Source organism: Arthrobacter sp. NyZ413 (assembly GCF_049390645.1).
Classification (GTDB): Bacteria; Actinomycetota; Actinomycetes; order Actinomycetales; family Micrococcaceae; genus Arthrobacter.
Genome location: NZ_CP155434.1, coordinates 1,193,373 through 1,250,032 on the forward strand (window position 1 = coordinate 1,193,373; position 56,660 = coordinate 1,250,032).

Sequence of the window (56,660 nt, forward strand, 5' to 3'; positions counted from 1 at the left end):
GTGCCGGAATCGGCGCTGGCCGCGGTGGATGAGAGGGCCATCCATACAACAGTCCCGGCACCGGCAAGCAGGACGGAGCGGAGAACATGAAGAATGCGACGCTTGCTCCGCATTGCTTCCATCTCGACACCCCCCAGCGCCCGATTGGATTGACGAACACTCCCATCGTAGGACCGGATTAGTTAAATAGTCCAGAAACCCAGATGCCAATTACCGCAACTGTCAAGTAGGCGCGGCGTTGTGACAAGAACGGGACGTCGGTATGGAAGATTCGAAAAGCGGTCCAGTCAGACCCGCGCGTCGTTCGCGTATCGGACACCCAGTTGGGACCGTACGCCGTCGAAAAGCCGCATGGTGTTGAGCGAATCGTCCAAGGGCATGACTGGGCTTTCGGCGAGGCCTTGCTGGATGCAGCGGGTGACTTCGCGCAATTCATAGGTGTAGCCGATTCCTACGGTTTCAAAGCGTTCGGCTCGGGGTTCGTCCCACCCGGTTCGGACCAGGATTTCCCGTGGATTGTTGATGGACCCTTGGGTCTGGAGGAAGCCCCGGGTTCCAGCAACGGTTGCTGACCGCGGCCCGTGTGCCAGGAGCGAGGACGTCAACTGGGCGATAGCGCCGTCGTCGTAAGCCAGCGTGAGCGCGTTTTGGGTGTCAACGCCGTCGTCGTTCAACGAGCCCACCGCACTCACCGACTGCGGGAAACCCAAGGTCCCCAAAGGCCACAGCAAGGCGTACACAGTCAGATCCAACAAGGCGCCCCCACCTGCCGCTGGAGACCAGATTCGTGCGGACGGATCGTAGGCGGCGGGGAAGCCCAAGTCTGCACTGACCCATTTGATATCGCCCAATTCGCCCGAGGCGGCAATCGAGAATGCACGCTGAATGCTCGGCAGGAAGCGGCTCCACACCGCTTCCATCAGGAACAAATTGCGCTCCCTCGCCAAGTTGATCAGCTCCGCGGCCTCACGGCCGTTGATGGTCAGGGACTTCTCGCACAGGACGTGCTTGCCGGCGTTGAGTGCGTCCCTCACGATCTCGAAATGCTGGGCGTGCGGAGTCGCCACATAAACCACGTCCACGGTTTCGTCGGCGAGCAGTCGCTGGTAGCCGGGGACATCGCCGTCGTTCCCATAGGCCTTGGTAACGGCGTTCGCCGCCGCAAAGGCGTCCGCCGAATCCTGGGAGCGCGAGCTCACAGCGTACAGCCGGGCGTCCTGGAGTTGGGCAAGATCGCCGGCCACGGTCCTCGCGATACCCCCGGTGGCAATAAAGCCCCAGTTCAAGCCTTTTCCAGTGGCCGAGCGGGGATCCTGGTCAGGTTGGCTGAACAGCCACGGCGTCGCGATATGCAGGCTCATGGGCCCTATCCTCTCACTCCCTCGGCGCGCTTCGCGGGATGTGCCGCGACGCAATAGTGCCGGGAACCGCGCGGTTCCCGGCACTTCGTGCGCACTGCAGTCGGCTGGCCGGTCAGGCTCCGGCAACTGCCCTCGGACGGGCGGCCTCTTCCGTAAGCCGGCCTTGCTGCAGCCTGAAGCGGCGGTCCGTTTTCTGCGCCAACGCCCGGTCGTGCGTCACCACGAGGATGGTGGTGTTGTGGTCCCGGCTCAACGAGCTCAACAGTTCGATGATGTGGTCGCCCGTCTGCTCGTCGAGGTTGCCCGTGGGCTCATCGGCCAGGATGAGTTTGGGTTCGTTGCCCAGTGCCCGGGCGATCGCCACGCGCTGCTGCTCTCCGCCCGAGAGCCTGTTGATGCGGCGGGAGTGCTTTTCCGGGTCCAGTTGCACTTGTTCAAGAAGGGCACGGGCCCGTTCCAGGCGGGCTCCCTTCCGCATTCCGGCGAATTCCATCGGGAGCATGACGTTGTCGATGGCCGAAAGGTTCGGGATGAGGTTGAACTGCTGGAACACGAACCCGATGTCCCGGCGGCGGTACTCCGTGAGCTTGCCGTCGGGCAGGCCGGCGAGGCTGACGCCGTCAACTACGACGTCCCCGCTGGTCGGCTTGTCCAGGGCACCCAGCAATGAAAGCAGGGTGCTCTTGCCGCTGCCGCTCTTTCCGACGATCGAGGCGAGCGTGCCCTTTTCGAGTTCGAAGCTGACGCCGTTGACGGGCTTGATGGTGCGGTCGCCGGTCTTGAACTGGCGTACGAGGTCTTTGACTTCAATCATGGCTATTCTCCTCGGAGGACTTCGATGGGGCGGATGCGCGCGGTCAGCAGGGCCGGCACCAGGGCACCGACGACGGCGACCGCGAAGACTGCCGCGATACCTATGGCGATCGTGCTGGGGGAGGCGCTCGCTGTCACCGAAGTGAGCAGCTGGGAGGCGCCGCCGAACGCACCGCCACCGCCAAACCCGCCACCAAAACCGCCGCCGCCCGGACCGCGCTGGTTCGAGGCCGACGTCGTGCTGTTGGAACTGATGAGGGCCGAGGCGATGCTGCCGCTCGCGAAGGCGGCAATCGCGGCACCCACCACGCTGCCGAGCGCCACCAGGACCAGGGCCTCAAGGACGAACTGCAGTCCGATCGTGCGGTTGCGGGCGCCGATCGCTTTCAGGACGCCGATCTCGCGGCGGCGTTCGCGGACGAGCATGACCATGATGAGCAGGATGATCAGGCCGGCGGTGCCGAGGGCGGCAATGAAGGCCACGAGCGAAATGTTCTTCACGCTGTCCAGGGAGCTGACGGCGGTTTCAATGTTCCGCTGGCCCTGCGTGACGTCGGCCTTGTCCGATCCGAGCGCCGACTGCAGCGCCGTCTTGGCGGCATCCACGTTGTCCATGCTGTTGACGGTTACCACCATGCTGGACAGTTCGCCCGGGGTGGAAGCGAGGGCCTGTGCCTCGGCCAGGGTGGTGTAGACGGCGTTGTTTCCGAACGTGGTGCCGGCGTCGAAGATGCCCGCCACCGTGAAGGTCTTGCCGGCGATGGTGAACGTCGAACCGACCTTGAGGCCGTTCTTGTCGGCGAGCGTGGTGCCGAGGAGCGCTTTGGTGCCGGCGGCGGTGTAGTCGCCGAGGCCGGTGCCGCTGGTGATGTTCAGGGCCTTGCCGGACGTGTCAACCTCTGCCCCGATACCGGCGGCCGTGATGGGCAGGGAGAAGGTGGGCGCAGTGCCCGAGTTTCCAGCGCCCGAGTTCCCGGTTCCCGAGCCGCTTGCGGATCCGCTGTTGCTGTTTGCGTTGTTCCGGTTGCCCAGCGTGCCGGCGTCGATGGCTGCCTTGAGGCTCGTGCTCACGCTGGTGCCGCCGCCAGGACCGCCGCCCGGTCCACCCTGCTGCGAAGTGGTGCCGGTGCCTGAAGTAGACGTCGCGGATTCGGTCTCCAGGCGAAGGGCTTTCGTGCCTACTACCGAGACGACGTTCGGTACTGCGGCCGCCGTCGCGGATTCCGCAGTGGTGAGCGGCTCGCCGCCGCCCTCGAAGCCCTGGCCGCCGGCCGGATTCACCGTGAGGACCGTTCCGACTGCCGCGTTGAGTTCCTGGACTTTGCTGCCTACGGCCTGGTTGGCCACGAGCATGGACAACGCCAACCCGATCGCGACCGCCAATACTGCCACCACTGCCGAGGTTCTTATCTTGTTGCGGAAGGCATTGCCTACGCTCCTGGCTAGGACGCTCACGTTTCTCCTTAGGACCTGGCCCGCCCCAGCGGCGCGCCTGCTCACCTAACAGTGCGCATAGCGGCTGTGCGGCTCTCCAGCTGAAGCTATGCGGGGCCTGTGAAGCGCGGTCCGGCCCATGAAAGGGCCCGACGGCGGCACCCCGCCAGGTGCCGAAGCGCCGACGGCGGCAGCAACCAAACGGAGGAAACGCGGACGGCGGCCGCCCCCGGGTAGGGGACGGCCGCCGTCGTTCGAGCTGTTTGCGCAGTGCTACTTGGTGAGCGGGCCGAGTACCGGATCGTCCACGTAAGCGGTCTTCACGTTGTCCTTGGTGACGATGACCGGCGGCAGGAGGTAAGCCGGAACGGTCTTCACACCGTTGTTGTAGGACTTGGAGTCGTTGATTTCGATCTGCTTGCCGGACTGCAGGTCCTGCACCATGGTGATGGCGTGCTCAACCAGCTTGCGGGTGTCCTTGTTGATGGTCGAGTACTGCTCGCCGGCCATGATCGACTTGACGGACTCTACTTCGGAGTCCTGGCCCGTGACGATCGGGATCGGCTTGCCTGCCGCCTTGACGGACGTCAGGATGGCGCGGGCCAAGGTGTCGTTCGGCGACAGCACGCCGTCAATCGAGGCGCTGGTGTAGGTGCCTGCAAGCAGGGTATCCATGCGCTTCTGGGCGTTCTCTGCCTTCCAGCCCTGGGTCACAGCCTGTTCGAAGGACTTCTGGCCGGAAAGCACCTTGAGCGTGCCGTCGTCGATCTTCGGCTGCAGGATGCTCATGGCACCGTCGAAGAACACCTTGGCGTTGGCGTCATCCGGGGAACCGGCGAAGAGCTCGATGTTGTACGGGCCGTTCGGCTTCTTCGACTTCAGCCCGTCCAGGAGCGCCTGGCCCTGGAGCACGCCGACCTTGAAGTTGTCGTACGCCACGTAGTAGTCCACGTTTGACGTGTTCAGGAGCAAACGGTCGTAGGCGATGACGGTTGCGCCGGCGTCCTTGGCCTGCTTGAGCTGCGTACCCAGCTGGGCGCCGTCGATGGCGCCGACGATGATGACCTTGTCACCCTTCGTCACCATGGCGCTGATCTGGTTCTGCTGCTCGGAAACACCACCGTTGGCGAACTGCACATCCGGTTTGAAGCCTGCGCTGGTGAGTCCGTCGTTGAACAGCTTCTCCGCGAGGACCCAGTTTTCACTGGTCTTCTGGGGGAGTGCGACGCCGATCGAGGACCCTTTGGGGAACGTTTCGGCTGCGCCGCTCGAAGAGCCGCTGGAGGTGCCGTTGTCGGAACGGCCGCAGGCTGTCAGCGCCAGTGCCGCGATCGCAGCGACAGCTGCTGCCTTTCCTGCTTTACCCAACATTCGCATAACTTGGTTCGCTTTCTTTGTTGTGGATGGAACGCATTGCCTCGAAGCCGATCAGGCTTCCTTCGCTATGACTTCCTTGGTTGAGGTTGTCTCATCCGGTGCGATTTCTTCGCTCTTCCGGCTGAAGTTCTTCATCATCATTCCGATAATCGATTTCTTGCCCTGCGTCTTGTTGTAGACGTCGAAGGCGACGGCTGCGAGCAGCACCAGGCCCTTGATGATCTGGGTAAGGTCCGCGCCTACGCCGAGGAGCTGCAGGCCGTTGTTCAGGACTGCCATGACAAGGCCACCGACGATCGAGCCGATCACGGTTCCGACGCCGCCTGTCACCGCAGCGCCGCCGATGAACACGGCGGCGATGGCGTCAAGTTCCCAACCGACGCCGTCGAACGGTCCCGAAGCGGTGGAGCGTCCCACGAAGATCATGCCGGCGAGGCCGGCCAGGACGGACATGTTCATCATGACCATGAAGTTGACCTTCTTGGACTGGACACCGGAAAGCTCGGCCGCGTGCCGGTTGCCGCCCACGGCGTAGATGTGCCGGCCGATGACCGTCTTGGCGGAAATGAAGCCGTAAATCAGGACCAGTACGGCCAGGATGAGGCCCGGGATCGGGAACGAGGTGCCGGGGCGGCCGGTGGCGAACAAGTAGGTCGCATACAGGATGGCTGCGTTGACCAGCACGAGCTTGGTGATCATCACCCAGGTTTCCGGTACTTCGGCGCCCAGTGCCTGTGCGTTGCGGCGGCGGCGCAATTCGCTGAAGATGACGTACGCGACGGCGATCAGGCCGAGGAGGACCGTCAGGTTGTTGTATCCCGTGTTTGGTCCCACTTCCGGCAGGTAGCCGGAGCCGAGGTACTGGAAGTCATCCGGCACAGGAACCGTATTGGATTTGCCGACGAACTGGTTGAAGCCACGGAAAAGGAGCATGCCGGCTAGGGTGACGATGAAGGCGGGGATTCCGACGTACGCGGTCCAGAAGCCTTGCCATGCACCGATCAGCGCCCCCAGCAGGAGGCCGAACAATACGGCTCCGTACCAGGGGAGATGCCAGTCCCTGATGGCCAGTGCCACCGAAATACCGACGAAGGCTGCCACCGATCCAACGGAGAGGTCGATGTGCCCGGCGATGATGACCAGGACCATGCCGATGGCCAGGATCAGGATGTAGGCGTTGCCGTTGAACAGGTTGATGACATTGCCCGGGGTCAGCGTGCGGCCCTCGGTAAAGATCTGGAAGAAGATCACGAGCGCCACCAGGGCGAAGATCATGCCGAATTGTCTGGTGTTGCCACCGAATAGCTTCTTGAGCGCGTTCATGGTTTGGATCCTTGTGTCCGTGTGGTTCTGCGGTAACCGGGTCAGGCTGCTTTGCGGCTGGAGGTCATGAGTTTCATGAGGCTCTCCTGGCTCGCTTCGTCCTTGGTGAGCACCCCGGTGATGGAGCCCTCGAAGATGGTGTAGATGCGGTCGGAAAGGCCCAGGAGCTCGGGAAGCTCGGAGGAAATCACGATCACGCCTTTTCCTTGGTTGGCCAGTTGCTGGATGATGCCGTAGATCTCGTACTTGGCTCCGACATCGATTCCGCGGGTGGGTTCGTCAAGGATGAGGAGGTCCGGATCGGTGAACATCCACTTGGCGAGCACTACCTTTTGCTGGTTCCCGCCGGAGAGTTTCGAGACGCCCTCTTCAACCGACGGGGTCTTCGTCCGCAGCGACTTCCTGTACTGCTCCGCCACGATGAATTCCTTGTTGGCGTCCACGACGATGCCCCGGCTGATCTTCTTCAAGTTGGCCGAAACCGTGGTGGTCTTGATGTCGTCCAGGAGGTTCAGTCCGAGGCTCTTGCGGTCCTCGGTGACGTAGCCGAGGCCGTGGTCGATCGCTTGGCGGACGCTGCGCATGGTGATCGGCTTGCCGTCCTTATAGACCTGCCCCGAGATGAACCGGCCGTAGGAATGGCCGAAAACGGAGCGGGCAAGCTCGGTACGTCCCGCGCCCATGAGCCCGGCGAAGCCAACGATCTCGCCCCGGCGCACGTGGAAGTTGGAGCCCTTGCAGACCAAGCGGTCCTGGATCTGGGGGTGCCCCACGGTCCAGTCCTTGACCTCGAAGAACACCTCGCCGATCTTGGGCGTGTGGTCCGGGAAGCGCGATTCGAGCGTGCGGCCCACCATGCCCTTGATGATCCGGTCCTCGTCCACGCCGTCACGCTTGACGTTGAGCGTCTCGATGGACTTGCCGTCGCGGATGATCGTGATTTCATCCGCGATCTGCTCGATCTCGTTCAGCTTGTGGGAAATCATGATCGAGGTGATGCCGCGGCCCTTGAGGCCAAGGATCAGGTCCAGCAGGTGCTGGGAGTCGGATTCGTTGAGGGCGGCCGTGGGCTCGTCCAGGATGAGCAGCTTGACCGATTTGTTCAGGGCCTTGGCGATTTCCACCAGCTGCTGCTTGCCGACGCCGATTTCCTTGATGGGCGTGTCCGGATCCTCGCGCAGGCCTACCCGGGCAAGGAGTTCCACCGAGCGTTTGCGGGCTTCCGCCCAGTCAATGACGCCGCGGCGGACCGGTTCGTTGCCGAGGAAGATGTTCTCCATGATGGACAGTTCCGGAATCAACGCGAGTTCCTGGTGGATGATCACGATCCCCGCCTGCTCGCTGGCCCGGATGTCCTTGAACTGCTGGACTTCGGCGTTATACACGATCTCGCCGTCGTAGCTGCCGTGCGGGTACACGCCGGAAAGCACCTTCATGAGGGTGGACTTCCCGGCACCGTTCTCGCCGCAGATCGCGTGGATTTCGCCCACCTTGACCCGGAGGCTGACGTTCGAGAGCGCCTTCACGCCGGGGAATTCCTTAGTGATGGACCGCATTTCGAGGAGGATCGGATCCTGGTCGGTTGTGGGGGTAGACATACCCTTGCGCCTCCAATGGTTGACGTCGTCGTCGGCTCGCGGATGGCGAGCCTTTCTGATGTGAAAGTAAACTGGATCACACGCCTTGTCGTCAAGACTTGAACGCAATGGCGAGATAACAGCGTGGTAAAGAATTGGTTTAGGACTGCTTGATTCCGGCGTGCTGGAAGACGAGTGCCGCCGCCCCCAAGGCCTCTGCCCGGGCACCGAGCGAGGACATGGCAAGGTGCGTCGTCTCGCCGATGACGGGGACGGCATGGCGGACAAGCCCGCGCCGGATCGGGTCCAGGAGGATGTCGGCAAGGCCGGCCAGCGGACCGCCGACCACGATCACTTCGGGATTGATGAGATTCGCCACATTGCCCAAAGCGCGCCCCACGGCCAGGCCGGCGTCGTCCACCACGCGCAGGGTCGCAGGATCCTTCGCGAGGGCGTTCCGCACAATGTCCTCAGGTTCGAGATGCACTCCGGTGCCTTTGCCAAGCAGCTCGATCATGGTGGTGGTGGAAGCCATGGTTTCGAGGCAGCCGCGGTTGCCGCAACGGCAGATCGCGCCGTACTCGTGGATGGTCGCATGCCCGATTTCGCCGGTGATTCCGACCGCCCCATAGTACGGTTCCCCATTCAGGATGAGGCCTGCGCCGATGCCCGATCCTATCTTCAAGAACATCAGGTTGCTGATCCCGCTGTGCGGCCCCCAGGTGACTTCGGACAGGGCGCCCAGATTGGCGTCGTTGTCAACGTACACGGGCAAATCGAGGGCTTCTTCCAGCCGTTCGAGGATCTGGATTCCCACCCACTCCGGCAGGATCGCCCCCTGCGCCACGGTCCCTGATCGGCGGTCGATCGGGCCCGCGATGCCTGCTCCCGCGCCCACCACCGCGCTCCGGTCCACGCCGCTTTCCAGGAGTAGTTTGTCGAGAAGTTCGACGGCGGCGCTGATGCCTTGTTCCGCGTGGTGGCCGAGGGGGAGCGTCACGGTTTCCTCGATGATGATGTGGTAGCCAAGCGACGCGAGCACCACCCTCAGGTGCCGCCTGCCGAAGTCGATCCCGACGGCGACCGCCCCGTTGCTGTTGAGCCGGACGTTGAGTGCCCGGCGGCCCGAGCTCGTGATCGGTTCCGTGGAAACCAGGCCGGCGTCCTGCATGATCTTGACGATGTTGGACACCGTGGCGGTGGACAGGCCGGTCTGCCGGGCGAGTTCGGCCTGGGTGGACGGGCCATTCAACAGGCACTCGATGAGCCGCTGCTGGTTGAGGTGGCGCAGCGCCGACTGCGAGCCGGGGTTCTTGCGATGGCTCTTCATCGAGCTGGATGTTGCAGGCATGACATGAAGCGTGCACCAAATCACTTTTGCAGTCAAGAAGTTAACGCAAGGGGACGGTCTTGTGTCGACCCCATGGACTGATGCGGACAATTGTGCGATCCATCCTCTGTCCGCCTTCGTTGGGTCTATTTGTCCCAGCAGCAGCGCGTGGAGGCTGGCTACGCTGGTTTGACGACGATTTCCAGGAATGTTTACCGGGAAACTGAATGGGCTATTGAGGTGGTAAAGATGCTGCTGTCCGTGATGCAGGCCAATGCCGTTGTCCTGGACATCGAGGCCAATCTGGCGACGATTGACGCGGCAGCGCAAAAGGCTGCCGGCGCCGGGGCCTCTTTGCTGCTGACTCCTGAACTCTTCCCCGTGGGCTACTCGCCGCTCAGGATTCGCAATGAACTGAGCCAAGAGGAGCTGCCCGGTATCCGGGAGAAGTTGGCTGAGATCGCTCGCGTCCACGGCATTGGACTGGTCTATAGCCTTCCCGCTCCTGCTGAAGACGGTGGTTGGTACATTTCGGCTAGGCTCCTTGACGCCGGCGGCCATGTCTTGCTGGATTACGCCAAAGTGCACCTCTTCGGCGACGAAGAGCGAAAGGCGTTTTCCGCCGCCCGGGATGCTCCCGCCGTCGTCGATTTCAACGGCCTCAACGTTTCACTGCTGATTTGCTACGACGTCGAATTCCCCGAGGCGGTCCGCGCGGCAGCCGTGCGCGGCGCCGAACTACTGTTGGTTCCCACCGCTTTGTCCGCGGGATACGAAGCCGTGCCGCAAGTGCTTATCCGCGCCCGGGCACTGGAAAGCCAACTCCACTTGGCCTACGCCAACCACAGCGGCCATGAGGACGGTTGCGACTTCCTTGGCGGAAGCGTGGTTGCCGGTCCGGACGGCTCATTGATGGCCGCCGCCGGAGAGTCGGCCGCGCTGCTGTTCGCCGAAGTCCTTGCGGATCCGGTGCGTGCCGTGCGCGAGGACGTGCCCTACCTGGGCGACCGACGCCCGGAAGTTTACCGGGAGTGGGATGCTCCCGGCCGCCGCGCCTGAGTCATGGCAAGTGCCGCCCCGATGACGAATGCCGCCCCTGGGCCGGCGACCGCCGTGGCCGCAATCTGCCAACTAGTCGGCCTCTTGAAGGCGTCGCTTGTGGGCCTTGAGACGTTCCAGGACCGAGGCTACCGCAACGTGGAATGCCGTTAGCAACACGAAAATGATGGCGATCGGGATGCCATTCGACACGCCTGCTTCCAGTATCGTTGACCCGTCGGACTGTTCTTGCGGGTGAAAAAACAGCGCTCCAAACAGGCCAAACTTCCGTACTCCGACTTCCCGGGCCGAGAACATCGTCATGATGAAGCTTCCCACGACGACGATCATTGTGAGGACAAAAGATGACGTCAATGCCGCGGATATTCTAAGAAACCACTTCATGGCGGGTGATCCTTTCCAACCTTTGCATGCCGAATATGCTGTAACCGACAATCAGGAGGTTCAGTAAGATGAAGATCATGGCGGTGATTGCCGGATGAAAGTTAAAAATGTTCAATCCAAGGGCGATAATCATGACGATCGTCAAGGTCACCACCACTCCGATGAGTACAGTGAAGGGATTTCCCTTTTCCGGGGAAACGCGATGCCTATCAATGTCGAAATGAGGATGTTGCTCAAGCAAAAGACTGCCACGGGCGGGATCGCGTCCCACGAAATTCCTTGTGCCAGGGATAGGCTCAGGACCGGAATAGCGACGACGCAGAGCAGGACCGCCTGCGATCCGACGATGCGAAGATAGTTCGCGGCTGTCCGTCCCGGTAAGGGAACCATTCGCCTCAATGTTTCCGAATTTGAATATGCGTAAATGCCCTGGAAAGTGACTAAGGCTAGCACGTAAGGTGGAAATACCAAATGATAGATCCACATGAAGGCTGAAAATATGATGACGAAGAGGGCCGCTACCGTCGTTTCAAAATTTCGAAACATGACCAGTACGTAAACGCCAAACCGATGCTTCGCCAGCCAGGCCGGCAGCAGTATGAAAAAGCGGCGCATCGGAACGTAACTCTTCGGAGCCGCCGCCATGATTGCCCAGACTATTGCGGCAGATGTCACAAGGAATACCAGACTGCAAATCCAGATTCCAGCCTTTTCCTGCAAGAGCGCGTATGACGGGGCTGGCGACCAGTATTCACGGCTTTCTACGTGACTTTGGGCTATTTGTGCGCTCTGTTCATTGGTATATGGGAATATCGCCACGAGCCCCAGGCCCAGCACCATCGGGACTACGAGACTGCGAAGTCGGGAAACGCGTAGGGCAAGAAGCACCCGTTCGAGGAGATAGTAGCCAAGGCTGAGCAGCAGGTACGCCGTCTGCGCCGGAAACCAGATGGATGCCAGGACCTTAGGTATGAAAGCAGGGCCTCCAACCAGGACTGTAGAGGCGGAGAAGGCCCCGAAAATGAACAACATCATGACGAAGACGACTGACGATTCGAAGAGCCCGAAGGCCAATGTCCTTTCCTTGTTGGTCACCGGAAGGTTGAAGGACAGCTTCAGGAGATCGTCTGCCTTCATGAAGAGCACCCGTATTAGCACATAGGTAACAAGGGCCCAGAATGCGACAGATACATTGGCGGCTTGAAGGACCGGCTCGAGGAGCCCGGTTCCACCGAAGTACTGCCGGATCACCACATAACTGAGCAGCGTAAAGCCGGCGAAGGCGGTAGCAAGGAAGACCAGCACTGAGATTCTGGCCGTCCGACTTGCCAGCAATCCACGGCCCAAAACGCGCCTGAGAATAAAAATCCAAAATAGCCGGAACAGCAGCGCCACGCTCGCGCGCCGCATCTCAGGGGGTCTCCATTACCTGGATGAGCTCGTTGGCCAGGTCCGCGATGGTGCCATGGTCCGCGACAAGGTCACCGATCGGGGCTTGGACAACCATGCTTCCTTGAATAAGGAAGGCAAGCTGGTCAGAAACCCGCTCCAACATTGCGAAGTCATGGCTGCAAAGCAAGACCGATCGGCCTTCCGTGGCGAGCTCCTTCACGTCACCTTCGAATATTCTGAGCGCGTCAATGTCTATTCCGTTCAAGGTCTCATCAATGACGGTAAGCCTCCTTCGCAACATGAACGCCGCGATGAGCTGCAACTTTTTCCGCATGCCATGTGAGTAATCCTCAATGAGGTCCCGATGCCTTCCAGCCATGGAGTACTCCGCGAATTGCGACGTCAATGCGGTGTAGTCCAGGGATTCCCCGTACAGGCCGTGCATGAAACGCAGGTATTCCTCGCCCGTGAGAAACTCCGGAAGGAAGTCATTGCTTGACAAGTAGATCGAGGACATCTTGGCATTGCGGCTCTGGCTTCTGTCAGAACCGATATTGACTTGACCGTTTTGGAGTTGCAGCAGGTCCAGGATGACCTTGATCAGCGTCGATTTTCCTGACCCGTTGGGTCCCACGAGTCCCAAGATGCAGTTTGCCGGAATCGTGAACGAGACATCGTGCAGTACTTGAGTTCGGGAACTGTAGGCGAAGTTAAGGTTTTCAACCGTCAGGTTCATTGTTGATACCCCTTTCAATGCTCCGGCCGTGGTGGCGCGCATTCGAAGAGTAAGGCTCGGAAACGCTGCCTAGGGGCCGATAGGCCGGATCTAGGTGTGAAAAACTCCGGACTAGGTGCAAATCGGGCAAAACACCTAGTTGGGGTCCCGTTTTTAGGCCTCAACACCTGGATAGATGCCCCAAAACACCTAGGCGACCTTCCAAACACCTGATCTCGGTATTTCATGGCCCGGTCATCCAGAGGCCCCGGCCGGTGGTGATGGTCGTCAGGGGTTCTGGTTCAGTGCTGGTGAAGCCTGCGCAGGACGAGGGCGAGGCTGGCGAAGGCCAGTGCGTTGGCGGCGAGGATGACGATGATGGCCGCGGCCGGGCTGATGCTGTAGGCGGCGCCGAGGATGCCGCCGGCGGCGAGGAGGCCGAGCCCGCGGACGAGGGCGAGCCAGCCGAAGGCGACCGGGCGGGAGTGGGAGGGGACAAGTTCTGTCACGACGGCCTTGACGGTGGAGTCCAGGACGCCGTTGACGATGCCCCAGATGGCTGCGCCGGCCCAGACGAGGGCCACAGTATTGGCGAAGGAGATCGCCGCGATGGCCGCGGCGGCGGGAACGGCGAGGAGGACGAGGGGACCGCGGCGGTCGTAGAGGCGTCCGACGATGAGGCCGCTGAGTCCGTCCACTGCCATGGCGACGGCGAACACGACCGGGACCAGGGCATCGCTGAGGAGGCCAGCGGTCTGGGCATGGAAGGCCATGAGCGGGAAGGGCGCGACCCCGCAGGACAGGACGGCCACGGCCGCCGTGTACTGCCAGAACCGCGCTGGCAGCTGCACGCGGGTTTCCTTGGCCTGTGGCTTGCGGGTCGGTTCGCCGGTGGCGGTGGCGGTGGTTTCGGGGTGTTCGTAGGCGGCCGGATTCGGTACGCGGGTCCTGAGCCAGAACAACATGGCAAGGACGAGCACGCCCGGGACGGCGAGTACGCCGAACGCGAGCCGGTAGTCGCCTTCGTGCCAGGCCAGGACCGCGGCCAGGAGCAAAGGTCCGAGCATGGCACCGGTCTGGTCCAGGGCCTGGTGGACCCCGAACGCGGATCCGCGCCCGGTGCTGGTGGAGGCGTGGGAGAGGAGGGTGTCCTTGGCCGGTGAGCGGACGGCTTTGCCGAGCCGTTCGGTGCCGTAGAGGAGCAAGGCAGGGGCGATGAGGCCGGTTGTTCCGATCAAGGGAACGCTCAGGACGGTGAGGGCGTAGCCGGTGATGGTCCAGGCCCAGTAATGCTGGGTGCGGCGGACGGCGAGGCCGGAGAGGACGCGGAGCCCGTAGCCGATGAACTCGCCGGCTCCGGCAACCAGGCCGACGACGGTGGCGCCCGCGCCCAGCGTGCCCAGATACGGTCCGATGATGCTGCGGGCGCCTTCGTAGACCATGTCGGCGAGCAGGCTCACGATGCCGAAGGCGACAACAAAGTGCCAGGGGCGCAGCAGGGGCTGGTGTTCCCTGGATGTGGCGGATTGGCCGTTGGGCATGTGGGGTACCACCGACGTCCGGCCTAGGCCTCCAGCCGCTTGCGCAGCAGGCAGAACTCGTTGCCCTCAGGGTCGGCGAGGACGTGCCATGGCTCGTCGCCGGTTTGGCCGACGTCGGCGGGGCGGGCGCCGAGGGCGAGCAAACGTTCCAGCTCGGCGTCCTGGTCCCGGTCGACGGGGTTGACATCGATGTGGAGGGGGAGCCTGCCAGTCCGCAGATTGGTGCTCGGGCTCAGGAAGATGGTGGGCTGCAAGCCGCCGAACCCGGCGTCGGCCGGACCGATCTCGATCGCGCCCTGGTCCCGGTCGAGCTCCACGTAGCCGAGGACTCCGCACCAGAAGCGCGCAAGGAGCTCCGGGTCGGCGCAGTTGAGGACAAGTTCGCTGATGCGGGATGCCATGCAGCCCAGTGTACGGAGAAGCCCGCACCAACGCGGCCGACTCGCGGAAGCCTCACGAAACCTCCGAAACCCCGGCCACAACGTCGTCGGCATACTGCAACGCTATCCAGAGTTCTGCCCGCACTTGGGCCTGGTTGAGGTCGACTCCGAGAAGTTCGGCCACCAGTCCGATCTGGCGGCGGACGCTATTGCGGTGCAGTCCCAGCACCTTGGCGGATGCGTCCCAGCTCCCGTTCTCACTGAGCCAACCACGGAGCACGGCGAGCAACGCGTCGCGACGATCCGCTTCCAAGGAAAGCACGGGTTCGAGGAGCCTTGCCGCCAGCATCGTCCCGGCCTCGCGTCCCAGCAGGCCGGTGACCGACCACGTGACTTCGTCGACCCGGGCACTGCGCCCGCTCGACTGGACCCGGGAGCGGAGTGACGTCACCCGCTGATGGGCTGCGGCAAGCCCGGTCAGCTCCGTGGGATCGCCGATGACCAGCCGCCAGCCGAGTTTTTCGACATCCGCCAGCAGCGCGTCGTCCACCTTGAGCCTGGTGATCGCCGCGAATCCGTAGTCCGTGATTTCCACGAGCTTGGTGTCGAAGAGGCGCCGCCACTGCAGGACCTCCCGCACCGGGCCGTCGCCCGACGGCCAGTCAGGGGAGTCCACTTTGATGCCTTGGACCACCCGCAGGGGAGCGGATCGCGTGGAAGAAAGACTTTGGGCAAGGAGGTCCTTAAGCCCGTTGATGTGCCGGGTTCCGCCGCTCGCAAGGGATTCAGGATGCAGAAGGAGGGCCGTGGCCAGCTGGCTCGGCGCGAGCGAGCCGCTGGTCCGTTGCCGCACCAGCAACTCGAGGAGGCCCACCACCGACTGGACTACGATGTTCTGCGCCGGAGCCAGCGCGGTGTCCGAACCCAGGACCAGTGCGCCGAGGTTCGCATCCTTGGTGCTTCGCAGGGGGTGGCCGAAGACCATCGCCGAGCCGGGTTGCTCAAACCCGTCCATCTCAACCCGCGGACCCCGCCCGGAAAGGAGCCGTTCCAACATCGGTTCCAGCAGTGAGTGCTCGACGCCGGTGCTGCCGCCGGCTGCGTGGGCACGCGCACGGACGCGCCCGTCAGCCCCGATGAGCAGCGCCCAGGCCGGAACTTTCTGGACGAGCGCTGCAAGGAGTTCGTGTTCCGGGCGCGGCGACAGGACGGCCCGCATGAGTTGGCGGTTTGTCTCCGCAAGTTGGCGGAAGACCCTTGCGTTGTCCGATTCCAGGAGCTGGGAGAATTCCAGGCCGATCGCGGCGAACGGGATCGATTCCGGGATGCCGATCAAGGTGAGCTCGTGCCGCCGGCACGCGGCGATGAGTTCCGGCGGAACGGCGTCGAAATACGGCTTGATTCCAAAGCCCAAGGCGGCCACCTTGGCCCCCACCAGCCGCTTGACGTAAGCGTCCACCCTGGCCGGTGTTCCGCCGTCGCCCTGGAAGGGGAGCCCGGCAGTCAGCAGGAACTCCCCTTCCGGGAGGTAGGGGGTGGGGTCGTCCAGTTCGCTCGGTTCCACCCAGCGCAGCAGCTCGCCGCCGCTGCCGCCGTCGTGGAGGATGTCCAGTTCCGGCGGCAGTTGCGCGAGGAACTGATCGAGGGTGACGAAGCTCAAGCGCCCTGGACTCGGCTCAGCGGACATGGCTTGGAGCCTCCTCCTGGTAGTCGGGGCACTCGTACGCGCTGCTTTGGTAGACGCGAGGCAGGCGGGGCGCGATCCTGTTGATGATCTCGTCGCCGTGGCTGCCGATCGCGGCGCCCCAGTCGTCGGCGCTCGCGGCTCCGCTGGCCGGATCCCCGAACAGGACGGCGATGTCGCCGACGTCGATTCCGGCGGCGTCCGGCCCGAGGTCCACCATGAATTGGTCCATGCATACCTTTCCGATCACGGGGACTCTGCGTCCGGCGATCTGGACCAGGCTCCGTCCGCTGATCCCTTTCGGAATGCCGTCCGCGTAGCCGAGGGGAATGAGGCCCAGGTAGCGCGGTTCGTGGGTAATGGCTTGGTGTTCGTAGCTGACGCCGATTCCGGCGGGGACCTTCTTGACCATGACAAGCGGCGCGGTGACCGTCAGCGCAGGGCGGAGCCCGAAGTCCGCCGGGTTCAGGTGGTCCGCGGGAGCGAGCCCGTAGATTGCCAGGCCGGCCCGGACCATGTCGAAGTGGAACTCGGGCCGGTCCAGGATGTTGGCCGAGCTTGAAACATGGCGCAATTGTGGCTCGAGGCCGGCGGCACGGGCTTCACGAACCGCGTCCTCGAATTCGGCGACGGCGGCGGCGTTGCCGGGGTGGGCGGGAACATCGGCCCACGCCAAGTGGGTCCAGATGCCGCGGACCTTCAGCGTTCCGTCCTTTTCGGCCGCGCGGGCCCTGGCGACGAGCCCTGTCCAATCCTCCTTGCGGGCGCCGCCGCGGCTCAGTCCGCTGTCCAGCTCCAAGTGCACGACGGCGGGCCTGCCCACGTGCCTCGCGATACCGGCCAGCACCTCAAGTTGACGGACGCTCCCAAGCGACACGTCGACGTCGTGCTCGAGCGCTTCCCGAATGGTCGCGCTCGTCTGGGATGCCAGATAAAGCCAGGACAGGACCGGGACCGTGATGCCGGCCCGTCGCAAGGCAACGGCTTCGCTCAACTGTGCGGTGCCGAGCCAGTCCGCGCCTGCATCGAGGGCTGTGCGGGCAACGTCGATCAGGCCGTGGCCGTAGCCGTTTCCCTTGACGACGGCCATGAAATGCGGGGCGTCGGTACGCTTCCTGAGCGCTTTGATGTTGTCTGAAATCGCAGACAGGTCAACGCTGACTTGTCCCGAGAGCGCCGCTTCGGGCGCCGTTTCCAATGGTGCAATACGTCTCATGGATGAACACTATAGGTCATTTTGCACACTTTGAGAGATGGCTCACAGGCTTACGGTGGACAGGGGAAACCGAAAACTACTCTGAAGGGACGTCAACGGTGACTGTGCCTACTTCCACCCGAACCGAAGCAACGCATGACACCCGGGCTGCCAGCCGTCCGGGGCTCGGAGCCCAACTGCTGCGGCGCAAACCGATCGGACAAATGGTCAGCGAATCCGGCAGCGGCGAAGGCGGTACTCCGCTGGTCCGCAGCTTCGGAGTCCTGCAGCTCACGATGATCAGCGTCGGCGCCACGTTGGGCACCGGCATCCTGGTGATCCTGGGCGAATCCGTTCCCTTGGCCGGCCCGGCTGTGTGGATATCGTTCGTCGTGGCCGGCCTCGCGGCGCTGCTGTCCGCGGTCTCCTACGCCGAAATGGCCGGCTTGGTGCCCGTCTCCGGTTCAAGCTACTCGTACTCCTACGCGACCATGGGCGAAGGCATGGCCTGGATCTGCGGCTGGTGCCTCGTCCTCGAATACGCGGTATCTGTGGCCGCCGTGGCGGTCGGCGCGGGGCAGTACGTCAACGAAACCCTCGCCGCCTTCGGCCAGGTGCTGCCGGACGCGATGTCGCAACCGCCCGGCAGTGGCGGCGTCGTCAACATCCCGGCCATGGTCATTGTGGTCCTTGCCATGGTCCTGCTGGTGCGCGGAGCACGCGAGAGCGCATGGATCAACACCGCGATCGTCACCGTCAAGATCGTCATCCTGCTCTTCTTCTGCGCAGTGGCCTTTACGGCATTCAACGCCGGAAACTTCGATCCCCTCATGCCGATGGGTGCCGCCGGAGTCTCGGCCGCCGCATCCCGCGTGTTCTTCTCGTACATTGGCTTCGACGCCGCCTCCACGGCAGGCGAAGAAGCGCGCAACCCCAAGCGCGACCTGCCCCGCGCCATCCTGCTGTCCATGGTGATCGTGACCAGCATCTATGTCCTGGTTGCCGTCGCGGCCATCGGTGCCCGTCCCTGGGGCTGGTTCGGCGGCACGGAAGCCGCCCTCGTCCAGATCCTCGAAGAAACCACCCACCAGCCGTGGATTGCGCTCGTCTTCTCGGTGGGAGCCGTGCTCGCCATCGCCAGCATCGTGTTGACCGTGCTGTACGGCCAGACCCGCATCCTGATGTCCATGTCCCGTGACGGACTCGTGCCCCGGGTCTTCGGACGCGTCTCCCGCCGGACCGGCACTCCCGTCGCCGGAACGCTCATCGTGGGCACCGCCGTCGCGCTCACCGCGGGCCTGGTCCCGCTCGGTGCGCTCGCCGACGCCACCAGCATCGGCACGCTCTTCGCCTTCGCACTCGTCAACGTCGCCGTCATCTACCTCCGGCGCAACCAACCGGCCCTCAAGCGGAGCTTCCGGGTGCCGCTGTACCCGGCCACCCCGATTCTCGGCACGCTCATGTGTGCCTACCTCATGGCCAACCTGGGCACCGACACCTGGGTGGTGTTCGGCGGCTGGATGCTCGTGGGGATCGCCCTGTACTTCGGCTATGGACGCCGGAATTCCAAAGTAGCGGCCCTGCCAGAACAGGAATACCGTGAACTATCCGCAAGGGTCACCGACCCGGAAACTGTGAAGGCAGAACTTTCATGACCATCGCCACCGAATTGCCCGCGGAACACACCCTCGAAAGGGGAGCGGACCAGGCGACGCCGTCCGAGGCTCCCATCACCATGCTGAACCCGGACTTCCCGTTCAGCTACGACCACTACCTGGCCCACCCGGACGGCCTCGCCGTGGTGCCGCCGGAACTGTACGGAACCGAAGTCGCCGTCATCGGCGCCGGCCTTTCGGGACTTGTCACCGCCTATGAGCTGATGAAGCTCGGCCTCCGCCCGGTTGTCTACGAAGCAGACCAGATTGGCGGACGGCTGCGCACCGCGGGCTTCCCCTCCGCGCCCGGAGTCGTAGCGGACCTTGGCGGCATGCGCTTCCCGGTTTCGGGGAAGGCCTTCTACCACTATGTGGACCTCCTCGGCCTCGACACCCGGGAATTTCCGAACCCGCTCGCTCCGGCAACGTCGAGCACCGTGATCGAACTGGCAGGAGAGAAGCACTACGCCGCCACCGCGGCGGAACTCCCCGAGTTCTTCCACGAAGTCGCTGCAGCGTGGAAAGCAGCCGTCAACGACGGCGCGGCATTCCAGGAAATGCAGGAAGCAATCCGTGCCCGCGACACCGCCCGCATCAAGGAATTGTGGAACGAACTCCTCCCGAAGCTGGACGAACAGACCTTCTACGGCTTCATCGCCGCCAGCGAGTCCTTCAAGAAAGCCGGCTTCGCGCACCGCGAAGCATTCGGACAGGTCGGCTTCGGCACCGGCGGCTGGGACACCGATTTCCCCAACTCCATCCTCGAAATCCTCCGCGTTGTCTACACCGACGCCGACGACCAGCACCGGCTCATTACCGGGGGAGCGCAGCGGCTACCGGAGGCACTCTGGAACCACGCGCCGTCGGGCATGGCGCACTGGCCCGAAGGCACGTCGCTGGCGTCCCTCCACTCCGGATCGCCGCGCGGAGCCGTGGACCGCATCCAACGCGGCGAGAATGGCGACCTCCTTGTGCGTGAGCGCTGGGGCCGCGAAACCGGGTACCCGGCCGTCGTGACGACGTGCCAGTCCTGGCTGCTCTCAACCCGTATCCACACAGAAGAAGCGCTCTTCCCCGCCGAGCTGTGGACAGCGATCGAACGTTCACACTACATGCAGTCCTCCAAGACCTTTGTCATGGTGGACCGGCCGTTCTGGAAGGACATCGACCCCGAAACGGGACGCGAGGTGCTGTCCATGACCCTGACGGACCGCCTCAACCGCGCGAGCTACCTGCTCGACGACGGCCCGGACAAGCCCGCCGTCATCCTGCTCTCCTACACCTGGAACGACGACGCCCTGAAGTGGCTCGCACTCAGCGCCGAAGAACGCGTCAAGCTCATGTTGCATTCGCTCGAACAGATCTACCCCGGCGTGGACATCGCGAGCCACATCATCGGCCAACCGATCACGGTGTCCTGGGAGGCCGATCCCAACTTCATGGGTGCCTTCAAGGCCAACCTGCCCGGGCACTACCGTTACCAACAGCGCCTGTTCACCCACTTCAAGCAGGACAAGCTCCCCGAGGGCCAGCGCGGCATCTTCCTCGCCGGCGACGACGTCTCCTTCACCGCCGGCTGGGCAGAAGGCGCAGTCACCACGGGACTCAACGCCGTCTGGGGCGTCGTGAACCACCTCGGCGGATCATCGGTCCCGGGCAACCCCGGCCCGGGCGAGCTCCTGGACGAGCTGGGGCCGATCAGCCTGGACTGACGTTCTCCTTGCGCTACTCCGCGTGCATTTCCCGGTGCGCCGCGGCGAGCTCGCGGTAGTGTGCGGCGTTGCGCTTGACGCCGTCGAACTCTTCCTCGCTCAGCTCGCGGCGCACCTTGGCGGGAACTCCGGCCACGAGCGAGCGCGGCGGAATGACGGTCCCTTCAAGCACGACGGCGCCTGCCGCCACGAGCGAGCCCGTACCGATCACGGCCCCGTTCAGGATGGTCGCGCTCATGCCGATGAGGCAGTCGTCCTCCACGGTGCAGCCGTGCACGACGGCGGAGTGTCCGACGCTGACGCGCTCGCCGACCGTGCACGGGAAGCCGGGATCCGCGTGGAGGACCACGTTGTCCTGCAGGTTCGAGCCGGCACCGACGCTGATCGCCGCGGTGTCGGCACGGACGGACACTCCGTAGAACGCGCTGGCGCCTTCGCCGAGCGTGGCCTTGCCGATGATGGACGCCGTCGGCGCGACGAACGCTGAGTCATGGATGACCGGGGTGTCCCCGGCAAAAGTGTGAATGGGAGCCATGGGGCAAGCCTAAAACACGCGTAGGGCAGATGACCGCAGGTCATCCATTGTCTGGCGTCCGCAGGACCAGGAACTGGTAGTGCCGGTTTCCGGCTCCCGCCTCCTCGGGCCAGGTCTCAAAATGTTCCACGAGGCCGTGTTCGCCAAAGATCCGCCGTACGGTGTCGTCGCTGCGGAGGCTGAAGAACCGCCGCGGCTCGTCCAGGTCCTCGGGGTTGAGTACCTCTTCATCTTCACCGGACCAGAGCCCGACGGCGATCGGCGCACCTGGCGCGGTGACCCGCACAAGTTCTCCGACGACGTCGTGGATCCCGCTGTCGGGGACATGAAGCAGTGTGTTCATGGTCCAGGCAGCCGGAAACGCGTCGTCGGGAAACGGCAGGTCCCGGCCGCTCGCCACTGTGGCGTCAAGCCGCTTGGCCCGGGCCTCAGAGATGCTCTCCTCGGAGAGGTCGACGCCGGTATAGTGCAGCCCCGCGCGCACGAATTCCACGCCCTCGATGCCCGTGCCGCAACCAAGCTCGAACAACGCATGGCGGTGCTCCTCCTTGAGGAGGCGGATGAACCATTCACGGCGCCGCACCGGCTGCGCCCCTGGAATGCCTTCCATTGACCCAGCGTAGTTTGGCGGAGCCGCCTAGTTGAAGACCACCGTGCGGGTGCCATCCAACAGGACGCGATGCTCAGCGTGCCATTGCACTGCCTTCGCGAGGGTCCGGCCTTCGACATCCCGGCCCATCTGCACGAACTGCTCGGCCGTGCGGGCATGGTCCACCCGGATGACTTCCTGCTCGATGATCGGACCCTCATCCAGGTCGGCCGTGACGTAGTGCGCCGTGGCGCCAATGATCTTCACGCCGCGCGCATGTGCCTGGTGGTACGGCTTGGCGCCCTTGAAGGAGGGCAGGAAGGAGTGGTGGATGTTGATGGCTTTGCCGCTGAGTTCGGTGCAGAGATCGTTGGACAGGACCTGCATGTAGCGTGCCAACACGGTCAGTTCGACGCCGTGCTCGCGGATCAGTTCGAGGAGTTTCCCTTCCGCCTCGGGCTTCGTTTCCGCGGTGACCGGGATGTGGTGGAAGGGGATGCCGTAGAAGTCGGCAAGGCCTTCCAGGTCCCTGTGGTTGGACACGATGGCCGGAACCTCGATGGGCAGGGTGCCGGAGCGTTGCTGGAAAAGGAGGTCGTTGAGGCAGTGCCCGTCCTTCGAACCAAGGATCAGCGTGCGCACTTTCCCTGCCGCGGGGTTGATTTCCCAGGTCATTCCGAATGCTTGCGCCACGGGTGCCAATGCTCCCCGCAGCTCTTCTTGGCTCGACGACGTCGTGGCTTCCACCCGCATGAAGAAGTTCCCGGTGCTCGGGCTGCCGTACTGCTGGGAGTCGGCGATGTTGCAACCCGCTTCGAGCAGGGCGCCCGCGACGGCGTGCACAATTCCGGGCCGGTCCGGGCAGGACAGGGTTACAACATAAGACGTAGGCAGGGTGGAATCAGTCACACGCCAAGCCTACCGTTGCCGACCTGCTGTACTGTTTAAGGCGTCGCGACTGGCGTTGGGTGGTGTACCACCAGGGAGCGGCACTGATGAAGACCACGGATCGTACGCCTGGGCCGAGGGTCACGTCTTACCGTTGCTGTGCCATGCCTCGTAACCAAAGGGCATGGAAAAATCCCAGCCGGTAGCCTGACCTGTAGAAGTACCCGTTGCCTATCCAGGAGATCTTCGTGACTGCAACCACCATCACCTCCGCGACCATCAGCAACCAGCCGCTGTCAGAACTCGACCCCGAGATCGCAGCGGTTCTGGAACAGGAACTCGGCCGCCAGCGCGGCACCCTGGAAATGATCGCCTCCGAGAACTTCGCTCCCCGCGCCGTCATGGAAGCGCAGGGCTCCGTCCTCACGAACAAGTACGCCGAAGGCTACCCGGGCAAGCGCTACTACGGTGGCTGCGAATATGTGGACGTTGCCGAGCAGCTTGCCATCGACCGGGTCAAGGCACTCTTCGGCGCCGAATACGCCAACGTCCAGCCGCACTCCGGCGCGCAGGCCAACGCCGCGGCCCTCTCCGCCCTCATCAACCCGGGCGACAAGATCCTCGGCCTGTCCCTGGCCCACGGTGGCCACCTCACCCACGGCATGAAGCTGAACTTCTCCGGCAAGCTGTACAAGGTCGCCGCGTACCAGGTCGAAGAAGACACCTTCCGCGTGGACATGGACAAGCTCCGCGAGCAGGCAATCGCCGAGAAGCCCCAGGTCATCATCGCCGGTTGGTCCGCCTACCCGCGCCACCTCGACTTCGCCGCCTTCCGCTCCATCGCCGACGAAGTCGGCGCGCTGCTCTGGACGGACATGGCGCACTTCGCCGGACTCGTGGCAGCAGGCCTGCACCCGAGCCCGGTGCCGCACTCCGACGTCGTCACCTCCACCGTGCACAAGACGCTTTCCGGACCCCGCTCCGGCGTGATCCTCGCCAAGGAAGAGTGGGCCAAGAAGCTCAACTCCAACGTCTTCCCGGGCCAGCAGGGCGGCCCCCTCATGCACGTCATCGCAGCCAAGGCTGTCGCGTTCAAGATCGCAGCGGGCGAGGAGTTCAAGGAGCGCCAGGAGCGTGTCCTCGAAGGCGCCAAGATTATCGCCGACCGCCTCAACCAGGCCGACGTTGCCGAAGCAGGCGTCTCCGTCCTCACCGGCGGTACCGATGTGCACTTGGTCCTCGTTGACCTCCGCAACTCGCAGCTCGACGGACAGCAAGCCGAAGACCTCCTGCACTCCGTGGGCATCACGGTCAACCGCAACGCCGTTCCGTTCGACCCCCGCCCGCCGATGGTCACCTCCGGCCTGCGCATCGGTACCCCGGCCCTCGCAACCCGTGGCTTCGGCGCAGCCGAGTTCACCGAGGTTGCCGAGATCATCGCCTCGGCGCTGAAGTCCGGTTCCGCTACCGACGTCGAGGCACTGCAGGCCCGCGTCGACAAGCTTGCCGCCGACTTCCCGCTGTACCCGCAGCACGAGCAGTGGTAGGCCAATGACAGCACAGTCCACCGCGCAGGTTCTTGACGGCAAGGCTACCGCCGCCGCCATCAAGTCCGAATTGACCGAACGCGTCTCCGCCCTGCGCGCCAAAGGAGTAACGCCCGGACTCGGTACGATCCTGGTCGGTTCGGATCCCGGAAGCACGTGGTACGTCGGCGGAAAGCACAAGGACTGCGCCGAAGTGGGTATCACGTCCATCCGGCGCGACCTGCCCGAGGACATCAGCCAGGAGGCCCTCCTCGAAGTGGTCCGCGAGCTTAACGAGAACCCGGAATGCACCGGATACATCGTCCAGCTTCCCCTGCCCAAGCACATTGACCAGGACGCGATCCTTGAGGCCATGGATCCGGAAAAGGACGCCGACGGCCTCCACCCCATGAACCTTGGCCGCTTGGTGGCGAACGTCGGCGGCGAGATGAAGTCTCCGCTGCCCTGTACGCCCAAAGGCTGCGTGGAGCTGCTGCGCAGGCACGGAATCGAACTCAAGGGCAAGCGCGTCCTCGTGGTGGGCCGCGGCGTCACCATCGGTCGTCCGATTGGCCTCCTGCTCACCCGCAAGGACGTCAACGCGACCGTCACCCTGGCCCACACCGGCACGGTGGACCTGCCCGCCGAACTCAAGCTGGCCGACGTCGTGATTGCCGCGGCCGGTGTGCCGCACATGATCAAGGCCGAAGACCTCAAGCCGGGCGCGATCGTGCTCGACGTCGGTGTGAGCCGCGTCGACGACGGGAACGGCAAGGCTGTTGTCACCGGTGACGTGGATCCCGCCGTTGCCGGCGTCGCCTCGTGGCTGTCGCCCAACCCAGGTGGCGTCGGCCCGATGACGCGCGCCATGCTGCTCGCGAACGTGGTGGAAACGGCTGAACGCCAGGCCGGCATCGCCTAGGCTTCGAATTCACGGTGTAGGGCTCTTACTCCTGCGGGAGTAGGCGCCCTACACCGTTAAACCGACGACGCCGCAGCCCGCCGCCGCTAGGCTCGGAGCATGCAGCGGCGTTTCCACGGTCCTCCGACGAGTTTCATCGTGATTGCGGTGGCGTTCGTCCAGGTCATGGGAACGGTCTTCTCCGCGAGCCACCAATCGGCCGCGAGACACCTGGATCCCTTGGCTTTCCTGCTGTTGCTCGCCGGACCGGCCGCCCTGGCCTTCCGCAAAGCCAGGCCCGTGGTCATGCTGCCGGCCACCCTGGCAGTCACAGCCCTCTACCTGTTCCTCGGCTACGCCTGGGGTCCGATCGCCCTCTCGCCCGCGTTGTCGATCATCCTGACCGCCGCGGCCGGCCTCCGGTGGCAAGCGTGGCTGGGGGCGGGAGTCGTTGCGGCCGCGGTCGTCCTCTGGTCCATCGCCGTGGGCGACGAGGCCGGGCTCGTGCGGTCCTCGGCCGTTGTCGCCTGGGCCGCGATCCTGGTGCTGATAGGCGAAGGATTCCGACGGCGGCGCGAACGCATCGCCGAATACCGCCGCCGGAGCGAGGCCGCCAAACAGGCCGAAAGGGACGAATACCGGCTCACGCTGGCCCGGGACATCCACGACGTCGTGGCCCACTCCTTGTCGATGATCAACGTCCAGGCCTCCGTGGCACTCCACGTGGGGAAGGACGATCCCGAGAAGCTCCGCCCGGCCCTTGAAGCGATCAAGGCGGCGAGCAAGGATTCGCTGGCCGAAGTCCGGCAGCTTCTTGGCGTGCTTCGCGACGACGCCCCTCTGGTCCCTGCGGCCCCACCGAGCCTCGCACGGATTGCCCAGCTCGTGGAGGATGCCCGGCGCAGCGGCTTGGACGTGCGCTTTGAAGGCTTGGAAGGGACCCTGCTCGTCGCAACCCCGCAGCAGGAAACGGCTTACCGCGTGGTCCAGGAAGCGCTCAGCAACGTGCGCAGGCACTCCGGTGCGGCGTCCGCCGTCGTACTCCTCCACCACGACGGGACCGCGCTCAAGGTGAGGGTCGACGACGACGGAACAGGCATGCAAGGCGCACCCCCGGGAAATGGCCTCAGGGGCATGCGTGAGCGCGTCGAGGCCCTCGGCGGAACCCTCGTCCTGGTGCCCCTCGATCCCGGATTGCGCGTCGAGGCAAGCCTCCCGCTCAACCCCGCGGAAGGAGAGCCATGATCCGCCTGCTGCTCGCCGACGACCAGACCCTCATCCGCGCCGGATTCCGTGCCTTGCTGGACGCCGAACCGGACATGGAAGTGGTGGCCGAAGCAGGCACGGGCAAGGACGCAGTCCGCCTGGCCGAACGCGAGGCACCGGACGTAATACTGATGGACATCCGCATGCCGGACGGCGACGGATTGGCCGCGACCCGTCAGATCCTGTCGAGCCCCCGGCTTGCGCACACACGCATCATCATCCTGACCACGTTCGAACTGGACGAATACATCGCGGAGGCGGTGCGCGCGGGTGCTGCCGGCTTCCTCGTCAAAGACACCGAACCGGAGGAGCTGATCCGTGCCGTGCGGGTGGTGCACGACGGCGACGCCCTCCTTTCGCCCTCGGTGACGCGTCGCATCATGGCCCAGCTCGCCCTGCACAGCAAGGCTGCATCGCCGGCGGTTCGGCTGGACCAGATCACCGAGCGGGAACGCGAAGTCCTGGCCCTGGTGGGCGAAGGCTTGAACAACGCCGAGATCGCCGAGCGTTTGTTCATCACGCCCCTGACGGCAAAAACGCACGTTTCCCGCATCATGACCAAACTCCTTGTCCGGGACCGGGCGCAATTGGTGGTCCTGGCCTATGAATCGGGCCTCGTCCGTCCGGGCTGGAGTAGCTAGCTCCGCGTCCGGGCCTCCCGCGGGAGTAAGCGGTGGCGGGCAAGAGACTCCCTGGGGCAGACGCCGCGATCCACCCCGAAAACCAGACTGGAACCACGAGCCGAGATACGGCCTGTTGAGAGTTTGGACGAGACATGTTGACATCACTGAGCACCACCATCGCGGCCGCGGCAGCCCACTTGCCCGCCGACACTGTCGCCCACGGGAACGGCTTTGCCTTCTGGCCGTTCTTCCTCGTGTTCCCGCTGTTCTGGATCCTGGTCGTCGGATTCTTCGTCTTCTTTGGACGCAGGATGTGGCGCCGGAACCGCCAATGGGCAGCCACCCAGGGCGCGGAAGGCGTCTTGCGGGAACGCTATGCGCGCGGTGAAATCGACGAAACCGAGTACCGCCAACGCCTCGAGGTGTTGCGAGCTCACACGGAGGCGTGAGTTTTTGCTGGCTCGCGGAGTTTCTCCAGAAAATTGTGCAATGGCTCTTTCAGGTATTCCCGGGCTCAACTAGTGTGCTGTGGGTGCACAATGAAGCCACCCGCTCTTTCGCCACACCAAGCAGCTCCCAGATGAACCCATCCGCAGTCATCACAGCCGAAAAACTCACCAAAACCTATGGTGACCTCACTGCCGTCGACGCCATCTCGTTCGAGGTTCCGGCGGGGGAGTCCTTTGGCCTGCTGGGTCCCAACGGCGCCGGCAAGTCGACCACCATGAAAATGATCGGCGGGGTGTCCCAGCGGACGTCCGGGAAGCTCAGCATTATGGGCCTGGATCCCGAAGCCCACGGTCCCGAAGTCCGTGCCCACCTGGGCGTCGTGCCCCAGCAGGACAACCTGGACGAGGAATTGAAAGTCCGGGAGAACCTGATTGTGTACGGCCGTTACTTCGGCTTGCCCTTGAGCTACTTGCGTCCCAAGGCCGATGAACTGCTGGAATTCGCCCAATTGAGTGACAAGGCGAAGTCCCGGGTGGATGCCCTCTCCGGCGGGATGAAGCGCCGGCTGACGATCGCCCGCTCGCTGATCAACGAACCCAAGATCCTGCTCCTCGACGAGCCAACCACGGGGCTGGATCCGCAAGCCCGGCATATCCTGTGGGATCGTTTGTTCCGGCTCAAGGAGCAGGGCGTCACCCTCATCCTCACCACCCATTACATGGACGAAGCGGAACAGCTCTGCGACCGCCTGATCGTGGTGGACAAGGGCAAGATCATGGCCGAAGGTTCACCTTCCAGCCTGATCCGCGAATACTCCACGCGCGAAGTCCTGGAGCTCCGTTTCGGCTCGGAGCGCAACGCGAGCATCGGGGCTGAACTTGGAGGCATCGGCGAACGGGTAGAGACCCTGCCGGACCGCGTGCTCATTTACGCGGACAACGGCGAAGCGGCGCTCGAACAAGTTTCGGCGCGACGCCTGCGGCCATTGACCTCCCTGGTGCGGCGATCCTCGCTGGAAGATGTCTTCCTGCGGCTGACTGGGCGGAGCCTTGTTGACTAGGGCCGGGAGTTGAGGAGGGTCCATGACGGATAGCCAGCTCCCGACGGCGGCAGGGATTTTGCGGGCACACGCGCCGGAGGTGTCGGCCGGCCGGGCGCGACGATGGGGATCGTTCTACTATGCGGAACAGGTCCTGCGGGTGATGCGTGGCTACGGCTGGTCTGTTTTCCTCTACAGCGTGTGCCAGCCCGTTGCATACCTCTTCGCGATGGGGATCGGCCTGGCGAGCCTCGTGGATGCCAACAACCTGGCCGCGTTCGGCGGGGTGAACTACCTGACGTTCATCGCTCCCGCTTTGTTGGTGTCTTCCGCGGTCATGACGGCGTCCGGGGACTTCTCCTACCCGATCATGGACGGCTTCAAATGGCGCAGGGTTTTCTATGGCCCCCACGCCTCGCCGCTCGTCCCGCAACAAATCGCGGCCGGTCACATCATGGCCAGCGCCTTGAAGTTCCTGCTGCAATCGGCCATCTACTTCGGCATCGTGGCCATGTTCGGAGCATCGCCGAGCCCGTGGGGATGGGTGTCGGCACTAGTGGCCACAGTGGCGGGGCTGTCCTTCGGATTGCCCCTCATGGCGTACGCCTCAAGCATCACGAAGGACTCCGGCCAGTTCGCGCTGGTCCAAAGGTTCATCGTGGTGCCCCTGTTCCTGTTTTCGGGCACCTTCTTCCCCTTGGATTCGCTGCCACTCGCGGTTCGCTGGATTGGCTGGATCTCCCCGGTGTGGCATGGCACACAGCTGGGCCGGGTCTTTACCTACGGCTTGGAAGAAGGCCCGGTTCTCACCCTGGTCCATGTGGTATTTCTCCTGGGAACGGCTGCCGCGGGGTGGACACTGACCCGGCGCCGGTTTGTCAGGAGGATGGGAGCATGAGCGCGCTGTCCGAAGGACGTGCCGAAACCCGCAGTGCCACGGAGGCCGCCCGCGAACGTACCTTCGGCCCGCTGTACTCACGCAATGCGCTGGCCGTGGTGGCCCGCGGGCTCATGGCGGCGAAGAGCAGTACGTGGCTGGTCCTGGTCTCAGGGTTCTTCGAACCCGTCCTGTATTTGATCTCCATGGGCGTCGGGCTTGGACCGATCGTCGGCAGCGTGACGGGTCCCGGCGGGCAGCAAATCAGCTACGCGGCCTACATCGCGCCCGCCCTGCTGGCGGTATCCGCCATGAACGGCGCGATCTATGACTCCACCTGGAACGTCTTCTTCAAGATGAATTTCGCCAAGCTGTACCAAGGGATGCTGTACACCTCCCTCGGGCCGCTCGATGTGGCGATCGGTGAGATCTTCCTCGCCCTCCTGCGTGGACTCTTGTACGCGACAGGTTTCACGGCAGTCATGGCCGTCATGGGACTTGTCACCACGGTGTGGGCAATCCTCATCATTCCTGCGTCCGTGCTGATCGCCTTCGGATTCGCGAGCTTCGGGATGGGGATCACGAGCTTCATGAAGACGTTCCAACAAATGGACTGGATCAACTTCTTCCTCTTGCCGATGTTCCTGTTCAGCGCCACGTTCTACCCGCTGAGCGTCTACCCGCAGTACATTCAGTGGCTCATCCAGGCGATGCCCTTGTGGCACGGGGTGGAGCTCCTCCGCCAGATCAGCATCGGCTCCTTCAGCCCCGCCACGGCCGTGCACGTGGCCTACTACCTCGTGATGATCGTCCTTGGAATCATGCTCACCACCGGGCGGTTGCGGAAGCTCTTCCTGAAATAGCGGAGCCGGCTGTTCGCCCGGGGTGGAAGCGTCGGGACGGGCTCCGGGAGTTTGCGAGAATGGGTACATGCACTCTCTCGGCGACTCCACGTCATCTGTCAACTCGTCGGCTTCCGCAAGGCGCCCTTTCAAAGGATTCCGCATCGGCGGCCTGGGCATGACGGTAGTGCTCATCGCCTTCCTGGTGGCCGTGATCTTCGCCGCGAACCAGAACGACGTCGTCGGCTGGATTGTCGCCGTCGTGTCGTTTGGATGGCTCGCCCTCGCCGCCTTTGTGGTGTTCAGCATCCAGCGGGCGGCCAAGCGCGCGGGGGAGAAGCTCAACGAAGCGAGGAACGCGTTCAGCGCGGCAACCGGCCGGGCGCCGTCGGCGTCGAGCGCGGACCGGGGCGGCACCCGGGTGGTGGCTGAACGGAGCGGTGCGGACGAGATGCGCGACCTCAAGCTCGACCATTCGTTCAAGATCGTGCAGGTCCAGATCCGCGTCGTTGAAGACGAGCGTGCCAAGGGAGCCTCCGCGGACCAGGACACCATCAACCGTGCCTTGGAGACCATCGCCATCACTGCCAGCAACGCCCGGGACATGATCAAGTCATCCGGCGGAAACGACGAGCCCGTTTCGGGCACCATCATCGACTAGAGTAGGCGGGGTGAGTTCGGCATTGAAGAAGGATTTCCTTCGCATCGCAACGGTCAACGTCAACGGCATCCGTGCCGCCTACAAAAAGGGGATGGCGGAGTGGCTGGAACCGCGCGACGTCGACATCCTGTGCTTGCAGGAAGTCCGTGCGCCTGACGACGTCGTCCAACAGCTGATCGGCGAGGGCTGGCACATCCTCCATGCCGAAGCCGAAGCGAAGGGCCGCGCCGGAGTGGCCATTGCTTCCCGCCAGGAACCGACCGCGACCCGCATCGGCATCGGCGACGATTACTTCGCCACCACCGGACGCTGGGTCGAAGCCGATTACGCCGTGAAATCGATCAACGGCGCGGACACCACTTTGACTGTGGTGAGCGCCTACGTGCATTCCGGCGAGGTGGACACTCCCAAGCAGGTGGACAAGTACCGCTTCCTTGACGTGATGAGCACGAGGCTTCCCGAACTCGCCAAGCACAGCGACCACGCCTTGGTGGTGGGCGACCTCAATGTGGGCCACACAGAGCTCGACATCAAGAACTGGAAGGGCAACACCAAGCGTGCGGGCTTCCTTCCTGAGGAGCGGGCGTACTTCGACCGCTTCTTCGGCGACGAGATCGGATGGAGGGATGTCCACAGGGGCCTGGCAGGAAATGTCGATGGCCCCTACACGTGGTGGTCTCAGCGCGGTAAGGCCTTTGATACAGATACAGGCTGGCGCATCGACTACCACATGGCTACTCCCGGACTAGCGGCTTCGGCATTTTCCGCCGTCGTCGACCGGGCGCCTTCGTGGGACACCCGCTTCTCCGACCACGCCCCGCTGGTAGTCGACTACCGGCTCTAAGCTCTCGAAAGTTGTCCTCATGACCAGTTCCCCCACGACTGAAACCGCCACGGCCCCAACCATGGGCACCTCCACCAAACTTGCCGTCGGCGCCAAGCACCGCGTTTTGTCCGGCATGCAGCCCTCCGCCGACTCACTGCACCTCGGTAATTACCTGGGTGCGCTGGTCAACTGGGTCCGCATGCAGGACGAGTACGACGCCATTTTCTTCATCCCGGACCTGCACGCGATCACCGTCCCGCAGGACCCCGCGGAATTGGCCCGGCGAACGCGCGTCACTGCGGCGCAGTACATTGCCGGCGGCGTTGACGTCAACAAGTGCACCCTGTTCGTCCAGTCCCAGGTCCCTGAACACGCGCAGCTCGCCTGGGTGCTGGGCTGCATTACGGGCTTTGGCGAGGCCTCGCGCATGATCCAGTTCAAGGACAAGTCCTTGCAACACGGCTCGGATCACGCCAGCGTCGGACTCTTCACTTACCCCATCCTGCAGGCGGCGGATATCCTCCTGTACCAGCCTCATGGGGTACCGGTGGGTGAAGACCAGCGGCAGCACATTGAACTCAGCCGCGATCTCGCCCAGCGTTTCAACAGCCGCTACGGCGAGACCTTCCAAGTACCGGAAGCCTTCATCCAGAAGGAATCGGCAAAGATCTACGATCTCCAGAACCCGACGGCCAAGATGTCCAAGTCGGCGGAATCACCGGCGGGCCTGATCAACCTGTTGGACGACCCCAAGGTCACCGCGAAGCGCATCAAGTCGGCGGTCACGGATACCGAAACGGAAATCCGCTTCGACCGTGAAGCCAAACCTGGTGTGTCCAACTTGCTAAGCATCTATTCGTCCATCAGCGGCCTGCCGGTGGACAAGATCGTCGCCGACTACCAGGGCAAGATGTACGGCCACTTGAAGGTGGACCTCGCGGAACTTGTTGCCAGCCACCTCGGGCCCATCAGGGACCGTGCCAATGAGCTCTTGGCGGATCCGGCCGAGTTGGACAGGCTCCTGGCCCACGGAGCGGACAAGGCCCGCGAAATCGCTTCGGCAACCCTGGCCGATGTCTATGCCAAGGTAGGCTTTTTGCCTTACGGCGGACCACAAGGAATCCGCTAAGGCATGTGCGCTGCCGGCAAGCTCAGCGTCCAAGCCGGCTCCCGTTCAAGGGGAGCCGGCCAGGCCCCTGATTCCCGCCGGGACGGAGCCGGGAGCCAGCCAGCCACTGCGGGCAGGACCCCGCAGGCGTGCAACGCAGCGCAGGCCGCTGACGAAAGCATGTGCGTGGGCATCATCTTGGGATTTCCGCCGGAGATAGCCCGTGAATTGCAGGAGTGGCGCGCTTCCTTCGGTGATCCAATGGCCGGGGTGATCCCCGCGCACATCACGCTGGTGACCACTACTCCAGCCCGCGATTGGGAGGCCGCGCGGAAGCACGTCCGTGACATAGCCCGGCGCCAGGCGCCGTTCACCATCACCATTTCCGGCACGGGATCCTTCCGGCCTGTCTCTCCCGTGGTCTTCCTGAACGTCGAGGACGGCTTCGAAGAGTGCGTCGGCCTGCACGAGCAACTGCAGAGCGGACCGCTCGAACGGGAGCTTCCTTTCCCCTACCATCCGCACGTGACGGTGGCGCACGACGTCGCTCCCGAGAGCCTCGACGAGGCCGAAACAGTCCTCAAGAACTACACCGCAACCTTCCCTGTGGTTAGCATGGGACTTTACGAGCACGACAGCAATGGTATCTGGCAGCTACGGGAAGAGCTGGACTTTGGCGGCGACACAGGGCAATCAGACGCAGGGCAATCAGACACAGCGCAATCACCCACGGCGGAACGACCAGCGGCAGGCAGCGAAGCCACCCCTGCCGACTGATGGTGCGCAGCTGAGGCTGCAGCTCATCCAGCGGCAAGTCGAATGGGGCAAAGCGCGCCGTTCGGGCAGTGGCGGTTCGAAGCTCCCCGCGTACATCAACCTTGCCCTTGCCCGGTTGAACTCATTCAGGCCGATGCGCGCTTTCAACCTCTATAACCTGCGCCACGGCCCGCTCATGAGCGCAGGCATCGGGTTCACGATGTTCTTTTCCGTCACCGGCCTGTTGACCACCGGATTTGCCATCACCGGGCTGGTCCTCAGCGGGGAACCGAAACTGGTGGACTCCATTGTCTCCAGCGTGGCTACTGTGGCTCCCGGCCTGCTGAAGGTCGACGGAGGCAGCGGGCTAGTGGATCCCCACGAGTTGCTTAACCCTTCGGGGCTGGGTTGGACCGCGGTCATCGCGGCGGCTGTCACAGTATTTACGGCCTTGGGTTGGATTTCCGGCGTCCGGGAAGGCCTGCGGGGAGTTTTCGCCTTGGACCCGGTCCAGGAAAACCCCATCCTCACCAAGGCTTACGACGCCGGTACCCTCCTGCTGCTTGGCGTCGCCCTCGTCGGCAGCGCGGGTGCGTCACTTGTGTTCGGCACGGCTGCCGGATGGATCATCGACCGCCTCGGTGTGCCGGAAGCTGTTGGCCAACCCGTCACGTGGCTGGTCCGGACCGCTGTGCCGCTCGTGCTGAACTGGGCAACGGCCGCCATCATGTTCCGTTTCGCCGGCCGCTTGAGGCTTGAGCGGCGGGCGTTCATTGAAGGCACTGTGCTTGCGGGAATCGGAACGACGGTCCTCCAGATTTTCAGCACGCAACTGCTGGCGAATGCCGGCCGGAACCCCATCCTGGCGTCGTTCGCCATCATCATCGGCCTTCTGGTGTGGTTTAACCTGGTGAGCCAGGTGTACTTGATCACCGGGGCCTGGTCAGCCGTTCGCGAGGCGGATCAGCGCTCCGCCGCAAAGCAGCACAAGACCCTTGGCTCGCGGCCCGTCCAGCCGCGGCCGTTCACGAGCCGGCACACTCCCGACGGTTTGGGTACCTCGCACTAGCCACCCAGGTATTGGTCCGCCCAAGCAGAGATGATCCTAGCCACTCGCGCGGCTTGTCCTTTGCCGGTCAACAGGTGGTCGCTGCCCTCGATCGAAACGAAGCTGCGGGGGTGCCTGGCCGTCTGGAAGATAGTGCTGGCATTTTCGATCCCCACGGTGTTGTCCGTGGGGGAGTGGAGCACCATGAGCGGCTTGTGCAGGGTGCGGATGCAATCGCTGAGATCGGCGTTTTGGAGGTCCTCCACGAAGTGGCGGCGGATCTCCACACGCTTGCCACCGAGGTCCACCTCGGCGCTTCCTTCGTTGAGGATCTTGTCCATCGCGGAATCGAAGACGTGCTCAACATGCTTGGGGGAGAACGGAGCACCGACAGTGGCCACCGCGCGAAGGTCAGGGATGTTCCGTGCTGCGGCGAGGACTGCGGCTCCGCCGAAGGAATGTCCCACGAGCAAGGAAACGGTGCGTCCCTCCGCGCGCATGAACTCGGTAGCGCGCACGGTGTCGGCCACCTTGTGGCTGAACGAGCCCTGCGACCATTCGCCGCCCGAGCCGCCCAGGCCGACGTTGTCGAATCGAAGCATCCCGACTCCTTCCGAAGCCAGGCCTTTGCATATCCGGGAGGCAGCGGGACTGTCCTTCCCCAGCGTGAAGCCGTGGGAGAAGACGCCCCAGCCGCGCACGGGTCCGTCAGGAACGTCCAGCATCCCGGAGAGCATTTCGCCCGTGGTGCCTTCGAAACTCACCTTCATGGATGTGGTCACTTACTCGCCTTCCACTGAACAATTGCGTTCCACCGCACTGTCACCTACCACCGCGCTGTTGCCTACCACCGCACTGTTGCCTACCACCGCAGACGACGACGGCGCCCCCTTGGTGAGGGCGCCGTCGTCGTCGTTCTGGAATTCCGGGACTAGATCTTGCGGGCCAGGATGGCCTGCTTGACCTCGGCGATTGCCTGGGTCACCTGGATGCCGCGAGGGCAAGCCTCCGAGCAGTTGAAGGTGGTGCGGCAGCGCCACACGCCTTCTTTGTCGTTGAGGATCTCCAGGCGCATGTCGCCGGCATCGTCACGTGAATCGAAGATAAACCGGTGTGCGTTCACGATTGCTGCGGGACCGAAGTACTGGCCGTCCGTCCAGAACACCGGGCACGACGAGGTGCACGCGGCGCAAAGGATGCACTTGGTGGTGTCATCGAAGCGCTCACGGTCCTCCACGGACTGCAGGCGTTCCTTGGTGGGCTCGTGGCCCTTGTTGATGAGGAACGGCATGACCTCGCGGAAGGACTGGAAGAACGGTTCCATGTCCACGATCAGGTCCTTCTCCACGGGGAGGCCCTTGATCGGCTCGACAGTGATGGGCTTGGTCGTGTCCAGGTCCTTCAGCAGGGTCTTGCAGGCGAGGCGGTTGCGGCCGTTGATGCGCATTGCATCGGAGCCGCACACGCCGTGTGCGCAGGAGCGGCGGAAGGACAGCGTGCCGTCGATCTCCCACTTGACCTTGTGCAAGGCGTCCAGCACGCGGTCCGTGCCGTACATGGTCAGCTGGTGGTCTTGCCAGACGGCCTCTTCGGAGATCTCCGGGTTGTAGCGGCGAACGCGCAGGGTGATGTTGAAGGTGGGGATTTCCCCGCCTCCGCCGACGCCTGCAGGAAGCTCGATCTTTGAGGCCGGCTCAGCCATTTCGGCAGTCATTAGTACTTACGCTCCATTGGCTCGTAACGGGTAAAGATGACGGGCTTGGTCTCAAGACGGATGCCCGCTACGGATTCGGCTGACGATGCGGCGGTGACCGCGTTGTCCTTGTAAGCCATGGAGTGCTTCATGAACTTGACGTCGTCGCGGTCCGGGAAGTCCTCGCGGTAGTGGCCGCCGCGGGACTCTTCGCGGTGCAGCGCACCGACCGTCATGACCTTGGCCATGTCGAGGAGGAAGCCCAGTTCCACGGCTTCCAGCAGATCCAGGTTGAAGCGCTTGCCCTTGTCCTGGACAGCCACGTTCCTGTAGCGCGCTTCGAAGTCAGCGATGTCGTTGAGCACCCGCTCCAGGGATTCCCTGGTGCGGAACACCTGCATGTTGGCATCCATGGTGTCCTGCAGTTCCTTGCGGATCTGGGCGACGCGTTCCGTTCCGGTGCCGTCCAGCAGGCTGGTCAGCATGGAACGGGTGAAGGCCTCGGGATCCTCCGGCAGTTCGACGAAGTCCGCCGTCTTGGAGTATTCCGCGGCAGCCACGCCGGCGCGCTTTCCAAAGACGTTGATGTCCAGGAGGGAGTTGGTGCCCAGGCGGTTGGAGCCATGCACCGAAACGCAGGCGACCTCGCCGGCCGCGAACAGGCCGGGGACGACCGTGTCGTTGTCCTGCAGGACCTCTGTGGCGATGTTCGTCGGGATACCGCCCATGGCGTAGTGCGCGGTCGGGAATACCGGGACGGGCTCCGTGAACGGTTCCACGCCAAGGTAGGTGCGGGCGAACTCAGTGATGTCTGGAAGCTTGGCCTCGATGTGGGCCGGTTCCAGGTGGGTCAGGTCCAGGAGGACGTAGTCCTTGTTCGGGCCGCAACCGCGACCTTCGCGGACTTCGTTGGCCATGGCACGGGCCACGATGTCACGGGGAGCGAGGTCCTTGATGGTGGGGGCGTAGCGCTCCATGAAGCGCTCACCTTCCGAGTTGCGCAGGATGGCACCTTCGCCACGCGCGCCTTCCGTCAGGAGGATGCCCAAGCCCGCCAGGCCGGTCGGGTGGAACTGGAAGAACTCCATGTCTTCCAGCGGGATGCCCCGGCGGAACGCGATGCCCATGCCGTCGCCCGTCAGGGTGTGTGCGTTGGACGTCGTCTTGAAGACCTTGCCCGCTCCGCCGGAAGCGAAGACCACGGACTTGGCCTGGAAGACATGCAGTTCGCCGGAAGCCAGATCGTAGGAAACAACCCCGGCAACGCGCTTCTGCTTGTACGGCGTCCCGTCTTCGCGGACTGCGTCCTCTTCGACGAGCAGCAGGTCCAGGACGTAGTACTCGTTGTAGAACTCAACGTTGTGCTTGACGCAGTTTTGGTACAGCGTCTGCAGGATCATGTGGCCCGTGCGGTCTGCCGCGTAGCAGGCGCGGCGGACCGGAGCCTTGCCGTGGTCACGCGTGTGGCCGCCGAATCGACGCTGGTCGATGCGGCCTTCGGGCGTGCGGTTGAAGGGCAGCCCCATTTTTTCCAGGTCCAGCACGGCGTCGATGGCTTCCTTCGCCATGACTTCGGCCGCGTCCTGGTCAACGAGGTAGTCGCCACCCTTGATGGTGTCGAATGTGTGCCACTCCCAGTTGTCCTCTTCGACGTTGGCCAAAGCTGCACACATGCCGCCCTGGGCTGCGCCGGTGTGGGAACGGGTGGGGTAGAGCTTGGTCAGTACTGCGGTGCGTGCGCGCTGACCGGATTCGATCGCGGCGCGCATGCCGGCGCCGCCGGCACCGACAATAACGACGTCGTACTTATGGACCTGCATACCAGATGCTCTTTCTCTCTAAGTCAGATGGTCGGCGGAGCCTGCTCCGCGGGTTTGCGCCCCGTTGGCCAGGGCCGGGGGCGCGGCGGAGCCGCTACGGGGCCGGGCAGAAGCCGCCGGGCAGCTGGACGCCGTTGGCGACGGGGCACGGGTTGAAGGTGAAGATCACCAGGGTGCCGAGGATGACGATGACCACGGTCGCAGCGTAAAGGACTACCTTGAGCCAGAAGCGGGTGGCGTCCTTTTCGGCGTAGTCGTTGATGATGGTGCGGACGCCGTTGGTGCCGTGCAGCATGGCGAGCCACAGCATGGCCAGGTCCCAGAACTGCCAGAACGGATCGGCCCACTTGCCGGCGACGAAACCGAAGTCGATGCCGTGGATGCCTTCGCCGACCATGAGGTTCACGAACAGGTGGCCGAAGATCAGCACAACGAGGACTACGCCCGAGAGCCGCATGAAGAGCCATGCGAACATCTCGAAGTTGCCTTTGGAACCGGCGCCGCGGCGGTACTTCGGAGCGATCTTTCCACTGCCGACTTTCCCGCTGCGCGGGCTCTGGATGTCAGTAGTCATGGCTTAGTGGCCTCCCAATGCGAGGGACAGGTGGCGGATGGCGAAGGCGCCGAAGACGATCAGCCACAGCACCAGGACGGTCCACAGCATCTGGCGCTGGTACTTGGCACCCTTCTTCCAGAAGTCGATGGCGATGACGCGCAGGCCATTGAATGCGTGGAAGACGATTGCTGCGACAAGGCCCGTTTCGCCCAGGGCCATAAGGGGGTTCTTGTAGGCGCCGATGACGGCCGTGTAGGCCTCCGGGGACACACGCACCAATGAGGTGTCCAGCACATGGACCAACAAGAAGAAAAAGATCACTACACCGGTAATACGGTGTCCAACCCAGGACCACATGCCTTCACGGCCGCGGTACAAGGTGCCAGCTGGTTTTGTCGGCACTGAATAAACCTTCCTGCAACACAGCGGCGCTGGCACGGGATCCATGCGGGGGGAACGCCAGCTGTGAGAGCACTCGTAGCTCAGCCTAAATCTAGGCTTCGCTCACAGCTTATTCAATTTAGCCGCTCCTACTTGTATCGATGTCGGCGCTAATTGGCTGAATTCCGGCCTTTTTGCGGGTCGGATGAGACTAAGACCACAAAGCGTGAGTTGTGGCGTCGTCGGTTATGGTGTTGCGGTGAGTACAGACAATGCTGCAAGCCCTACATCGCCCTTGCGCCACTTCCACGCCGTCATTCCAGCGGGTGGAGTAGGTACGCGCCTGTGGCCCCTCTCGCGTGCAGCTGCGCCCAAGTTCCTGCACGACCTCACGGGGTCGGGAAGCACGCTTTTGCGCGCCACGTTCGATCGCCTCGAGCCCCTCGCCGGTAACCGCGTCCTTGTTGTTACGGGCGTCGCGCACCGTGCTGCCGTGTGCCGCCAGTTGCCGGAGGTTGGCGAATCCGAACTCGTCCTCGAAAGCGAGCCGAAGGATTCGGGCGCCGCGATCGGCCTGGCCGCCGCCATCCTGCATCGCCGCGATCCGGATACCATCATGGGCTCCTTCGCTGCGGACCAGGTGATCAGCCCGGACGACCTCTTCCAGGACACCGTGCGTGAGGCCATCCACACGGCGGCAGCCGGAAAGATCGTCACAATCGGCATCAAGCCTACGCACCCTTCGACGGGCTTCGGCTACATCCGGACGGGCGACTCCTTGAATATCGACGCCGCGCCCAATGCGCACGCAGTGGTCGAATTCGTCGAAAAGCCGAGCGAAGTCATCGCGAAGAAGTACCTCGAAACCGGCGATTACGTCTGGAATGCCGGCATGTTCGTGGCCCCGGTCTCGCTGATGCTCAAGCATTTGGAGGCCAACCAGCCCACGCTGTTTGCCGGCCTCCAGGAGATCGCGGACGCCTGGGACACCCCGCAGCGTGACGAGGTCACTGCGCGCGTGTGGCCCACCCTGCCCAAGATCGCCATTGACTACGCCGTGGCCGAGCCCGCGGCGGCGGCCGGTGATGTCGCCGTCGTGCCCGGAACCTTCCGCTGGGACGACGTCGGGGACTTCGCGGCAATCGGCCGCCTCAACAGCGCCGGCGACGTCGACGAAGTGACCGTACTTGGAGAAGGCGCACGTGTCTTTACCGAGAACGCCAGCGGGGTGGTGGTGTCCGACACGAAACGCGTTATCGCGCTCATCGGCATCAAGGATGTGGTGATCGTGGACACGCCGGACGCGTTGCTCGTGACCACCAAGGAACATGCGCAACGGGTGAAGGGTGCGGTGGACGCGCTTAAGGCCAGCGGCGACACGGACGTCCTCTAGCTGACGGGGAAATCCGTAACCAAGGGACCCCTTTCACTCATCGCGGGCCGCGGATGGCTAGAGTTGTGAGGTGCGCAATTTCACTACTGAAACCGAGCCCACTCCCGTAGTGGGGCCGTGGCTTGAAGACCTCCTGCCGGAACTCATCGAATTCCGGCGGGACCTGCACGCGCACCCCGAGCTTTCCTTCAAGGAATTCCGCACCACGGACAAGCTTGTGGACAGGCTCGAGGCCGCGGGGCTGAAGCCGCGCCGGCTCGAAGGCTCGGGTTTGACCGTGGATGTCGGCGAGGGTCCGATTGCCACCGCCCTGCGCGGGGACATCGATGCCCTTCCCATCATCGAGGAAACCGGCCTGCCCTTCGCTTCGAAGAACCACGGCGTGACGCACGCTTGCGGGCACGACGTCCACACCACGAGCATGCTCGGCATCGCCTTGGTGCTGCACGCCATGCACCAGGAATCCCCGCTCGGTGGCACGGTCCGGATCATTTTCCAGCCGGCCGAGGAAACCATGCCGGGCGGTGCGTTGTCCTGCATCGAGCAAGGCGTGCTGCAAGGTGTCCCGCGGATCCTGGCGCTGCATTGCGATCCCCGGATCAACGTCGGCCAGATCGGTACCCGCATCGGTGCCATCACCTCGGCGTCGGACACCATCAAGATCGAACTGACCGGGCGCGGCGGCCACACGTCCCGCCCGCACCTGACCGAGGACCTCGTCTTCGCACTCGCCCAGATCGCCATCAACGTTCCCGCCGTTTTGTCCCGGCGCGTGGATGTCCGCAGCGGCGTCTCAGTGGTGTGGGGCCAGATCGTGGCGGGTTCGGCACCGAACGCGATTCCTGCCAGCGGCTACATGGCCGGCACGATGCGTTGCCTGGACCGCGATGCGTGGCACAGCGCGGGGGAGTTGCTCGACGACGTTGTCCAGCAGGTCGCCGCGCCGTACGGGGTGGATGTCCATCTGGAGCACACCCGCGGAGTGCCGCCGGTGGTCAACTCGGAGCATGAGACGGCCCTGATCGAAGCCGCGGCACGTGCGGAACTTGGGGAACACGCCGTCGTGCTGACCCCGCAGTCCATGGGCGGCGAGGACTTCGCGTGGTTCCTGGCGGACCTGCCGGGCGCCATGATGCGCTTGGGAACCCACACTCCGGGCGGCGAGGAGTACGACCTCCACCGCGGCGATTTTGTGGTGGACGAGCGGGCCCTCGGCTTCGCCATCCAGGTGCTGGCCGCCTCGGCGCTTCGCACCATCCGCGACCACTAGGGCAAAGTCCCGAAACCAGCCGAACACTTCTGCTCTCGACAATTGAGTTGTGCACAATTTAATTGTTGGCTATCGTTATGGCCATGAGTGAAGCTCCCCGCCTCAACCGCCAGGTCTGTTTTGCCCTCTACTCGGCGTCGAAGGCCGCGACGGCGGTCTACCGGCCCGTACTGGAAGGGCTGGGTCTGACGTACCCCCAGTACCTCGTGATGCTGGTGCTCTGGGAAGACGAGCCCAGAAGCGTCAGGGAGCTGGGCGCCGAACTGGGCCTCGACTCGGGCACGTTGTCGCCCTTGCTCAAGAGGCTCGAGTCGCTCGGTTTCGTGGAGCGCAGGCGTTCGGCCGAGGATGAGCGGCGCGTCGAGGTCCACCTCACGGAGGCGGGAGATGCCCTCAGCGAGCAGGCGCAAGCTGTTCCCCGGCGGCTGGCCGACGCCGCCGGCTTGAGTGCCCATGAACTGGCCCAGCTTCACGACACTCTGGGGCGCCTCACGGCAGCCCTCCATTCGGCTATCTAGCCACCAAGCACCCAACGGACACGAACCCCAACGAACAGGAACCAATTGTGAAGACTCTCTACACAGCCGAGGCCTTGGCGTCCGGTGAAGGCCGTGACGGCAACGCCCGCACCAAGGACGGCAAGCTCGATGTGGTCCTCGCCAGTCCAGTGGAGCTGGGCGGAAACGGCCAGGGCACCAATCCCGAGCAATTGTTCGCCGCGGGTTACGCGGCCTGCTTCCATTCCGCCCTCCGCCTGGTGGGTCGCAAGGCCCGCGCGGACCTGAGCGATTCCGCCGTGGCCGCGAAGATCCACTTCGGCGCCCTGAGTGAGGGCGAAGGCTATGGCCTCGCGGCCGAGCTGGAGATCGCCTTGCCGGCATTGGACCGGGAGACTGCCGAGCAGCTCGTTGAGAAGGCCCACCGCATCTGCCCGTATTCGAACGCCACGCGCGGCAACATACGCGTGGACATCACACTGGTGGAGGTGGCCGCATGAGCGCCGCGCTTCCACTCCGTACCCGCGAAATCCAGCTCGCCTCGCGCCCCCACGGGCGCCCCGTCCCGGAGAACTTCCGGCTTGCGGAGACCGCCTTGCCGGATTTGCAGGACGGCCAGATCCTTGTCCGGAATGAATTCATGTCGGTGGATCCCTACATGCGCGGCCGCATGAACGACGCGAAATCGTACTCGGCGCCTTTCCGCTTGGACGCAGCGCTCGACGGCGGTGCGGTGGGTGAGGTGATCGCGTCCCGTTCGGACGCGCACAAGGTGGGTGACGTCGTCGTGCACCAGCTCGGGTGGCGGGAGTTCTCCGTGGTTGACGCGGCCGCGGCGACGCAGGTACCGGCCGGGCTCGCGCCGACGTCGGCGTTCCTTGGGGCGCTCGGGATGACCGGGCTGACGGCGTATGCCGGGCTGCTCAAGGTGGCCGAATTCAAGCCCGGCGATGCCGTCTTTGTCTCGGGCGCCGCCGGGGCTGTCGGGTCGATCGTGGGCCAAATTGCCAAGGCCATGGGAGCGTCGAAGGTGATTGGCAGCGCCGGGTCGCCCGAAAAAGTGGCGCGCTTGCTGGAACTCGGCTTCGACGCCGCTTTCGACTACCACGACGGTCCGGTAGTCGAGCAGTTGCGGGAGGCGGCAGGGGAGCGGGGCATCGACGTGTACTTCGACAACGTGGGCGGCGAACACCTTGAGGCGGCCCTGTCGGTCCTCACAGTCGGCGGACGCGTGGCGATGTGCGGGGCCATTTCGCAGTACAACGCGACGGCGCCTACCGCAGCTCCCCGCAACCTCGCCGTGGCGATCGGGAAGCAGTTGACGCTGCGCGGCTTCCTCGTCGGCGGGCAGCGCCAGCATGCTGCGGAGTTTTCAACGCGGATGGCGGGATGGCTGGCGGACGGAACCGTCCGTTACGACGAAACGATCGTTGACGGACTGGAGAACGCGCCACAAGCTTTCATCGATCTCCTGGATGGCGCCAACACGGGCAAGATGCTGGTCAGGATCGGTTGAGGCAGGCTCCGCGCCGACCGGGAAGCAGATAGTAGGCCGCGTTCCTGAAAGAACCCTGTACCGCTTGGTAACAAAAGCTCAACAATCTTCGGATTGTTGGGCTTTTGTGTTAACGGGGTGTGTTCAATCCCACTAGTGTGGTGCCCAGCTTGACCATCTGTCGTAGCATCAATCACTTTCTTCCTGGAGGAAAATTGAAGCAGTCACTCCGCGCCCACCTGAAGCGCGGTTCATTTGCGGGCGTCGCAACAGCCGGTGCCGCTGCCCTTTTGCTGGCAGGCTGCGGGGCCGCGCCCTCCGCGTCCAGCTCCGGGAGCGCCACGAAGTCCGATTACACCGCGTGCATGGTGTCCGACTCCGGCGGCTTCGACGACAAGTCGTTCAACCAGTCGGGATTCGAAGGCCTCCAAGCCGCAGCCAAGGACCTTTCCATCCAGGAGAAGCACGTCCAGTCCAAGGCAGACACGGACTACGATCCCAACCTTCGTTCCATGGTCCAGCAGGGCTGCAAGCTGACAGTCACGGTCGGGTTCCTCCTCGGCGACGCGACCAAGAACATCGCAACGGCCAATCCAAACAGCCACTTTGCCATCATCGACTACTCCGACCCCACGTTCCCGAAGAACGTCAAGCCGATCGTGTATGACACCGCCCAGGCCGCGTTCCTGGCCGGCTACCTGGCTGCGGGAACTTCCAAGACCGGCAAGGTTGCAACCTTCGGCGGCCTCAACATCCCTACGGTGACTATTTTCATGGACGGCTTCTCCGACGGCGTGAAGTACTACAACCAGAAGAAGGGCAAGTCCGTCCAGTTGCTCGGTTGGGACAAGGACAAGCAGGACGGCACCTTTGTTGGCGACTTCAAGCAGATCGACAAGGGCAAGGTCCTCACCCAAGGCTTCCTCGACCAGGGCGCCGATATCGTCCTTCCCGTCGCCGGCCCGGTAGGCAGTGGCGCCGGAAGCGCGATCCTGGACGCCAAGTCCAAGGGCACGGACGCCAAGCTGATCTGGGTTGACTCCGACGGCTACTTGACGGCACCCGACTACAAGTCAGTGATCCTGACTTCCGTCCAGAAGACCATGGCAACCGCCGTCGAGTCCGTCATCAAGGACGACAAGGACGGCAAGTTCGACCCCAGCCCCTACATCGGCACGCTGGACAACGGTGGCGTGGCGCTTGCCCCGTTCCACGACCTCGACTCTGCCGTTTCCTCTGACATGAAGAGCGACCTCGACCAGCTCAAGAAGGACATCATCTCCGGAGCGGTCAAGGTTGAATCGAAGTCCAGCCCCAAGCAATAGGTCCAAGGGCCATTCAGGGCGAACCCGGGGCGCGCTGCCCTTCAGCCGGGTCACGGCGGAGGGCAGCGCGTTCTGCTTTGCCTCCATAACTGCTCTTCGACACTCTCCGGCGGCGCACTATGCTGGGAGCACGGCGATGACGGGGAGCCATCCTTCATAGATGGGTTGGGGTTTTGAAACTCGAACTTAAAGGGATCACGAAGCGCTTCGGATCCCTCGTAGCCAATGATCACATCGACCTCGTGGTGGAACCCGGCCAAGTCCATTGCCTCCTGGGCGAGAACGGCGCCGGAAAATCCACCCTCATGAACGTCCTCTACGGGCTCTACGATCCCAGCGACGGCGAAATCCTGGTGAACGGCAAACCCGTGGTCTTCAAGGGACCCGGAGATGCCATGGCAGCGGGAATCGGCATGGTGCACCAGCACTTCATGCTGATTCCGGTGTTCACGGTGGCGGAAAACGTCGCGCTGGGCAACGAGGCCACCAAGGCCGCCGGTTTCCTGGACCTGGACGAAACCAGGCGCAAGATCCAAGCGATCTCGGAGCAATACGGATTCGACGTAGACCCGGACGCCATGGTGGAAGACCTGCCTGTGGGCGTCCAGCAACGGGTGGAGATCATCAAAGCACTCGTCCGGGATGCGGAAGTCCTCATCCTCGATGAGCCAACCGCCGTCCTCACGCCGCAGGAAACCGACGAGCTCCTGGCCATCATCCGCCAGCTCAAGGCCGACGGAAAATCGATTGTCTTCATTTCGCACAAGCTGCGCGAAGTCAAGGAAATTTCGGACACCATCACCGTGATCCGCCGCGGCAAGGTGGTCGGCTCGGCCGATCCCTCGGCTTCCCCCACCGAACTCGCCTCCGCCATGGTTGGCAGGTCGGTCAGCCTGACTTTGGAGAAGAAGCCGGCCGAGCCAGGCGACGCGACCTTCAAAGTCCGCGACCTCGTAGTGGTGGACCAGAACAGCCAACACGTCGTGGACGGGCTGAGTTTCGATATTTCCCAGGGCGAAGTGCTTGCTATCGCCGGTGTCCAAGGAAACGGCCAGACCGAACTCACGGAAGCCATCCTTGGGATCCAGCCACACGTCACAGGCTCCATCACCCTCGACGGCGTCGAACTCCTCGGCAAGAGCGTCAAGCAGGTCCTGTCCGCCGGCGTCGGGTTCGTTCCGGAAGACCGCAAGGTCGACGGCTTGGTGGGGACCTTCTCGATCTCCGAGAACATGGTCCTGGACCTGTATGACAAGGCCCCATTCGCCAAGGGCATCGGCATGAAGCCGGCGCAGATCGCTTCCCATGCGGAGCAAAAGGTCGAGGAGTTCGACGTCAGGACGCCGTCGATCAACGCGGCAGTGGGCACCCTCTCCGGCGGCAACCAGCAAAAAGTGGTGCTCGCCAGGGAGCTGTCGAGGCCTCTGCGGCTGTTCATCGCCTCGCAACCCACCCGGGGACTCGACGTCGGCTCGATCGAATTCGTGCACAAACGGGTCATCGCCGAACGGGACAACGGAACACCGGTGATGATCGTGTCCACCGAGCTCGACGAAGTGCTTGAGCTCGCCGACCGGATCGCCGTCCTCTACCGCGGGAAGCTCGTGGGAATCGTCCCCGCGGGCACGTCCCGCGACGTTCTCGGCCTGATGATGGCGGGCGTCCCGGAGCACGAGGCAGAACTGGCCGCGCAGAAGACCCACGAAGGAGGAACCCATGTCTGACGCCAAGACACCCCGCGACGAAGACGACGTCGCCGCCGACGTCGCGCTCGATACCGCGGACGGTGCCATGGCACCTTCGCCGGTGCCGGCTTCCAGCCAAGGCGGCACCATCCCGCACGCGGCGGGCGGCTCGCTTTTCCGCCAGATCGTCACCGGGAACGCCATGGTTTCGGTGCTGTCAGTGCTCCTCGCCATTGTGCTGGGCGGCATCCTGATGGCGGTCACTAACCCCCGGGTGGCGGAGACGGCAGGCTATTTCTTCGCGCGGCCGGGGGACATGCTCAGTGAGGTCTTCAAGCCCTATGCGGCATTGGTGCAGGGCTCGCTCTTCAATTGGGCTGGAGCGGACACGGCCGCCCAGCTGTACCCGATCACGGAGACCCTGACGGTCTCCACGCCTTTGATCTTTGCCGGGCTCGGGGTGGCCTTGGCTTTCCGGGCCGGACTTTTCAATATCGGCGCCCAGGGCCAGATCATCTTCGGCGCCCTCTTCGGGGCCTACGTAGGCTTCACCTGGCATTTGCCGTTCTTGGTCCACCTCTTGGTGGTGATCATCGCCGGACTGGTTGGCGGCGCCATCTGGGGTGGCATTGTGGGCCTCCTCAAAGCACGGACCGGTGCCCATGAGGTCATTGTGACCATCATGTTGAACTACATCGCCAACTTCCTGTTGTTGTTCCTCCTGACCACCCCGGCATTCCAGCGCAAAGGATCGACGAATCCGATCTCGCCCTTCCTGGACCAAACGGCACTGTTTCCGGAATTGCTCGGACCCCAGTTCAGGCTCCATGCCGGGTTCCTCGTGGCCGTGCTGGCAACGGTGTTCGTGTGGTGGCTCCTGAACCGTTCGACCCTTGGCTTCGAATTCCGGGCGGTTGGCGCAAACCAGAGCGCGGCGCGCACCGCGGGCATCAATGTTCCCAGGGCCGTGATCCTGGTCATGGCGCTTGCCGGCGCGCTCGCGGGGCTGGCCGGCATCGCCCAAGTGTCCGGGACGGAAAAGTATCTTTCCGGAGGTGTCGCCGCGTCCATCGGCTTCGACGCCATTACGGTTGCCTTGCTTGGTCGGTCGACGCCGTGGGGGACGTTCTTCGCGGGACTGCTCTTCGGGGCGTTCCGCGCCGGAGGTGTCGCAATGCAGGCACAAACCCAGACTCCTATCGACATCGTGTTGGTCATTCAATCGCTGATCGTCTTGTTCATCGCGGCGCCGCCTCTTGTGCGGGCGATCTTCGGACTTAATCCGCGGAAAAAGAAGAACACAACGCGCGGCCGCGGCTCAGGAACCGGCTCAGGAGCGACGTCCGGCGGGAAAATCGAGAGCGGAGCGGCAACGGCATGAGCACCACAACTACGCGGGCCGGCGGCGGAGCTTCGGCCGGCAACAGGCCTGGGCACCCCGGAAAACCGGGCGCGAGCGAGATCGTGAGCTGGAAGGCCGGAATCGGATTGTCCTTGCTGGCAATCCTCGGAACCATACTGTTCGCTTTCTTGGCCGGCCCGAAATCGGCGGGCTTCGGCATCGCCGAGACGTCGAATACCGGCGCGTCAACCCTCGCGGCGTGGATCACCCTGGTCCTGGCCTTGGTGATTTCTGCCGGGCTTGGTTACCTGTGGTTCGTGCGTCGTTCGGGGCCAGGCAGCGGACACGCACCGGTCCCGCGTTGGATTCCGGCATGTACCGTGGCGGCAGTCATCGCGCTGTGCTTGGCGGCGCTCGGGGTGGCCAAGGTTTCCAGGATCACGCTTGAATCCGGGCCGGTCGGCTGGAGTTGTGCCGTGGTCCTCCTTGCCCTGGCCGGCTACTCGGTGTTCTTGACGCAAGCGAAGAAGACCACGCCACGTTGGGTGGGCGGCGTCTTCGCCACCGTCTTCCTGATCGGATTCCTGGTGTGGATCGTGGCCCACGGGAACGACGCCGAACCGGCGATTTCCCTTGCCGGCTTGATCGCGGGATCGGTGACTTTGGCCGTGCCGCTGGTTTTCGGTTCGCTCTCCGGCGTCCTGTGCGAACGCGTGGGGGTGGTCAACATCGCGATCGAGGGCCAACTCCTCCTGGGAGCGTTCTCGGCCGCGGTTGTGGCGACCGTGACCCACAACGTGTATGCCGGACTGGTTGCCGCGGCAGTTGCCGGGGCTCTGGTTTCGCTGGTGCTGGCAGTGGTCAGCATCAAGTACCTCGTCAACCAGATCATCGTGGGCGTGGTGCTCAACGTCCTGATCAGTGGCCTGACGAGCTTCTTGTTCTCGACGCTCCTGACCGCGGACCCGGATGGCCTCAACAAGCCGGGACACCTTCCACCGGTGGATGTTCCGTTCTTGTCCGATATCCCCATCATCGGTCCGATCCTCTTCCACCAGTCACTGGTGGGCTACCTGATGTACATCGCCGTGATCGTGGTCTACCTTGGCTTGTTCCACACCAAGTGGGGCCTTCGCGTGAGGGCAGTCGGCGAGCACCCGCAAGCTGCCGACACCGTGGGCATCAACGTCAACCGGACCCGGTTCTGGAACGTGCTTATGGGCGGCGCGATCGCCGGCATCGGCGGCTCCTTCTTCACCTTGGTCTCGGTGGACGCGTTCAGCAAGGACATGTCCGGCGGCCGCGGCTACATCGCCTTGGCAGCGTTGATCTTCGGCCGGTGGAATCCGATCGGCGCGTTCTTGGCGGCGCTGCTGTTCGGGTTCGCGGACAACCTCCAGAGCGTCATCACCATCATCGGATCGCCCGTGCCCAGCCAGTTCATGGCGATGCTTCCGTACGCTTTGACGGTCTTCGCAGTGGCCGGATTGGTCGGCAGGTCCCGGCCTCCGGCGGCCAGCGGCATACCGTACGTCAAGGGTTGACCGTGGCACCTGAAGATTCCGAGGTGGATTGGCCGGCGCTTGAAGCAGTCGCCATCGCGGCGATGCACAAGGCCTACGCGCCGTATTCGAACTTCCCGGTGGGGGCGGCAGCGCTCACCGACGATGGGAGGATCGTCAGCGGCTGCAACGTGGAGAACGCCAGCTACGGACTGACCCTGTGCGCTGAGTGCGCGCTTGTGGGCGACCTGCATATGGGCGGGGGCGGAAAGCTCAAGGCGTTCTACTGCGTCGACGCCAAGGGCAACGTGCTCATGCCGTGCGGACGCTGCCGCCAGCTGCTGTACGAATTCCGCGCGCCCGGAATGCAGCTCATGACAACCCAAGGCATCAAGACGATGGACGAGGTCCTGCCCGATGCCTTCGGCCCGGACAACATGGCACACCTGGAGGGAAACCGGTGACACAAACTGAAGCGTTCGACGCCGTCCAGATCATCAGCATCAAACGGGACAAGGGCACGCTCACCCCGGAGCAGATCGATTGGACCATCGATGCCTATACCCGCGGCGTCATAGCCGACGAGCAAATGGCGGCATTGAACATGGCGATCCTGCTCAACGGAATGGACCGTGCCGAAATCTCGCGCTGGACTGCCGCAATGATCGCGTCCGGCGAGCGGATGGACTTTTCGAGCCTTCGGCGTCCCGACGGCGGCACGAAGGCGACTGCCGACAAGCACTCCACCGGTGGCGTCGGGGACAAGATCACCTTGCCCTTGGCGCCGTTGGTGGCGGTTTTCGGGGTGGCAGTGCCGCAGCTGTCCGGCAGGGGATTGGGCCACACGGGCGGCACGCTGGACAAGCTTGAGTCCATTCCGGGCTGGCGGGCGAACCTTGGAAACCAGGAAATCCTGGCGCAACTGCAAGACGTCGGCGCGGTGATCTGCGCGGCCGGGGCCGGCCTGGCTCCCGCGGACAAGAAACTCTATGCCCTGCGGGACGTGACCGGAACGGTCGAGGCGATCCCGCTCATCGCCTCGTCCATCATGAGCAAGAAAATCGCCGAGGGCACGGGCTCCCTGGTCCTCGACGTGAAGGTGGGTTCCGGCGCTTTCATGAAAGATGAAGCCGGCGCCCGCGAGCTGGGCGAAACCATGGTTGCCCTAGGAAAGGATGCCGGCGTCAAGACCGTCGCACTCCTGACCAACATGGCCACACCGCTGGGCTTGACGGCGGGAAACGCCATTGAGGTGGAGGAATCGGTGGAGGTCCTCGCCGGCGGCGGTCCGGAAGACGTCGTCGAACTCACAGTCCGCCTCGCCGAAGAGATGCTCGAAAGCGCCGGAGTGCGCGACGCCGATCCGGCGGCCGCGCTGAAGGACGGGAGGGCAATGGACATCTGGAACCGGATGATCGAAGCCCAGGGCGGCGATCCGCGCGCGGCGTTGCCGGTAGCCAGGGAGTCCGAGGTGATTCCTGCGCCTGCCGATGGCGTGTTGGTGGAGTTGGACGCGTTGTCCGTGGGGGTGGCCGCTTGGCGGCTCGGCGCTGGCCGCGCCCGCAAGGAAGACTCGGTGCAGGCAGGAGCGGGAGTTCGGATGCACGCCAAACCCGGTGCCGTGGTGCGGGCCGGTGAGCCGCTCCTGACGCTCCTGAGCGATACTCCCGAGAAGTTCGACAGGGCCAAGGAAGTCCTCGAGGGGGCCGTGGTCATCGCACCGGAAGGTTCACGTCCGGCGCAGCGCCTCATCATCGACAGAATTTCGTAGCTCGTCCTCCCGGGCGTTTCGGGCGCCCGGGAGACTATCCTGCGAGCCATTCGTTAGGAAACCGTGCAGGCAATCAACGATTTCATCCTCGCAGCAGCCGGGCAGCCGTGGGTTCTGCTCCTGGTTTTTGCGTGCTGCCTGATCGATGGCTTCTTCCCGCCCATCCCCAGCGAGTCGGTAGTTGTGGGGCTTGCCGCCGTCTCAGCGACTGCCGGCGTGCCCAATGCGTGGCTCCTGATCCTCGTGGGTGCGCTCGGTGCCTTCGGGGGAGACAACCTGGCTTACCTGATCGGGCGGAAGATCGGAGTCCGGCGATGGCGGTGGATGCGCTCGCAGAGGATGCAGGGCGCCTTCCGCTGGGCTGGACGGGAACTCCGACGGCGGGCCGCTTCGCTGATCATGGTGGCCCGCTTCATCCCCGTCGGCCGCGTGGCGGTGAACCTCACCGCGGGTGCGACCCGCTTTTCCCACGGCACCTTCGTAGCGCTCACGGCGTTGTCCGCGGTGATGTGGGCGAGCTATTCGGTGGCAATCGGCGTGTTCTTCGGCCAATGGTTCGAGCACAACCACGTGCTCGGTGCCGTCATCGCGATCATTGCTGCCGTCATCCTCGGAATCGTTGTTGACCGCGTCATCAGCAAGGTCCGCGGACCGCTTCCAGCCGAGTCCGAAGTCGCGGACGAACCGGGGGAAACCGAGGCGGAATCCGTCAAATAGCCGTCCCGTCCTCATCCTCGGGTATGACGCCTGGCAAGCGCGGATATCCGCCCGGAGGGGGACGCGTTGCGTGTGACTTGCGAGTTAGCCTTGACTTGTGATCCCCTTCGGCGGGGGCGTAGCGAACGACGCTCCGGCCATGGGATAATTGAGAGCGATCTATGTCACGCAACCGTGTGACTTTCCCTGAGGAGCAATGCCTGCGTGGAATTCATGAACCACATGCTCGAGCATGCCGCCGGGCAGCCGTGGATCTACCCCGCGCTCCTGGTCTTCTTCTTCATCGATGGCTTTGCCACGATCCTGCCAAGCGAGACCGCGATCGTGGGCCTCTCCGCGTTGGCGATGCACCGTGGTGAGCCGAACCTGTGGCTCCTCGGAGCAACGGCCCTCATCGGTGCGATGGCAGGCGACAACACGGCCTACTTGCTGGGACGCAAAATCGGCCATGACCGGTGGAAATGGATGCGCAGGCCAAAGGTCCAGAAGATGTTTGCCTGGGCGCACTATGAGCTGGACAAGCGTGGAGCGGTACTCATCTTCACGGCGCGCTACATTCCTTGGGGCCGCGTGGCGGTTAACTATGTCGCCGGACAAACCGGATTCAGCCGCAAGACCTTCTTCTGGCTTGATGCTTTCGCCTGCCTGACCTGGGTGGGTTATTCCGTGGGGATCGGTGCGCTCGCCGGACGTTGGGTGCACAACAATCCTCTCCTTGGCGTGGGAATCGCGATCGCGTTCGCCGTCGTGGTGGGCTTTGTGGTTGACCACGCCCTGCGCTGGTGGCACAAGCACCTCGAAAAGAAGGATGCCGAGAAAATGGCCGCGGCAGGCGGGGGAGCAGCTTCTCCGTCGGGAACCAGCGCGGAAGGCCGCTCCGGGATCAACGCGACGGCCGGCGTCGAACGCTCCCACCCTGCTGGCTAAGCTCCTTCCGTCCCCCTAGAGTTGAGGGGTGACTGAGCCCATTGTTGACGCCGCCCCAGCCCTTGACTTCGACCTGAAACGACTTCCGAAGGTTTCCCTTCACGACCATTTGGACGGGGGACTGCGCCCGGCCACCATCATCGAACTCGCCGATGCCGTCGGCCACGTCCTGCCATCCACTGATCCCGTTGCACTGGGCCAGTGGTTCCGCGAGTCGGCCGATTCCGGTTCCTTGGTCCGCTACCTCGAAACTTTCGACCACACGGTCGCCGTCATGCAGACGAAAGAGGGCCTGGCCAGGGTCGCCAAGGAATTCGTTGAGGACCTCGCGGACGACGGTGTGGTGTACGGCGAGATCCGCTGGGCGCCCGAGCAGCACCTGCAGAAGGGCCTCACCCTGGATGAGGTTGTAGAGGCCGTGCAGGAGGGCCTCGACGCCGGTGTTGCGGTTGTTGAGGAATCAGGCCGCCAGATCAGGGTCGGCCAGCTCATCACGGCAATGCGCCACGCGGACCGCGGCCAGGAAATCGCGGAACTCGCTGTCCGCCACCGCTACAACGGTGCCATCGGTTTCGACATCGCCGGAGCTGAAGACGGCTTCCTTCCCTCCCGTTTCAAAGACGCCTTCACCTACCTCGCCGAGCACAATTTCCCGGCCACCGTGCACGCCGGCGAAGCAGCGGGACTGGAAAGCATCCAGTCCGCGCTTGTGGACGGCCGCGCCTTGCGCCTCGGGCACGGCGTGCGGATCGCGGAGGATATCAGTGTCGAATTCGAGGACGCCGACCACGACTCCGACGACGACTCCGAGGACACAGTGGGCATGGTCACCTTGGGTGAAGTGGCGGGCTGGGTCCGCGACCGCGGGATCGCGTTGGAGATCTGCCCTTCGTCCAACCTCCAGACCGGAGCGATCGCGAACTTCGGCGAAGGCATCGAGAACCACCCGCTGGACATGCTGTACCAATTGGGCTTCAACGTGACCATCAACACGGACAACCGGCTCATGAGCGGCGTGACCCTGACAGAGGAGTTCGAACTGCTCGTCGAGACGTTCGACTATGACCTCGACGATCTCCTCGAACTGACCCTGAACGCAGCCGAATCCTCCTTCTTGCCGCTGGACGAAAAAGAGGCGCTTGTGGAGTACATCAACGACGCCTACGCCAACCTTGCCTAGCGGGCATTCAGCCGTAGCCGCGCTTGTCCAAACAATCGCGTCCCTTCGCGAACATTGTCCTTGGATGGGGGCCCTGACGCACGAATCGCTCGTGGAGTACCTGATCGAGGAAGCCTACGAAGTGGTTGATTCGATCGAGGCCGGTTCCCGGGGCCGTTCGGAGTCCGGTTCCGGAAGCGCCGGCTTCGCCGATGAACTCCGCGGCGAGCTGGGCGATGTGCTGCTCCAAGTAGTGCTTCACGCCCGGCTCGCCGAGGAGCGCGGCCAGTTCGCGTTCGACGACGTCGCCCGCACCATTACGGAGAAGATGATCCGGCGCAATCCGCACGTCTTCAAGCCCGACGGAACGTTGCAGGACTCCTTTCCGGCCACTGTCGAAGAGATCGTCGAGAAATGGGATGCCGTCAAAAAGGCTGAAAAGCCGGGGCGGACGGATCCATTCGAAGGCATACCACCCCATCTCCCGGCGCTCGCGCTGGCGCAGAAATCCCTCGACAGGGCCGATCGGGCGGCGCGTTCCGGCGTCGTCGGGCACTCCCGCCCGGACGTTGTCCCGGCGGAGGTTCCCGGCTCCGAAGGCGACCTCGGCGACCTCCTGCTCGCCGTCGTCGCCGGCGCGCGGGAGAAAGGCCTCGACGCCGAACGGGCGTTGCGCGGTGCCGTCCGCCGCTACCAACAACATGGAAACGAAACCGCATGGAAGCCACACGAAAGGCCCGGGTCCGACGCCGTTCCGTAACGTTGGCCCGTCTCGACTAGGCTAGTGGCGACGAGGACGTCGAGAATTTCCCTCTAGATTCCCAGTAAATCGCTTCACCATAAGGAGCAGTCCATGGCGCTTATCGATGCCATCCACGCCCGCGAGATCCTTGACTCCCGCGGAAACCCGACAGTAGAAGTTGAAGTTCTGCTTTCCGATGGCCAGATCGGCCGCGCGGCAGTCCCGTCCGGAGCCTCCACCGGCGAGCACGAGGCCGTTGAACTGCGCGACGGCGACAAGGGCCGCTACCTCGGCAAGGGCGTCCAGAAGGCCGTTGACGCGGTCATCGACGAAATCGCCCCGGCTCTGATCGGCTTCGACGCAACGGACCAGCGCAGCATCGACCAGGCCATGATCGACCTCGACGGCACGGCCAACAAGGGCAAGCTCGGCGCCAACGCCATCCTTGGTGTTTCCCTCGCCGTGGCCAACGCCGCAGCCGCTTCCGCGGACCTGCCCCTCTACAAGTACCTGGGCGGCCCGAACGCACACGTCCTGCCTGTCCCGCTGATGAACATCCTCAACGGTGGCTCGCACGCCGACTCCGACGTCGACATCCAGGAATTCATGATCGCCCCGATCGGCGCCGAGACCTTCTCCGAGGGCCTCCGCTGGGGCGTTGAGGTCTACCACAACCTCAAGTCCGTCCTCCAGGCCCAGGGCCTCTCCACCGGCCTCGGCGACGAAGGCGGTTTCGCGCCGAACCTGCCGTCCAACCGTGCCGCACTGGACCTGATCCAGGAAGCCATCAAGAACGCCGGATACACCCCGGGCCAAGACATCGCCCTGGCGCTGGACGTCGCTTCCTCCGAGTTCTACAAGGACGGCGCCTACCAGTTCGAAGGCAAGTCCCTCTCGGCCGCCGAGATGAGCGCCTACTACGCCGAACTCGTTGCCGACTACCCGCTGGTCTCCATCGAGGACCCGCTGGACGAGAACGACTGGGAAGGTTGGAAGACCCTCACCGACACGATCGGCGACAAGGTCCAGCTGGTTGGCGACGACCTCTTCGTGACCAACCCCGAGCGCCTGCAGCAGGGTATCGACGCCGCGACGGCCAACTCCCTGCTCGTCAAGGTCAACCAGATCGGTTCCCTGACCGAAACCCTGGACGCCGTTTCCCTGGCCCAGCGTTCCGGCTACACCACCATCACCTCGCACCGTTCCGGCGAAACCGAGGACACCACCATTGCCGACATCTCCGTTGCCACCAACGCGGGACAGATCAAGACCGGTGCCCCGGCCCGCTCCGAGCGCGTCGCGAAGTACAACCAACTGCTGCGCATCGAAGAAGAACTCGACGACGCCGCACGCTACGCCGGCCGCAGCGCTTTCCCGCGTTTCAAGGGCTAGTGTCCGCGTAAACGCCTGACCGGTGGCTATGGTGGAAAGACCATAGCCACCGGTTCCGTTTAAGGAAGCGCGCTTGCACTTCGGCGAACCGGCTGGCCCGAAGGCACGCGACGAGCAGCAACCCGC

56 protein-coding genes and 1 riboswitch (1 of these 57 only partly in view) are annotated in these 56,660 nt (G+C 63.8%); of the genes, 32 read left to right on the forward strand and 24 right to left on the reverse strand.

Going from position 1 to position 56,660, the window contains the following annotated elements:
* From ABCW42_RS05690 to ABCW42_RS05725, 8 genes are all read right to left on the reverse strand, one after another.
* Positions 1-41, reverse strand: partial view of a hypothetical protein gene (locus tag ABCW42_RS05690; RefSeq protein WP_423183938.1) — the 5' end (the start) only. Its footprint begins 823 nt before the window's first position; only the first 41 of its 864 coding nucleotides appear in the window; it begins with the start codon at positions 39-41; its stop codon lies beyond the left edge, outside the window.
* A 246-nt stretch (positions 42-287) separates the two neighbouring features.
* Positions 288-1,361: a Gfo/Idh/MocA family protein gene (locus tag ABCW42_RS05695; RefSeq protein WP_423183939.1), complete on the reverse strand. Its 1,074-nt coding sequence runs from the start codon at positions 1,359-1,361 to the stop codon at positions 288-290.
* A gap of 112 nt (positions 1,362-1,473) precedes the next feature.
* Entirely contained in the window at positions 1,474-2,175 is a 702-nt protein-coding gene (locus tag ABCW42_RS05700) for an ABC transporter ATP-binding protein (RefSeq protein ID WP_423183940.1), read from the reverse strand.
* 2 nt (positions 2,176-2,177) lie between these two features.
* A complete protein-coding gene (locus tag ABCW42_RS05705) occupies positions 2,178-3,629 on the reverse strand; it encodes an ABC transporter permease (protein WP_423183941.1) in 1,452 nt (483 codons plus the stop codon).
* A 252-nt stretch (positions 3,630-3,881) separates the two neighbouring features.
* Positions 3,882-4,985, reverse strand: a complete 1,104-nt coding sequence (locus ABCW42_RS05710) for a substrate-binding domain-containing protein (RefSeq protein WP_423183942.1) — start codon at positions 4,983-4,985, stop codon at positions 3,882-3,884.
* A gap of 51 nt (positions 4,986-5,036) precedes the next feature.
* On the reverse strand, positions 5,037-6,308 hold the full coding sequence (gene mmsB, locus ABCW42_RS05715) for a multiple monosaccharide ABC transporter permease (protein WP_423183943.1): 1,272 nt from the start codon (positions 6,306-6,308) through the stop codon (positions 5,037-5,039).
* A 41-nt stretch (positions 6,309-6,349) separates the two neighbouring features.
* Positions 6,350-7,906 carry a multiple monosaccharide ABC transporter ATP-binding protein gene (gene mmsA / locus ABCW42_RS05720; protein WP_423183944.1) on the reverse strand — a complete coding sequence of 519 codons (1,557 nt, stop codon included), beginning with the start codon at positions 7,904-7,906 and terminating at the stop codon, positions 6,350-6,352.
* A 139-nt stretch (positions 7,907-8,045) separates the two neighbouring features.
* A complete protein-coding gene (locus ABCW42_RS05725) occupies positions 8,046-9,236 on the reverse strand; it encodes an ROK family transcriptional regulator (RefSeq protein ID WP_133204473.1) in 1,191 nt (396 codons plus the stop codon).
* Positions 9,237-9,464: 228 nt separating this feature from the next.
* Between ABCW42_RS05725 and ABCW42_RS05730 the strand changes: the two genes are divergently transcribed.
* Positions 9,465-10,274 (forward strand): nitrilase-related carbon-nitrogen hydrolase, encoded by an 810-nt coding sequence (locus tag ABCW42_RS05730; protein ID WP_423183945.1) that lies wholly within the window; start codon positions 9,465-9,467, stop codon positions 10,272-10,274.
* 72 nt (positions 10,275-10,346) lie between these two features.
* Here the strand turns inward: ABCW42_RS05730 and ABCW42_RS05735 are convergent, their stop codons facing one another.
* From ABCW42_RS05735 to alr, 8 genes are all read right to left on the reverse strand, one after another.
* The gene (locus tag ABCW42_RS05735; RefSeq protein WP_423183946.1) at positions 10,347-10,658 is read right to left on the reverse strand and encodes a hypothetical protein; all 312 of its coding nucleotides are present in this window, start codon (positions 10,656-10,658) and stop codon (positions 10,347-10,349) included.
* On the reverse strand, positions 10,642-10,809 hold the full coding sequence (locus tag ABCW42_RS05740; protein ID WP_423183947.1) for a hypothetical protein: 168 nt from the start codon (positions 10,807-10,809) through the stop codon (positions 10,642-10,644). The genes ABCW42_RS05735 and ABCW42_RS05740 overlap by 17 nt, the downstream gene beginning before the upstream one ends.
* Positions 10,806-12,068 carry a hypothetical protein gene (locus ABCW42_RS05745; protein WP_423183948.1) on the reverse strand — a complete coding sequence of 421 codons (1,263 nt, stop codon included), beginning with the start codon at positions 12,066-12,068 and terminating at the stop codon, positions 10,806-10,808. The genes ABCW42_RS05740 and ABCW42_RS05745 overlap by 4 nt, the downstream gene beginning before the upstream one ends.
* Position 12,069: 1 nt before the next feature.
* Positions 12,070-12,786: an ATP-binding cassette domain-containing protein gene (locus ABCW42_RS05750; RefSeq protein WP_423183949.1), complete on the reverse strand. Its 717-nt coding sequence runs from the start codon at positions 12,784-12,786 to the stop codon at positions 12,070-12,072.
* Between the two features lie 281 nt (positions 12,787-13,067).
* Positions 13,068-14,306: an MFS transporter gene (locus ABCW42_RS05755; protein WP_423183950.1), complete on the reverse strand. Its 1,239-nt coding sequence runs from the start codon at positions 14,304-14,306 to the stop codon at positions 13,068-13,070.
* A 23-nt stretch (positions 14,307-14,329) separates the two neighbouring features.
* Positions 14,330-14,707, reverse strand: coding sequence for a VOC family protein (locus tag ABCW42_RS05760; protein ID WP_423183951.1), 378 nt, complete (start codon positions 14,705-14,707; stop codon positions 14,330-14,332).
* Positions 14,708-14,759: 52 nt separating this feature from the next.
* A complete protein-coding gene (locus ABCW42_RS05765) occupies positions 14,760-16,373 on the reverse strand; it encodes a PucR family transcriptional regulator (protein ID WP_423183952.1) in 1,614 nt (537 codons plus the stop codon).
* A complete protein-coding gene (gene alr / locus ABCW42_RS05770) occupies positions 16,363-17,586 on the reverse strand; it encodes an alanine racemase (RefSeq protein ID WP_423183953.1) in 1,224 nt (407 codons plus the stop codon). The genes ABCW42_RS05765 and alr overlap by 11 nt, the downstream gene beginning before the upstream one ends.
* 203 nt (positions 17,587-17,789) lie before the next feature.
* Between alr and ABCW42_RS05775 the strand changes: the two genes are divergently transcribed.
* Positions 17,790-19,220: an amino acid permease gene (locus ABCW42_RS05775; RefSeq protein WP_423184813.1), complete on the forward strand. Its 1,431-nt coding sequence runs from the start codon at positions 17,790-17,792 to the stop codon at positions 19,218-19,220.
* Complete coding sequence (locus tag ABCW42_RS05780; RefSeq protein WP_423183954.1) at positions 19,217-20,932, forward strand: flavin monoamine oxidase family protein; 1,716 nt, start codon at positions 19,217-19,219, stop codon at positions 20,930-20,932. The genes ABCW42_RS05775 and ABCW42_RS05780 overlap by 4 nt, the downstream gene beginning before the upstream one ends.
* 13 nt (positions 20,933-20,945) lie before the next feature.
* Here the strand turns inward: ABCW42_RS05780 and ABCW42_RS05785 are convergent, their stop codons facing one another.
* From ABCW42_RS05785 to purU, 3 genes are read right to left on the reverse strand one after another with little or no spacing between them, the layout of a single operon-like run.
* Complete coding sequence (locus ABCW42_RS05785; protein WP_423183955.1) at positions 20,946-21,467, reverse strand: gamma carbonic anhydrase family protein; 522 nt, start codon at positions 21,465-21,467, stop codon at positions 20,946-20,948.
* Positions 21,468-21,507: 40 nt separating this feature from the next.
* Positions 21,508-22,077, reverse strand: coding sequence for a class I SAM-dependent methyltransferase (locus ABCW42_RS05790; RefSeq protein WP_423183956.1), 570 nt, complete (start codon positions 22,075-22,077; stop codon positions 21,508-21,510).
* 27 nt (positions 22,078-22,104) lie between these two features.
* A complete protein-coding gene (purU, locus tag ABCW42_RS05795) occupies positions 22,105-22,965 on the reverse strand; it encodes a formyltetrahydrofolate deformylase (protein WP_423183957.1) in 861 nt (286 codons plus the stop codon).
* Between the two features lie 35 nt (positions 22,966-23,000).
* Positions 23,001-23,086: riboswitch (ZMP/ZTP riboswitch) on the forward strand.
* Positions 23,087-23,192: 106 nt separating this feature from the next.
* On the opposite strand from purU, the gene glyA reads away from it, so the two are divergent.
* From glyA to ABCW42_RS05860, 13 genes are all read left to right on the forward strand, one after another.
* Positions 23,193-24,491: a serine hydroxymethyltransferase gene (gene glyA, locus ABCW42_RS05800; protein ID WP_423183958.1), complete on the forward strand. Its 1,299-nt coding sequence runs from the start codon at positions 23,193-23,195 to the stop codon at positions 24,489-24,491.
* Positions 24,492-24,495: 4 nt separating this feature from the next.
* Positions 24,496-25,392 (forward strand): bifunctional methylenetetrahydrofolate dehydrogenase/methenyltetrahydrofolate cyclohydrolase, encoded by an 897-nt coding sequence (locus ABCW42_RS05805; RefSeq protein WP_423183959.1) that lies wholly within the window; start codon positions 24,496-24,498, stop codon positions 25,390-25,392.
* A 99-nt stretch (positions 25,393-25,491) separates the two neighbouring features.
* Complete coding sequence (locus tag ABCW42_RS05810; protein ID WP_423183960.1) at positions 25,492-26,616, forward strand: sensor histidine kinase; 1,125 nt, start codon at positions 25,492-25,494, stop codon at positions 26,614-26,616.
* Positions 26,613-27,278 carry a response regulator gene (locus ABCW42_RS05815; RefSeq protein WP_423183961.1) on the forward strand — a complete coding sequence of 222 codons (666 nt, stop codon included), beginning with the start codon at positions 26,613-26,615 and terminating at the stop codon, positions 27,276-27,278. The genes ABCW42_RS05810 and ABCW42_RS05815 overlap by 4 nt, the downstream gene beginning before the upstream one ends.
* Positions 27,279-27,412: 134 nt before the next feature.
* Positions 27,413-27,709 (forward strand): SHOCT domain-containing protein, encoded by a 297-nt coding sequence (locus tag ABCW42_RS05820; protein ID WP_423183962.1) that lies wholly within the window; start codon positions 27,413-27,415, stop codon positions 27,707-27,709.
* 131 nt (positions 27,710-27,840) lie between these two features.
* Positions 27,841-28,770 carry an ABC transporter ATP-binding protein gene (locus ABCW42_RS05825; RefSeq protein WP_423183963.1) on the forward strand — a complete coding sequence of 310 codons (930 nt, stop codon included), beginning with the start codon at positions 27,841-27,843 and terminating at the stop codon, positions 28,768-28,770.
* Positions 28,771-28,792: 22 nt separating this feature from the next.
* Positions 28,793-29,647 carry an ABC transporter permease gene (locus tag ABCW42_RS05830; protein ID WP_423183964.1) on the forward strand — a complete coding sequence of 285 codons (855 nt, stop codon included), beginning with the start codon at positions 28,793-28,795 and terminating at the stop codon, positions 29,645-29,647.
* On the forward strand, positions 29,644-30,489 hold the full coding sequence (locus ABCW42_RS05835; RefSeq protein WP_423183965.1) for an ABC transporter permease: 846 nt from the start codon (positions 29,644-29,646) through the stop codon (positions 30,487-30,489). The genes ABCW42_RS05830 and ABCW42_RS05835 overlap by 4 nt, the downstream gene beginning before the upstream one ends.
* A 67-nt stretch (positions 30,490-30,556) precedes the next feature.
* Complete coding sequence (locus ABCW42_RS05840) at positions 30,557-31,129, forward strand: hypothetical protein (RefSeq protein ID WP_423183966.1); 573 nt, start codon at positions 30,557-30,559, stop codon at positions 31,127-31,129.
* A 10-nt stretch (positions 31,130-31,139) separates the two neighbouring features.
* A complete protein-coding gene (locus ABCW42_RS05845) occupies positions 31,140-31,973 on the forward strand; it encodes an exodeoxyribonuclease III (protein ID WP_423183967.1) in 834 nt (277 codons plus the stop codon).
* A 19-nt stretch (positions 31,974-31,992) separates the two neighbouring features.
* Positions 31,993-33,084, forward strand: coding sequence for a tryptophan--tRNA ligase (gene trpS / locus ABCW42_RS05850; RefSeq protein ID WP_423183968.1), 1,092 nt, complete (start codon positions 31,993-31,995; stop codon positions 33,082-33,084).
* Positions 33,085-33,087: 3 nt separating this feature from the next.
* Positions 33,088-33,840 (forward strand): 2'-5' RNA ligase family protein, encoded by a 753-nt coding sequence (locus ABCW42_RS05855; protein ID WP_423183969.1) that lies wholly within the window; start codon positions 33,088-33,090, stop codon positions 33,838-33,840.
* Between the two features lie 133 nt (positions 33,841-33,973).
* A complete protein-coding gene (locus ABCW42_RS05860) occupies positions 33,974-34,888 on the forward strand; it encodes a YihY/virulence factor BrkB family protein (protein WP_423183970.1) in 915 nt (304 codons plus the stop codon).
* Here the strand turns inward: ABCW42_RS05860 and ABCW42_RS05865 are convergent.
* From ABCW42_RS05865 to sdhC, 5 genes are all read right to left on the reverse strand, one after another.
* On the reverse strand, positions 34,885-35,649 hold the full coding sequence (locus ABCW42_RS05865; protein ID WP_423183971.1) for an alpha/beta hydrolase family protein: 765 nt from the start codon (positions 35,647-35,649) through the stop codon (positions 34,885-34,887). The two genes, ABCW42_RS05860 and ABCW42_RS05865, sit on opposite strands and share 4 nt — an antisense overlap.
* A gap of 149 nt (positions 35,650-35,798) precedes the next feature.
* Positions 35,799-36,581: a succinate dehydrogenase iron-sulfur subunit gene (locus tag ABCW42_RS05870; RefSeq protein WP_423183972.1), complete on the reverse strand. Its 783-nt coding sequence runs from the start codon at positions 36,579-36,581 to the stop codon at positions 35,799-35,801.
* Positions 36,581-38,380 carry a succinate dehydrogenase flavoprotein subunit gene (gene sdhA / locus ABCW42_RS05875; protein ID WP_423183973.1) on the reverse strand — a complete coding sequence of 600 codons (1,800 nt, stop codon included), beginning with the start codon at positions 38,378-38,380 and terminating at the stop codon, positions 36,581-36,583. Before sdhA ends, ABCW42_RS05870 begins: the two co-directional genes overlap by 1 nt.
* Positions 38,381-38,474: 94 nt before the next feature.
* Positions 38,475-38,954, reverse strand: coding sequence for a succinate dehydrogenase hydrophobic membrane anchor subunit (locus tag ABCW42_RS05880; RefSeq protein WP_133204148.1), 480 nt, complete (start codon positions 38,952-38,954; stop codon positions 38,475-38,477).
* Between the two features lie 3 nt (positions 38,955-38,957).
* Positions 38,958-39,293: a succinate dehydrogenase, cytochrome b556 subunit gene (gene sdhC, locus ABCW42_RS05885; protein ID WP_423184814.1), complete on the reverse strand. Its 336-nt coding sequence runs from the start codon at positions 39,291-39,293 to the stop codon at positions 38,958-38,960.
* Positions 39,294-39,576: 283 nt separating this feature from the next.
* Between sdhC and ABCW42_RS05890 the strand changes: the two genes are divergently transcribed.
* The 16 genes from ABCW42_RS05890 (at position 39,577) to eno (ending at position 56,534) form a co-directional block, all read left to right on the forward strand.
* Positions 39,577-40,710, forward strand: a complete 1,134-nt coding sequence (locus ABCW42_RS05890) for a mannose-1-phosphate guanylyltransferase (protein WP_423183974.1) — start codon at positions 39,577-39,579, stop codon at positions 40,708-40,710.
* Between the two features lie 70 nt (positions 40,711-40,780).
* On the forward strand, positions 40,781-41,980 hold the full coding sequence (locus ABCW42_RS05895; protein ID WP_423183975.1) for an amidohydrolase: 1,200 nt from the start codon (positions 40,781-40,783) through the stop codon (positions 41,978-41,980).
* An 83-nt stretch (positions 41,981-42,063) separates the two neighbouring features.
* On the forward strand, positions 42,064-42,498 hold the full coding sequence (locus tag ABCW42_RS05900) for a MarR family winged helix-turn-helix transcriptional regulator (protein WP_423183976.1): 435 nt from the start codon (positions 42,064-42,066) through the stop codon (positions 42,496-42,498).
* A 47-nt stretch (positions 42,499-42,545) separates the two neighbouring features.
* Entirely contained in the window at positions 42,546-42,977 is a 432-nt protein-coding gene (locus ABCW42_RS05905) for an organic hydroperoxide resistance protein (protein ID WP_423183977.1), read from the forward strand.
* Positions 42,974-43,993 carry an NADP-dependent oxidoreductase gene (locus tag ABCW42_RS05910; protein WP_423183978.1) on the forward strand — a complete coding sequence of 340 codons (1,020 nt, stop codon included), beginning with the start codon at positions 42,974-42,976 and terminating at the stop codon, positions 43,991-43,993. The genes ABCW42_RS05905 and ABCW42_RS05910 overlap by 4 nt, the downstream gene beginning before the upstream one ends.
* 194 nt (positions 43,994-44,187) lie before the next feature.
* On the forward strand, positions 44,188-45,297 hold the full coding sequence (locus ABCW42_RS05915) for a BMP family lipoprotein (protein ID WP_423183979.1): 1,110 nt from the start codon (positions 44,188-44,190) through the stop codon (positions 45,295-45,297).
* A 173-nt stretch (positions 45,298-45,470) separates the two neighbouring features.
* Complete coding sequence (locus tag ABCW42_RS05920; protein WP_423183980.1) at positions 45,471-47,021, forward strand: ABC transporter ATP-binding protein; 1,551 nt, start codon at positions 45,471-45,473, stop codon at positions 47,019-47,021.
* Positions 47,014-48,363: an ABC transporter permease gene (locus tag ABCW42_RS05925; protein WP_423183981.1), complete on the forward strand. Its 1,350-nt coding sequence runs from the start codon at positions 47,014-47,016 to the stop codon at positions 48,361-48,363. Before ABCW42_RS05920 ends, ABCW42_RS05925 begins: the two co-directional genes overlap by 8 nt.
* Positions 48,360-49,868, forward strand: coding sequence for an ABC transporter permease (locus tag ABCW42_RS05930; RefSeq protein ID WP_423183982.1), 1,509 nt, complete (start codon positions 48,360-48,362; stop codon positions 49,866-49,868). Before ABCW42_RS05925 ends, ABCW42_RS05930 begins: the two co-directional genes overlap by 4 nt.
* A 62-nt stretch (positions 49,869-49,930) precedes the next feature.
* Positions 49,931-50,290: a cytidine deaminase gene (locus ABCW42_RS05935; protein WP_423184815.1), complete on the forward strand. Its 360-nt coding sequence runs from the start codon at positions 49,931-49,933 to the stop codon at positions 50,288-50,290.
* Entirely contained in the window at positions 50,287-51,597 is a 1,311-nt protein-coding gene (locus tag ABCW42_RS05940; RefSeq protein WP_423183983.1) for a thymidine phosphorylase, read from the forward strand. The genes ABCW42_RS05935 and ABCW42_RS05940 overlap by 4 nt, the downstream gene beginning before the upstream one ends.
* A 63-nt stretch (positions 51,598-51,660) precedes the next feature.
* Positions 51,661-52,314, forward strand: coding sequence for a DedA family protein (locus tag ABCW42_RS05945; protein ID WP_423183984.1), 654 nt, complete (start codon positions 51,661-51,663; stop codon positions 52,312-52,314).
* Positions 52,315-52,536: 222 nt separating this feature from the next.
* Entirely contained in the window at positions 52,537-53,241 is a 705-nt protein-coding gene (locus tag ABCW42_RS05950) for a DedA family protein (protein WP_423184816.1), read from the forward strand.
* Positions 53,242-53,269: 28 nt separating this feature from the next.
* Positions 53,270-54,421, forward strand: a complete 1,152-nt coding sequence (locus ABCW42_RS05955; protein WP_423183985.1) for an adenosine deaminase — start codon at positions 53,270-53,272, stop codon at positions 54,419-54,421.
* A gap of 64 nt (positions 54,422-54,485) precedes the next feature.
* Entirely contained in the window at positions 54,486-55,160 is a 675-nt protein-coding gene (locus ABCW42_RS05960; protein WP_423183986.1) for a MazG nucleotide pyrophosphohydrolase domain-containing protein, read from the forward strand.
* Between the two features lie 93 nt (positions 55,161-55,253).
* Complete coding sequence (eno, locus tag ABCW42_RS05965) at positions 55,254-56,534, forward strand: phosphopyruvate hydratase (RefSeq protein WP_423183987.1); 1,281 nt, start codon at positions 55,254-55,256, stop codon at positions 56,532-56,534.
* Positions 56,535-56,660: the final 126 nt, after the last annotated feature.

Bases quoted from the DNA above. Each gene is read 5' to 3' on its own strand.
- ABCW42_RS05695 (WP_423183939.1), bottom strand. From the start codon at position 1,361: ATGAGCCTGCATATCGCGACGCCGTGGCTGTTCAGCCAACCTGACCAG.
- ABCW42_RS05700 (WP_423183940.1), bottom strand. From the start codon at position 2,175: ATGATTGAAGTCAAAGACCTCGTACGCCAGTTCAAGACCGGCGACCGC.
- ABCW42_RS05710 (WP_423183942.1), bottom strand. From the start codon at position 4,985: ATGCGAATGTTGGGTAAAGCAGGAAAGGCAGCAGCTGTCGCTGCGATC.
- mmsB (WP_423183943.1), bottom strand. From the start codon at position 6,308: ATGAACGCGCTCAAGAAGCTATTCGGTGGCAACACCAGACAATTCGGC.
- mmsA (WP_423183944.1), bottom strand. From the start codon at position 7,906: ATGTCTACCCCCACAACCGACCAGGATCCGATCCTCCTCGAAATGCGG.
- ABCW42_RS05725 (WP_133204473.1), bottom strand. From the start codon at position 9,236: ATGCCTGCAACATCCAGCTCGATGAAGAGCCATCGCAAGAACCCCGGC.
- ABCW42_RS05730 (WP_423183945.1), top strand. From the start codon at position 9,465: ATGCTGCTGTCCGTGATGCAGGCCAATGCCGTTGTCCTGGACATCGAG.
- ABCW42_RS05735 (WP_423183946.1), bottom strand. From the start codon at position 10,658: ATGAAGTGGTTTCTTAGAATATCCGCGGCATTGACGTCATCTTTTGTC.
- ABCW42_RS05745 (WP_423183948.1), bottom strand. From the start codon at position 12,068: ATGCGGCGCGCGAGCGTGGCGCTGCTGTTCCGGCTATTTTGGATTTTT.
- ABCW42_RS05750 (WP_423183949.1), bottom strand. From the start codon at position 12,786: ATGAACCTGACGGTTGAAAACCTTAACTTCGCCTACAGTTCCCGAACT.
- ABCW42_RS05755 (WP_423183950.1), bottom strand. From the start codon at position 14,306: ATGCCCAACGGCCAATCCGCCACATCCAGGGAACACCAGCCCCTGCTG.
- ABCW42_RS05760 (WP_423183951.1), bottom strand. From the start codon at position 14,707: ATGGCATCCCGCATCAGCGAACTTGTCCTCAACTGCGCCGACCCGGAG.
- ABCW42_RS05765 (WP_423183952.1), bottom strand. From the start codon at position 16,373: ATGTCCGCTGAGCCGAGTCCAGGGCGCTTGAGCTTCGTCACCCTCGAT.
- alr (WP_423183953.1), bottom strand. From the start codon at position 17,586: ATGAGACGTATTGCACCATTGGAAACGGCGCCCGAAGCGGCGCTCTCG.
- ABCW42_RS05775 (WP_423184813.1), top strand. From the start codon at position 17,790: ATGGTCAGCGAATCCGGCAGCGGCGAAGGCGGTACTCCGCTGGTCCGC.
- ABCW42_RS05780 (WP_423183954.1), top strand. From the start codon at position 19,217: ATGACCATCGCCACCGAATTGCCCGCGGAACACACCCTCGAAAGGGGA.
- ABCW42_RS05785 (WP_423183955.1), bottom strand. From the start codon at position 21,467: ATGGCTCCCATTCACACTTTTGCCGGGGACACCCCGGTCATCCATGAC.
- ABCW42_RS05790 (WP_423183956.1), bottom strand. From the start codon at position 22,077: ATGGAAGGCATTCCAGGGGCGCAGCCGGTGCGGCGCCGTGAATGGTTC.
- ABCW42_RS05805 (WP_423183959.1), top strand. From the start codon at position 24,496: ATGACAGCACAGTCCACCGCGCAGGTTCTTGACGGCAAGGCTACCGCC.
- ABCW42_RS05810 (WP_423183960.1), top strand. From the start codon at position 25,492: ATGCAGCGGCGTTTCCACGGTCCTCCGACGAGTTTCATCGTGATTGCG.
- ABCW42_RS05815 (WP_423183961.1), top strand. From the start codon at position 26,613: ATGATCCGCCTGCTGCTCGCCGACGACCAGACCCTCATCCGCGCCGGA.
- ABCW42_RS05820 (WP_423183962.1), top strand. From the start codon at position 27,413: ATGTTGACATCACTGAGCACCACCATCGCGGCCGCGGCAGCCCACTTG.
- ABCW42_RS05825 (WP_423183963.1), top strand. From the start codon at position 27,841: ATGAACCCATCCGCAGTCATCACAGCCGAAAAACTCACCAAAACCTAT.
- ABCW42_RS05830 (WP_423183964.1), top strand. From the start codon at position 28,793: ATGACGGATAGCCAGCTCCCGACGGCGGCAGGGATTTTGCGGGCACAC.
- ABCW42_RS05835 (WP_423183965.1), top strand. From the start codon at position 29,644: ATGAGCGCGCTGTCCGAAGGACGTGCCGAAACCCGCAGTGCCACGGAG.
- ABCW42_RS05840 (WP_423183966.1), top strand. From the start codon at position 30,557: ATGCACTCTCTCGGCGACTCCACGTCATCTGTCAACTCGTCGGCTTCC.
- trpS (WP_423183968.1), top strand. From the start codon at position 31,993: ATGACCAGTTCCCCCACGACTGAAACCGCCACGGCCCCAACCATGGGC.
- ABCW42_RS05855 (WP_423183969.1), top strand. From the start codon at position 33,088: ATGTGCGCTGCCGGCAAGCTCAGCGTCCAAGCCGGCTCCCGTTCAAGG.
- ABCW42_RS05860 (WP_423183970.1), top strand. From the start codon at position 33,974: ATGCGCGCTTTCAACCTCTATAACCTGCGCCACGGCCCGCTCATGAGC.
- ABCW42_RS05870 (WP_423183972.1), bottom strand. From the start codon at position 36,581: ATGACTGCCGAAATGGCTGAGCCGGCCTCAAAGATCGAGCTTCCTGCA.
- sdhA (WP_423183973.1), bottom strand. From the start codon at position 38,380: ATGCAGGTCCATAAGTACGACGTCGTTATTGTCGGTGCCGGCGGCGCC.
- ABCW42_RS05880 (WP_133204148.1), bottom strand. From the start codon at position 38,954: ATGACTACTGACATCCAGAGCCCGCGCAGCGGGAAAGTCGGCAGTGGA.
- sdhC (WP_423184814.1), bottom strand. From the start codon at position 39,293: ATGTGGTCCTGGGTTGGACACCGTATTACCGGTGTAGTGATCTTTTTC.
- ABCW42_RS05900 (WP_423183976.1), top strand. From the start codon at position 42,064: ATGAGTGAAGCTCCCCGCCTCAACCGCCAGGTCTGTTTTGCCCTCTAC.
- ABCW42_RS05910 (WP_423183978.1), top strand. From the start codon at position 42,974: ATGAGCGCCGCGCTTCCACTCCGTACCCGCGAAATCCAGCTCGCCTCG.
- ABCW42_RS05925 (WP_423183981.1), top strand. From the start codon at position 47,014: ATGTCTGACGCCAAGACACCCCGCGACGAAGACGACGTCGCCGCCGAC.
- ABCW42_RS05930 (WP_423183982.1), top strand. From the start codon at position 48,360: ATGAGCACCACAACTACGCGGGCCGGCGGCGGAGCTTCGGCCGGCAAC.
- ABCW42_RS05935 (WP_423184815.1), top strand. From the start codon at position 49,931: ATGCACAAGGCCTACGCGCCGTATTCGAACTTCCCGGTGGGGGCGGCA.
- ABCW42_RS05950 (WP_423184816.1), top strand. From the start codon at position 52,537: ATGCTCGAGCATGCCGCCGGGCAGCCGTGGATCTACCCCGCGCTCCTG.
- ABCW42_RS05960 (WP_423183986.1), top strand. From the start codon at position 54,486: ATGGGGGCCCTGACGCACGAATCGCTCGTGGAGTACCTGATCGAGGAA.
- eno (WP_423183987.1), top strand. From the start codon at position 55,254: ATGGCGCTTATCGATGCCATCCACGCCCGCGAGATCCTTGACTCCCGC.